Source organism: Modestobacter lapidis, assembly GCF_054780755.1.
This window is the reverse complement of the sequence record NZ_BAAGVS010000013.1, coordinates 1-57,671: the sequence shown is the minus strand read 5'-3', so window position 1 is coordinate 57,671 and position 57,671 is coordinate 1. Positions and strand designations below refer to the sequence as shown.

Below are 57,671 nucleotides of genomic sequence, written 5' to 3'. Positions count from 1 at the left end.
TGCGCAGGGCCAGCGACCCGCCCCGGTCGCCGGTCGAGACGACGTAGCTGTCCATCGGCTGCCCGACCCGGGCCAGGCCCGAGGTCCAGCCGTCCGTCGCGACGCGGACGCCGTCGGCGTCGGTGACCCGGCCCGGCAGCTGGTCGTCCCGCTGGTAGCGCAGCCAGGTGTCGTCGGCCGAGACCTCGGTCCAGGAGTCGGCGAAGTGGTCGCGGACCTCCTGCGGCGCGCCGGTCGAGAGCAGGACGGTGTCGGCGGACATCAGGTCCACCCAGGGCTGCCCGGTGTCGCCGGCCTCGGCCAGCAGCCGGTCCGGCCCGGAGCAGGTGGCGCCCCAGACGCCGCGGCACCAGTGGTCGTTCAGCGCGGCCTGCCAGACGGCCAGGGAGGCGTAACCCGGCTTCAGCCCGGCGATGACGTTGCCGCTGCCGTTGACCACCCCGTCCTCCCAACCCCGGTCGCCGTCGAAGCCCCAGGTGATGACGGTCAGCTGCTCGTCGGGAGCGTACGACTCGGCCCGGTAGGCCTCCACCGTGGTGCCGACCTGGCGGCCGGGGTCCAGCGCCCGGAGCGGGGCCCCGTCGGTGGGCGGGGCCTGCTCGATGGCGTTGGCCCGGTCCTGCAGCGAGACCATCATCTGCTCCCCGATCGGGAAGCCCGCGGCGACGGCCAGCACGACCACCACCCCGGCGGCGGCGGGCAGGACGCGCCCGGCCCCGCGGTCGGCGGCGGGACGCCGGGTGCCCGGCAACTCGAGCTGCCGGGTGTCGGCCGCGACCGGGCCGTTCCCGGGGACGGCCGTCCGGTCGGCCGCCGTCCGCGCCCGGAGCAGCAGCACGACCGCGGCCAGCGCGACCAGCTCGACCACGAGCGCGAGCAGGTGCCACTTGACGAGCACCGGCGCCCGGAACAGCGCGACCGCAGCCTGCGCGCCGGCCAGGCCGACCGCCAGGCCGATCCGGCCGCGGGTGAGCCGCGGCGCGACGGTGACCGCGATGAGCACCAGCAGGGGCAGGAAGACCTCGACGTAGACGAGGTAGCGCACCGGGTAGCGGAAGACCGATACCTGGGTGGGCAGCTGGGTGGCGAGCACGGCGGCCAGCCAGACCAGCCCGGCGGTGAGCACCCCGGGCCGGTGCCAGGCCCGCCGCCAGTCGACGAGGGCGGTCATCGGGAGGGCGACCAGCATGGTCGCCATGGCGGGGACCAGGCCGATGGTCCCGGTCCACGCGCTGGTCTGGCCGAGCAGCGTGGCGCCACCGAGCAGGACGTCGGCCAGGTTGGGCACCGCGAAGCCGGCGTTGCCGATCAGCTCCTCGGGCTGCGGCCGGCCCATCACCGCCGAGAGCTCGACGGTGGACAGCAGCGTGGGCAGGGCGACGACCAGCCCGCCGACGCAGGCCGCGGCCCGGCTCAGCGCCCGGGCGTTCAGCACGCGCCGCCAGGAGCCGTACTCCCGGCGGTACTCCACGAGCTGGCCGACGATCACCAGCCCGGCGAACGGGAAGGCGTAGGGGTTGCCGGACACCAGCAGCGCCCAGGTGGCCAGGCCGGTGACCAGGACGCCGCCGGCCGAGCGGCTGCGCAGGCCGAACCAGAGCCAGGGCAGGCAGGCGGTCGCCCACAGCAGCGGCCACCACGAGCTGCCGTACCAGAGCAGGAAGCCGCTGGACCCGATGCCGACGGCGCCGGCCACGGCCAGGGCGGGCTGCACGCGGTGCTGCAGCAGGACGCACAGCGACCCGGCGCCGAGCAGCAGCAGCATGGCGGCGCCGTAGACCCAGGAGATGGTGAGGAAGTCATCGGAGGAGGCGACCAGGTACTGCAGCGCCCAGTGCAGCGGGTCGAGCACGCCGTACTGCATGTCCGCCACGACGTTGCCGCCCATGCCCAGGTCGGGGTCCATCAGCGGGGGGCGGCCGTCCTGCAGGTTCTGGCCGAGCCACCACGTCATCGGACCGAACTGCGCCTGGGAGTCGTCGAACCAGAAGAAGCGGGGCGCCCAGCGGTGCACGACGGCGAGCTGGAGGCCCTGGACGAGCAGGTAGGCCAGCAGGGCCAGCGCCCAGCGCCCGGCGCCCCGCCCGGCACCGGTCGCCGTCTCCTCCGCGGTGCGGGAACCCGTCGGCGACACGTGCGCACGGTCGAGGACGGCGGCGTGGGAACCGGTTCCTGGCGTCATCTGTCTCGGCTTCCTCGTCCGGAGCGGGGCGGCCCGACCGGCCGGCGCCGCGGCACCGGCGGCCCCCACCTGGTGCAGGCGCGCGGGCCCGACCGGTACTCGTGGGGCGTTCGAGAGCCGACTGTAACCACGCCCGGAGGGGCAGAGGGGCGAACCGGTCCGGTCCGGTGCCACCCTGTCCCCGTGACGCACACCCGTCCCATGGACCCCACCGGACTGCTCGCCGGCGCACTGCGCCGCGACCCGGCCGGCCCGCTGATCACGCACTACGACGACGCCACCGGCGAGCGGGTGGAGCTGTCCGGCACGACGCTGGCCAACTGGGTGGCCAAGACCGCCAACCTGCTGCAGGACGAGTTCGACGTGGGCACCGGGAGCACCGTCGCGGTGGCCCTGCCGGTGCACTGGCAGACCGCCGCGGTGCTGCTGGGCGCGTGGAGCTGCGGCGCCGCGGTGCTCGACACCGCCGCGGAGGACGACGGCCGGCTGGCCGGCGCCGACGTGGTGCTGGCCTCGGCGGACCGGCTGGCCCCGCTGGAGGAGCTGGGGCTCGACGAGCTGCTCGGCCTGTCGCTGCACCCGCTGGGCATGGGTATGGCCGGGTACGCGGGCCCGGCCCGGGACTTCGCCCTGGAGGTCCGGGGGCACGGCGACCACTTCTCCCCCTACAGCCCGCCGGACCCGGCGTCCCCCGGGCTGCTGCTCGGCGGCGTCCAGCTGACCCTGGGCGGCCTGGTCGACACCGCCGCCGAGCTCGCCGGCCGGCTGGGGCTCGTCGCCGGCGACCGGGTGCTGGTCGACGAGCACACCGCCACCGAGGCCGGCCCGGTGGCCTGGCTGCTGGCGCCGCTCTACGCCGGGGCCTCCCTGGTGCTGTGCCGGCACCCCTTCCCCGAGCGGCTGCCGCAGCGCGCAGCCGACGAACGGGTCACCGCTACGCTCGGCGTGAAGCTCGACGGGATCCGCGAGCTGGGCCGCCCCGCCTGACGCGCCACCAGCCCAGCACCCGATGGACGGTGGTCAGCTCAATGGACAAGGTCGTTTCCAGCGCCGGTGAGGCGGTGGCCGACATCGCCGACGGCGCCACCCTCGCGGTCGGCGGGTTCGGGTTGTGCGGGGTTCCGTTCGCGCTCATCGAGGCGATCCTGGAGCAGGGCGCCGGCCGGCTGACCACGATCTCGAACAACTGCGGCGTCGACGACCAGGCCCTCGGCATCCTGCTGTACGCGGGACGGATCACCAAGACGATCAGCTCGTTCGTCGGGGGCAACAAGGAGCTGGCCCGGCTCTACCTGTCCGGCCAGCTCGAGGTGGAGCTGACCCCCCAGGGCTCGCTGGCCGAGCGCCTGCGCGCCGGCGGCACCGGCATCCCGGCGTTCTTCACCCCCACCGGGGTGGGCACGCTGGTCGCCGACGGCGGCATCCCGGTCCGCTACGACGCCGACGGCAACGTGGTGCAGACCAGCCCGCCGAAGGAGGTCCGGGTCTTCGACGGCCGCGAGTACGTGCTGGAGACGGCGCTGACCGCCGACTTCGGCCTGGTCCGCGCCGCGATCGGCGACCGGCACGGCAATCTGGTGTTCCGCGAGTCGGCACGCAACTTCAACCCGCTGGCCGGCATGGCCGGGCGGGTCACCATCGCCGAGGTCGAGGAGCTCGTCGAGCCCGGCGAGATCCTGCCCGAGTCGGTGCACCTGCCCGGGGTCTACGTGCAGCGGGTGGTCGTCGTCGGCGGCGCGGACAAGAAGATCGAGAAGCGCACCACACGCCCCCGGCCGAGCGCGGCCACCCCCCAGTCCGATGCCGCCCCGGCCGCCGCCGGCACCGACGGAATCCAGGAGTCCTGACCCGTGGCCCTCGACCGCGACCAGCTCGCCGCCCGCGTCGCGCAGGACCTGCGCGACGGCCAGTACGTCAACCTGGGCATCGGCATGCCCACGCTGGTGCCCAACCACATCCCCGACGGGGTGCACGTGGTGCTGCAGAGCGAGAACGGCGTGCTCGGCGTCGGCCCCTACCCCTTCGAGGGCGAGGAGGACGCCGACCTGATCAACGCCGGCAAGGAGACGATCACGATCCTGCCCGGCGCCAGCTTCTTCGACTCCTCGCTGTCGTTCGGGATGATCCGCGGCCACGCCATCGACGTCGCCGTCCTGGGCGCCATGCAGGTCAACGTCCGCGGCGACCTGGCCAACTGGCTGATCCCCGGCAAGATGGTCAACGGCATGGGCGGTGCGATGGACCTCGTCCACGGCGCCCGCGAGGTGATCGTGATGATGGATCACGTCGCCCGCGACGGGTCGCCCAAGATCCTGGAGGAGTGCTCGCTGCCGCTCACCGGCAAGGCGTGCGTCGACCGGATCATCACCGACCTGGCGGTCATCGACGTCACCGACGCCGGCCTGGTGTTGCGCGAGGTGGCCCCCGGGGTGACGGTCGACGAGGTCGTGACCAGGACCGGTGCCCCGCTCCAGGTCCCCGACGACGTGCCGACGATGAGCCTGCCGGCCGCTGTCTGAGAAAGGACCCCCCTGCCCCCCACGCCTCGCACGCTCGGCGCGGGCCCCTGCAGGGGGGCCGTGCACGGTCCAGGAACGAGGGCCGATGACCTTTTCCGTCATCGCCCGGGACGCCGCCACCGGCGACCTGGGCATCGCGGTCGCCTCCTGCATCCTGGCGGTCGGCCGTGCCGTCCCCAGCGCCCGGCCGGGTGTCGGCGTGGTGGCCGTGCAGGCGCGCAGCCGGCGCGGGCTGGGCGGGTCGCTGCTGACCGGGCTGGCCGAGGGGCACTCCCCGCCGGACCTGGTGCGCCGGGCGGCGCACTCGGCGGAGGACGCCGACCGGCAGATCGCCGTGCTGGACCCGGCCGGCCGGGTCGCCGCCGACACCGGCCGCGGGTCGATGCCGGTCAGCGGCCACCTGCTCGGCGAGGGCTCCAGCGTGCAGGGCAACATGCTCGCCTCCGACGAGGTGCTGCCGGCGATGGCACGGGCGCTCGGCGACGGCGCCGGGCACGCCCTGCCCGACCGGCTGCTGGCCGCGCTGGCCGCCGGCGAGGCCGCCGGGGGTGACCTGCGCGGCCGGCAGTCCGCGGCGCTGCTCGTGGTGAGCGGGTCGCCGGCCACCGACGAGGACGACGGCGTCCGCACCGACCTGCGGGTGGACGACTCCGGCGACCCGGTGGCCCAGCTGCGGATGCTGCGCAACCTGCAGCGGGCCTACGACGAGCGCGACTACGAGACCCTGGCCCTCTTCTCGCCCGAGGGGGCGCGGGACCTGTACGCCGCGCTCGCGGCGGTGCAGCGCGGCGACCGGGCGGCCGCCCGCGCCGCGCTCGAGGCGATGCGCGGACATCCGGGCTGGTCGGCCTGGCTGGCCGCGATGTCCGGTGACCCGCGGCTGGCCGCGGTGTCCAGCCTGCTGCGCTGACGTCAGCGCAGCAGGCTGCGTGCGATCACCATCCGCTGCACCTGGTTGGTGCCCTCGTAGATCTGGGTGATCTTGGCGTCGCGCATCATCCGCTCGACCGGGAAGTCCTGGGTGTAGCCGGCACCCCCGAACAGCTGGACGGCGTCGGTGGTCACCTGCATGGCCACGTCGGAGGCGAACGCCTTCGCCGAGGCCGACACCCGGGTCAGGTCCGCTCCCCCGGCGTCCCCGCGGGCGGCGGCGACGTAGACCAGGTGGCGGGCGGCCTCGATCCGCATCTCCATGTCGGCGAGCATGAACTGCACGCCCTGGAAGTCCGACACCGCGGAGCCGAACTGGCGACGCTCCCTGGTGTAGGCGACCGCGGCGTCCAGCGCGCCCTGGGCGATGCCCACGGCCTGCGCGCCGATGGTCGGCCGGGTGAAGTCCAGCGTCCGCAGCGCGGTGCCGAAGCCGGTGCCCGGCTCGCCGATGATCCGGTCGGCGGGGATGGTGCAGTCGGTGAAGTAGAGCTCGCACGTCGGCGAGCCCTTGATCCCCATCTTGCGTTCCTTGGGGCCGACGGCGAAGCCCGGGTCGTCGCGGTGCACCACGAAGGCGGAGATCCCGCGGGCGCCCTTGGCGGGGTCGGTGACGGCCATGACCGTGTACCAGTCGGAGATGCCGGCGTTGGTGATCCAGGCCTTGGTGCCGTCGAGCACCCAGACGTCGCCGTCGGCCCGCGCGCGGGTGCGCATCGCGGCCGCGTCGGAGCCGGCCTCCCGCTCGGAGAGCCCGTAGCTGATCATCGACCGGCCGTCGGCGATCGAGGGCAGCACCCGCTGCTTCAGGTCCTCGGAGCCGGACAGGATGATCGGTATCGAGCCGAGCTTGTTGACCGCGGGGATCAGCGAGGCGCTCGCGTCGACCCGGGCGACCTCCTCGATCACGATGCAGGTCGCGATCGCGTCGGCGCCCTCGCCGCCGTACGCCTCGGGAATGTGGGTGGCGTGGAAACCGGCCGCGGTCAGCGCCTTCTGCGCCTCCGCGGGAAACCGGGAGTCGGCGTCGACCTCGGCCGCGAACGGGGCGACCTCCCGCTCGGCGATCTCCCGGACGGCCTCGCGGATCGCCTCGTGCTCCTCGGTCAGCGCGTACGGCCCAGCGTTGTTACTCACCAGTACAGCGTAGGACGGCGGGCGCCGCCGGTCCACGACCTCATCCTCGCGGGTCAGTCCGCGGGTCAGTCCGCGGGTCGGTCCGCCGCGAGGCGCTCCTGCAACTGCGCGTCCCGCGCCACGACGCCGTCGGCCAGCGCGGCCTGGAACCGGACGACCGCCGCCCGCAGCCGGGCGTCGCCGGCAGCCAGCACCCGGACGGCGAGCAGGCCGGCGTTGCGCCCACCGCCGATGCCGACCGTCGCCACCGGAACACCGGCGGGCATCTGCACGATCGACAGCAGGCTGTCGATCCCGTCGAGCCGGTCCAGCGGCCGGGGCACGCCGATGACCGGCAGCGGGGTGGCCGCGGCGATCATCCCGGGCAGGTGGGCCGCTCCCCCGGCGCCGGCGATCACCACCCGCAGGCCGCGGTCGGCTGCGCCCTCGGCGTAGTCGAGCATCCGGCGCGGGGTGCGGTGGGCGGAGACCACGTGCACCTCGTACGGGATGTCGAACTCGGCCAGCGCGGCGGCGGCCGGCTCCATCATCGGCCAGTCGGAGTCGCTGCCCATCACGATGCCGACGACCGGGTTACTCACGCGCGGGCTCCTCGGTGCTCTCCGGCGAAGGCGAACGCCTCGTCGACGACGCCGTCGGCCAGGTAGCGGGCCGCGGCGACCGCGCGGGCCCGCACCTCGGCCAGGTCGTCGCCGAGGGCGGTGACGTGGCCGAGCTTGCGGCTGCGCCGCTGCCCCTTGCCGTACCAGTGCAGTTTGACGTCGGGCCAGTGCGCCATCAGGTGGTGCACCCGCTCGTCCAGCGGCGGCCCGGCCCAGTCGGGCTCGGCCGCCGCGCCGCCGAGCACGTTGGCCATCACCACGACCGGGGCGGTCATCGCCGTCGACCCCAGCGGATAGTCCAGAACGGCGCGCAGGTGCTGCTCGAACTGGCTGGTGCGGGCGCCCTCGATGGTCCAGTGCCCGGAGTTGTGCGGCCGCATGGCCAGCTCGTTGACCACGATGCCGGTGTCGGTCTGGAACAGCTCGACGGCCAGCATGCCGACCACGCCCAGCCGGTCGGCGATCCGGACGGCGAGCTCCTGGGCCGCGGTGGCCAGCTCCTCGGCCAGCCCAGGGGCCGGAGCGAACACCTCGTTGCAGACGCCGTCCCGCTGCACGGTCTCCACCACCGGCCAGACGGCCACCTGACCGAACGGTGAGCGGGCGACCTGCGCGGCGAGCTCGCGCACCATCACCACCCGCTCCTCGGCCAGCAGGGTGCCGTGCGCGGCGATCAGCTCGGCGGCCTGCACCTCGTCGTCCACGACGAAGACGCCCTTGCCGTCGTAGCCGCCACGCGGTGTCTTCAGCACCACCGGCCAGCCGTGCTCGGCGGCGAAGGCGGCGACGTCGGCGGACGAGGCCGCCTCCGTCCAGGCCGGCTGCGGTTCGCCGGCGGCGGCGAGCGCGCGGCGGAGGACGAGCTTGTCCTGGGCGTGCACCAGGGCACCGGGGCCCGGGGCGACCCGGTGCCCGGCGTCGACCAGGGCCTGCAGGTGCTCGGTCGGCACGTGCTCGTGGTCGAAGGTCACCACCGTGGCGCCCGCGGCGAGCTGCTTCAGGTCGGCCAGGTTCCGGTGGTCACCGAGCCGGACGTCGGCGGTGACCAGCGCGGCGGACTCGGCCGGGTCGGTGGCCAGCACGCGCAGCGACTGCCCCAGGGCGATCGCGGCCTGGTGGGTCATCCGGGACAGCTGGCCGCCGCCGACCATGGCGACGACGGGCAGGCCGGTGCGCGGTTCGAGCGGGGCGGCCACGGGAAGGGAGGTTATCGGGACCGCGCGGGGCTCATGCACCGGCGCCGGTCAGCAGGGCCTCGCGGATGCGCCGGCCCGCCGCGTCGGCGACCTCGGGCGTGGGGTGGACGCCGTCCGCGCTCGCCCCGGGAACGAAGGTGCCCGCCGGCGTGCGGACCCCGGTCCAGGGATCGGTGAACGCCCAGCCGCGCTCCTGCGCCAGGGCCGCCAGCCGGCTGTTGTGATCCAGCGCCTCGGCGGGATGCGGGTCCAGCGGCGGGACGGCGGAGAGCAGGACGTCGCCGGCGCCCACCGTCGCCACGATGGCCTGGATGTTGGCCGCACGGGTTGCCCACGGGATGCCGCGGGAGATGTCGTTGGTGCCGGCGAGGACCACCACCACATCGGCGTCCTGGCGTTGCACCCCGGCGAGCATGTCCGCGGTCGTCGCGCCCGGGACGGCCCAGCCACCCCGGAGGTCCAGCGCCGCCCCCTGCGCTGCCCCGACCCAGGACCCGGAACCGGGGAACCGCAGCTCCGGCAGCGGCACCGGACCGGCGGTGAGCGAGTCGCCGACCGCCACGAAGCTGGTGACGGCCGCGGCCGCCGGCGCCTCCACCGGGGCGGGCGACGCCGCGACGCTGCTCGGGGCGGCGACCGCGGCCGGCCCGGCGGGCTGCCGGTCCTCGGCGGCGGGGCTGCCACCGCAGGCGGTGGCGGCGGTGAGCACCGCTCCGCACACGGCGGTGGCGAGGGCTGCGCGCACCCGGGCGGGCCGGCGGGGAGCGAGGTGCATGCGGCCATCCTCGCCCGCAGCGGCTCCCGGCACGACCGCACGCGGGGGCGTCGCGGGTGCGCTCTGCCCACCGGCCCGGTCGGGATCCGTAGAGTCGGGGCGTGACGAGGTGGGCGGGCGCCGGCCGGCGCGTCGGCAGCACCGGGCGCCTCCTGCTGAAGGAGCTCAGCGCCTTCGGTGTGGTCGGCCTGGCGTGCTTCGTCCTCGACATCGGCCTCTTCCAGCTGCTCTACGCCCAGGTCGGGCTGGATGCGGTCACCGCGAAGCTCCTGTCCACCATCGTCGCCACCACCGCCGCCTTCATCGGGCACCGGTACTGGTCGTTCGCGCACCGGGCCCGCACCGGCGTCCGGCGCGAGTACGCGCTGTTCCTGGTGGTCAACGGGCTCACCCTGCTGCTCGGGCTGGCCGTCGTGGCCGTGGTCCACCACCCGCTGGGCCAGGACAGCGCGCTGGTGCTGCAGCTGGCCAACGTCGGGTCCATCGGGCTGGGCACGGCGATCCGCTACTTCTCCTACCGGCGGTGGGTGTTCCCGGCGCCGGCGCACGTCGACGCCGCCCTCTCCGCGCCGGCGGGCCGGCCACCGGCCGCTGCCGGCGAGTCACAGCTGAACCATCTGCTCCGCTGACCACTCGCCGACCACCCGTCGTGTCGCGAAGCGTGCCGGAATGATCGGTCTCGGTAGCGTCCGCCCGGTGTCACAGGTAGCTGCCACCCGCCGGACCCACATCGGGGAACTCGCCCGCACCTACGCCCGGGCGTGGAACGTCCGCAGCGTCGCCGTGGTCGGCAACAAGCCGCTGGAGCCCTCGGGCCCGCGGGCCGGGGCGATCGACGCGTGCGACCTCGTCGTGCGGGTCAACGGCTTCCGCCTGGACGACCCCGGGGACCAGCCCACGTACGGTCGCCGGGCGGACGTCGCCTTCTTCAACCGGGCGCTGCGCGCCACCCCGTGGTTCTTCACCGGGTACCGCGACCGGCTCCACCTCCTGGTGGAACCGGGCCGGCTGCACTGGGAACCGGACGTGGTGCCGTCCTGGTGGCCCGAGGACCTCGGCCACGTGCACGTCGACAACGACGACCTGACCCTGCCGCTGTCGGCCGAGCTGGGGCTGGACTCCACCCGCGAGGGACTGTGGGCGACCACCGGCACCATGGCCGCGTGGTGGGCGCGCACCACGTTCCCCGACGCCCGGCTGGAGCTGGCCGGGTACTCCTTCGTGACCGAACCCGATCAGACCCGCTGGCAGCACGCCTCCGGCGACGACTGCATCGTGGGCCCCGAACACCGCATCGCGCTGGAGTCGGACCTGCTGCGCGGATGGGTGGCCGACGGCCGGGCGAGGATCTGGGAGTGACCGAGGGGCCCGTCCACCGGCTCACCGCCGGCCGCGGCACCACGACAGGAGGAACAGCATGAAGTTGCCCGGGAAGCTGCGCGCCCGCGTGGAGGAGGCGTTCAGCCGACGGCTGGCCGAGCCCCTGCACGCCGTGCAGGGAGACATCGGCGGCATCCACGACCACCTGCACCGCCTGGAGCGCCGGCTGGACGACCTCGCCGGCCGGGACCGGGAGCTCGACGAGCGCATCGCCGAGCAGGCGCGGCGCGTGGAGCAGCTCGAACGCCGGATGGAGCCCGTCGAGCGGGAGTCCTCCTGGTCGGCGAACGAGCTGGCCCGGCTCGCCCCCCAGGCCGCTGCCTTCGAGGCGCGCCTGGAGCAGCAGCGCGAGCGCGCCGAGGTCATCACCGCAGAGCTCACCGACCTGCCCGAGGCCCGCACCCTCGTCGAGGTGGTCCGCGAGGAGCACGCCCGGGTGCGCGCCCGGCTCTCCCTGGTCTCCTCCTACGAGGAGCGGCTCCGCCGGCTGGAGCTCCGGTCGCTGGGCCGGGAGGGCTCATGAACCCGGTACCGGAACTGCTCGCGGCAGCGGCGACCGGCACGCCGTGGATCATCGCCGAGCTGTCGGCCAACCACGACGGCAGCCTGCAGCGCGCGCTGGCCACGATCGATGCGATCGCCGCGACCGGTGCGCAGACGGTCAAGTTCCAGACCTACACCGCCGAGTCGATGACGCTGGACTCCGACCGGCCGGCCTTCCGGGTCACCGACGACCACGGCCTCTGGGGCGGACGGCGGCTGTTCGACCTCTACCGGGAGGCCGGCACGCCCTACGAGTGGCACGAGGCGCTCTTCGCCCGGGCCCGGGAACACGGGCTGGTGCCGTTCTCCAGCCCGTTCGACGCCTCGGCGGTCGAGCTGCTCGAGGGCCTCGGCTGCGCCGTCTACAAGATCGCCTCCGCGGAGCTGCTGGACCTGCCGCTCATCCGGCTGGCGGCCGGCACCGGCAAGCCCCTGGTGATCTCCACCGGGATGGCGAGCCTGGGTGACATCGATGCGGCCCTGTCCGCCGCCCGCTCCGCGGGCTCGGGACAGCTCGTGCTGCTCAGCTGCACCGCCGCCTACCCCGCCGCACCGGCCCAGAGCCACCTGGCCAACATCGCGGTGCTCCGCGAGGCGTTCGGCGTGCCCGTCGGGCTGTCCGACCACACCCCCGGGGTCGGGGTCCCGGTCGCCGCCGTGGCGCTCGGCGCCGTCGCGGTGGAGAAGCACGTCATGCTCGACCGCGACGGTGGCGGGGTCGACTCGGCCTTCTCGCTCGACCAGGTGGAGCTGGCCGACCTGGTCCGCGAGTGCACCGCGGCCGGCGCCGCGGTCGCCGCGCCACCGGCCTTCGGGATCCGCCCGGGCGAGGAGGAGACCGCCCGGTTCCGCCGCTCGCTGTGGGTCGCCCGGGACGTCGCCGCCGGCGAGACGGTGCAGCCGGGCACCGTGCGGTCGCTGCGACCTGCCGGCGGCCTGCCCCCGGGCTCGTGGGAGGACGTGGTGGGCCGCCCGTTCGCCCGGTCCGTCCCCGGCGGCACCCCGCTGACCTGGGACCTGCTCGACGCGCCGGTCAGCCGCTGAAGAAGCCGCGGACCAGGTCGCACACCCGGTCGACGTCGGCGTCGCCGAGCCCGACGAACAGCGGCAGCGACAGCTCCTGCCGGTACCAGCGCTCGGCCACCGGGAACTCCCCCCGGCGGTACCCGAGGTCGGCGAACACCGGGTGCCAGTGGGCGGGCACGTAGTTCACCTGGACGCCGACCCCCGCCGCGCGCAGGTGCTCGAACAGCGCCCGGCGGGCTTCCTCGGGAACGCGGGCCGGGTACAGGTGCCACGCGACGTCGGCGTCGTGCGGCCGGCTGGGCAGCGTCACCTCCGCCACGTCGGCGAGCGCGGCGTCGTACCGCGCACTCAACTCCGCACGCCGGGCGATGAACGCCGGCAGCCGGCGGAGCTGGCTGGACCCGAGGGCGCACAGGACGTCGGGCAACCGGTAGTTCAACCCGAAGGAGTGCACCTCCTGGTGCCAGGGCCCCTCGTCCGGCCAGCGCTGCCGGGCCGGGTCGCGGACCAGGCCGTGGTTGCGGAAGCCGGCGGCCCGCGCCAGCAGGTCGGGCGAGGTGCTGACGACCGCACCGCCCTCGGCGGTGGTCAGGTTCTTCGTGGCGAAGAAGCTCAGGGTGGTCAGGTCGGCGAGGGCACCCACCGGCCGGCCGCGCCACGTGGTGCCGATCGAGTGGGCGGCGTCCTCGAGGAGCAGCGCCCCGGCACCGTCGGCGACCTGCCGCAGCGCGTCCATGTCCGCCGGCGCGCCCGCGTAGTCGACCGCGGTGACCACCGTCGTCCGCGGGGTGACCGCGGCGGCGGCGGCCGCCGGGTCGAGGCAGCCGGTCGCCTCCTCGACGTCCGCGAAGACCACCCGCGCACCCAGGAGCGCCGCGGTCGCCGCGGTCGCGACGAAGGTGAACGGCGTGGTGACCACGTCCTGTCCCGGCCCCACACCGGCCGCCGCGTAGGCGGTGTGCAGGGCCGCCGTCCCGGAGGTCACCGCGACGGCCGGGTTCCCGCCGGTCCACCCGGCGAGGTCGGCCTCGAACCGGGTCACGGCGGGGCCGGTGGTCAGGTAGGGATCGGTGACCGCCCGGGCGACCGCCGCGACGTCCGACTCGTCGACCGACTGCCGGGCGTACGGGAGCACGTCGCTCAGTCCAGCGCGGCGACGAGCTCGCGGAGCTCCTCGACGCCGATCAGGAGGTCGTTGGTGTCCGAGCGGTACGCCGACCCGTCCGGCACCGGCTCACCGGCCGGCGGCTCGTAACCCCAGCCGGCCAGGTAGGGGGTGATCACGTACCGGTTGCCGGTGCGCAGCGTCCGGCGCGAGTCGTCGGCCGCGATCATCTCCTCGTGCAGCTTCTCCCCCGGCCGGATGCCCACGTCCACGGTGTCCGCACCGGGCGCGATCGCCTCGGCGAGGTCGATCAGCTTGCTGCTGGGGATGCGCGGCACGTACAGCTCCCCGCCCACCATCACGTCGAGGGACTCGACCACGAAGTCGACGGCCTGCGGGAGGGAGATCCAGAACCGGGTCATCCGCCGGTCGGTGATCGGCAGCGGCTTCCCCTCGGCGGCCAGCCGGCGGAAGAACGGGATGACGCTCCCCCGGCTGCCCAGCACGTTGCCGTACCGGACCACGCTGAACCGGGTCCGCTGGTGGGCCGCGTAGTGGTTGGCCGACACGAACAGCCGGTCGGCGCAGAGCTTGGTCGCGCCGTACAGGTTGATCGGGCTCGACGCCTTGTCCGTGGAGAGCGCGACCACCTTCTCCACCCCGGTGTCGATGGCCGCCTCGACCACGTTCTCCGACCCGTTGACGTTGGTGCGGATGTACTCCACGGGGTTGTACTCGGCCGTGTCCACCTGCTTGAGGGCGGCGGCGTGGACGACGACGTCGACGCCGTGCATCGCCCGGCGCAGGCGCTCCCGGTCCCGGATGTCGCCGATGAACCAGCGCAGCCGGGCGTCGTCGCCGAACCGGGACCGCATGTCCGACTGCTTCAGCTCGTCCCGGCTGAACACCACCACCCGTCGCGCACCCAGGTCCAGGGCGCGCTGCACGAAGGCGTTGCCGAAGGAGCCCGTGGCTCCGGTGACGAGGACGGAGGCCCCCTGGAGGGACGACTGACCAGCCGGCTCGTTCACGTGCCACCCCTCGCCATCGGTTGCTCGTCGCCAGCGGATCGTGTCACAGCGCGACCGGCGCCGTTCTCCTCGGGCAGGATGGCGGCGTGCGGGTTGCAGCGGTCGTCCAGGCCCGGATGGGCTCCACCCGGCTGCCCGGGAAGGTCCTGCGTCCGCTGGGCGGCCGCCCGGTCCTGTCGTGGGTCCTCCGGGCCGTCGAGGCCAGCGGGTGCGCCGACGAGGTCGTGGTCGCGACGACGGTGCTGCCGGAGGACGACCCGGTGGAGCAGTGGGCGCGCGAGTCCGGCGTCGCCGTCGTGCGCGGCTCCGCCGACGACGTCCTGGCGCGCTACCTGGACGCGCTGGCCGCGCACCCGGCCGACGCGGTGGTGCGGCTGACCGCCGACTGCCCGCTCCTGGACCCGGCCCTGCTCCGTGGCGTCGTCGCCCTGTGGCGGTCCGCCCCGGACGCCTACGACTACGTGGCGACCACCCTGGAGCGGACCCTGCCCCGCGGGCTCGACGTCGAACTGGTCAGCGCCCCTGCCCTCCGGCGGGCGGGAGCCGGGGCCGGGGGTCACCACCGGGCGCACGTGACGTCCTACGTCTGGAGCCGGCCGGACCTCTTCCGGCTGGGCGGGCTGGTGGTCCGGCCGGCCGCGGCCGATCTGCGGGTCACCCTGGACACCGCCGAGGACGCGGCCCTGCTCGACGCTCTCGTCGCCCGCCTCGGGGACGCCCCGCCCGACTGGCGGGAGCTCGTCGGCGTGCTCCGGTCCAGCCCGGACCTGGTCGCGCTCAACGCGGCCGTCCAGCAGAAGGAACTCGAGGAGGGCTGAGCGTGGCACCGCTGGCCTTGCTGCGCTGCGACGCGGTCCCCGCCACGGGGGTCGGCCACCTCGTCCGGTGCCTCGCCGTCGCCGAGGCGGCGGCCGCCGCCGGGTGGCGGGTGCTGCTCGTCGGCGAGGTGAGCGCTCCGCTGGCCGTGCAGCTGGTCGCGGCGGCCGGGCTGTCCGTGCACCCGGCCGGCACCGGACCGCTGGACGAGCTGGCGGCGGGCCTGGGCGCGCGGGTCGTCCACCTCGACCACTACGCGGTCGCCGGTCCACCGCCCGGCGACCCGGCCGCCGGCGACCTGCTGGTCAGCTCCGTCCAGGACGGCCGGCACGGGCGGCGGGACGCCCACGTCGTGGTGGACGCCTCCTCCCTCGCCGAGGTCACCGCCGCCGTCGTCCCCGCGGCCCGGGTGCGCCTCACCGGGCCGCGACAGGCGCTGCTCCGCGAGCAGGTGCGGCACGCCGCCGCGCGGCGACGGGCGGACCGCGCTGCCTCCTCCCGGGTGCTGGTGGTGGCCGGTGGGACGGATGCGGCCGGGATCGTCCCCCGCCTGGCGGCCATCGCGGTCGAGGCGGTCGCGGACCCGTCGGTCGAGATCCTGGTGCTCGATCCCGCGGCCACCGGAACGTCCCGCACTCCCGGCGGCGTGGTGCGCCGTCCGCCGGGGGCGGACCTGGTCGAGCTGGCCGCCGGCTCCCGCCTGGTGATCACGGCGAGCGGCACGACGACGAGCGAGCTGGCGGTGCTCGGGGTCCCGATGGCCGTGGTGCGCGCGGTGGACAACCAGGAGGAAACCTACTCCCGGCTGGTGTCGGCCGGTGCCGCCCTGGGGCTCGGCTCTGCCGCGGACCTCGACCGGGACCGGGACCGGCTGGTGCAGTCGCTGCGCGGGCTGGTCCACGACCGTGTCCGGCTGGCCGCCCTCTCCGAGGCAGCCGGCGCGCAGGTCGACGGCGCCGGCGCCGACCGGCTGGTGGCGGCGTGGACGTCGGTGCTCGACGGGCGCAGCGCACCCGGGGCACGAGGCTGGTGGGTGGGCCCGGCCCGGGCGTCGGACGGCGACCTGCTGTTCCGCTGGCGGAACGACCCGGAGACCAGGGCACGCTCGCTGACCACCGAGGCCGTTCCACGGGCCGGGCACGAGGCGTGGCTGACCGGTGTGCTCGCCGATCCGGATCGATCGCTGCTGATGGTCGGCCGCGGCGACGCCCGCGTGGGCACGGTGCGCTTCGACCGACGCGCCACGGAGACCTGGGAGGTGTCGATCACGATCGCGCCGGAGCAGCGTGGCCGGGGACGGGCACGGACCGTCCTGGCGTGCGGGGAGGAGTTCCTGGCCTGCCGGGTGGCGGGCCGGCCGACGGTGGTCGCCCAGGTACGACCGGACAACCACGCCTCCCGGGCCCTCTTCGCCGCCGCCGGCTACCGCGCCACCGGGCTCGGCGACCCGGCGACCGGCTCGGTGGACCGCTGGGAGAAGCCCCTGCCGGTGTGACGGCGGCAGGGCTCGCACCGGTCGGGGCCGTCAGGCCGCGAGGCGCGAGCCGTGCCGCCCGGCGATGACCTCGACCCGGCTGCCGATGCGCGTGCGCAGCTCCTCGACGTGGCTGATCAGGCCGACCGTGCGGCCACCCCGCCGCAGCTCGTCGAGCACCGTCATCACCGCGTCGAGGGCCAGCGGGTCGAGGGTGCCGAAGCCCTCGTCGACGAAGAGGGTGTCCAGCTGCACCCCGCCGCTCTCCGCGGTGACCACGTCGGCCAGACCCAGGGCGAGGGCGAGAGAGGCCATGAAGCTCTCCCCGCCGGAGAGGGTCTTGGTCGGCCGACGGACGCCGGTGTACTCGTCGAGGACGTCGAGCCCGAGCCCGCCGCGGGCACCGTGCCGGCCCTGTGCGTCACTGTGCACGAAGGTGTACCGGCCGCCGGACATGTGCTGCAGCCGCCGGCTGGCCACCGAGGCGACCTCCTCCAGGCGGGCAGCGAGCACGAAGGACTGCAGCCGCATCTTCAGCTGGTTCGAGCCGCGGCCGTTGACCAGGTCCGCGAGGGCGGTGACCTGGTCCGACCAGGCCCGCCGCTCGTCGAGCTCGACGTCGACGGCGGTGACCTCGCCGGCCAGCGCGTCCAGCGCCGCGGCACATCCGGCGGCGTGCTCGGCCGCCGTCACGGCCGCCTCGCGCGCCGTGGTGGCGTGCCGGCAGGCCACCTGCGCGGCGTCGAGGTCGGGCCGCGGGCCCAGGTCGGCGAGGTCGGGCTCGGCGAGGGTGGCGCTCACCGCGACCAGCTGGTGGTCGTGCTCCTCGACCTGCCGGGCGAGGGCACCGAGGCGGCTGCGGTCGAGCAGTGCGTCGGCCGCGGCCGGCACGTCGGCGAAGCCGCCCTCGGCGGCCCGCTCCTCGGCCGTCCGACGGGCGCTGTCGGCCGCGGTGCGGACCCGCAGCTCGGCATCGGCCGCCGCCACCAGCGCCTCGCACCGCTCGGCCTCGGCGACCAGGCGGTCGATGCGTCCTGGGAGGTCGGCATCGTCGGCGCAGGCGGCGACGAGCCGGCCGCGCACCTCGGTGCAGGCGGCGACGGTTGCGGCCGCCTCGGCCCGGGTGCGCTCCAGCAGCGCCCGGTCGTCGGCGACCGTCCGCTGGGTGGCATCGCGCCGGGCGGCCAGCTCGGCCAGCTCCGCGCGGGCCTGCGCCAGACCGGTGGCGAGCCCGGCCGCGGCCGACTCCGCCGCCCGGGCGTCGACCAGCTGCTCGCGGAGCGCCGGCAGCGGCACTGCACCGGCGCGGGCCTGGTGCGCGGTCAGCTCGCCCTGCGCGGCCTCCCGGACGACGCGGGCCGCGGTGACCCGCTGCTCGGCGCGCTCGACGTCCTGACGGGCGCGCTCCTCGTCCTCGGCGGTCACGGCGGACCCGTGCGCGGTGGCCGGCCCCGGGTGCTCGGTGGCTCCGCAGACCGGGCAGTCGGCGCCGTCGCGGAGCTGGGCGGCGAGCTCGGCGGCCATGCCGTCCAGCCGGGCGGTACGCAGGGCGGCCAGCCGGTCGCGGGCGTCCAGCCAGGCCTCCCGGGCGTCCTGCTCGGCCTGCCGCCCGGCGGCGACCTGGTCGGTGAGCGCCGCGGCGGCCTCGGCGGCGGCCACGGCGGCGGCCAGGGCCCGCGCGCCGGCGGTCAGCCCGGGCAGCCGGGCGGCAGCCTCCTGGGCGGCCGCGACCGCGGCCTCCTGGGTACTGATCCGACCGGGCCAGCCGGCCAGTTCCTCGCTGCCCTGCCGCACCCGCTGCTCGAGGTCGGTGACGGTGCGGGCCAGCCGGGCGCCGGCGCGATCCAGCTCCTCGGCGCGGTCGACCTCGGGGAGCAGCGCCCGCGCTGCGGCGGCCTCGTCGCGGAGCCCGCGGGACACCAGCGTGTCGGCGTCCCGCCCGGCGGCGACGGCGGCCCAGGCCCGCTCGGTCCGCTGCAGGGCGTCGGCGGCCTCCTCGGCGGCGAGCGCGGTGCGCCCGGCGGCCTCCAGTGCATCGCGCAGCGGCTCGGCCCGCCGGCCGGCGTCCAGCAGCGCGCGGAGGCCGACGAGCCCGGACTCGGCGGCGGTCAGCCGCTCGAACTCGCGGCGGGCCCGCTCGCGGCGGACGTGCCGTTCCTCGAGGGTGCGGGCGGCAGCCAGCGCGCGGTCCTCCTCCGCGACCAGCTCCGCCGCCTTCTCGGCCTCGGCCCGGGCCGACGCGCGGCGCGCCTCGGCCGCGGCGCGGACAGCGGCCACCCAGGGCGCGACCCGGGCCCCGGCGGCGGCGCCGACCAGCTCCGGCGCCAGGTGCTCCGGCACCTCCACGTCGGCGACCTGGGCGACGCGGGCGATCAGCGTGCTCATCCGGACCCGCACGTCCTCGAGCTCCTGGCGCGCGGACTGGCGTTCCGTGGCGAGCCAGTCCTCGGCGCGGGCGAACCGGCCGACGTCGAACAGGGTGCGGAGCAGGCGCCCCCGTTCTTCCGGCTCGGCACGCAGGAAGCGGGCGAAGTCGCCCTGCGGCAGCAGCACGACCTGGCAGAACTGCTCGGCCGACAGACCGAGCCGGGTGCGCAGGTGCTCGGAGCCCTCGTCGATCCGCGTGCTGACCGGCTCCCAGCCGTCAGCGGTCAGCCGCTGGACGGTGAGCCTGGCCTGCTCGGTGGTCCAGCCGGCACCCCGCAGCTTGGGCCGCTGCTGCTCGGGGCGGCGGACGACCAGCAGCCGCTCCCCGCCCAGCGTCAGCTCGCACCGCACCTCGGTGCGCACGCTGGGACCGGCGTGGTCGCTGCGCAGCCGGCGCTCCTCGCCGCGAGCGCCGGGGACGGTGCCGTAGAGGGCGAACACGACCGCATCGAGCAGCGTGGTCTTACCCGCCCCGGTGGGCCCCCACAGCAGGAAGAGCCCGTCCCGCCCGACCTCGTCGAAGTCGACGGTGACGGTGTCGACGAACGGGCCGAACGCGGTGACCTCGAGCCGGTGCACCCTCATCGGGCGGCCTCCTCGCGGCCGGCGGTGAGCAGGGCGCGGCCCAGCAGCTCCCGCTCGGCCTCGCTCGGCTCCCGGCCACGGACGTGCTGCACGAACTCCCCGGCGACCTGCACGTCGGTGCGGCCGGCCAGCCGCTCGGCGTAGCTGCGCCCGTCGGCGACCGCACCGCTGCCGGCCCATTCCAGGTGGACGCAGTGCGGAAAGCGGGCCTGCAGCTTGCGCATCGGGTCGACCGGCCGGACCGGGTCGGTCAGCCGCACGGACACGAAGTGGGCCGCCATGCCGGCGTGCGCCGGGTCGCTGAGCAGCGTGTCGAGCTCGCCGGTGAGCACGGCCAGCCGCCGCGGGGCCGGCAGAGGCACGGCGCGGACCTCGGCCAGCCCGCCGGCGTCGAGGTCGACCAGCCACGCCTGCTTGTGGTGGCCCGCCTCGCCGAAGGAGTAGGCGAGCGGGGAACCGCTGTAGCGCACCCGTGGGCTGAGCGTCTGCGGCCGGTGCAGATGCCCCAGAGCCACGTAGTCAACACCGTCGAAGACCGCGGCGGGCACCAGGTCGACACCGCCGACGCAGATGTCGCGCTCGCTGTCGCTGGGCAGCCCACCGCCGACGAACGCATGCGCCAGGACGACCGAGCGGGTGCCCGGCCGGAGGAACAGGTCGGCGCGCACCCGGTCCATCGCCGCGCCGAGCACCGCCTCGTGGCTGCGCCCCTCGACCAGCCCGAGCTCGTGCCGGGCGATGTCGGGCTCGAGGTAGGGCAGCCCGTAGACGGCGACGTCGCCGTGCTCGTCGGCCAGCAGCACCGGCTCGTCGAGCAGCGGCGTCGCGGCGCGCACGTGCACCCCGCTGACCGCCAGCAGCCCGGAGGCGAAGCCCAGCCGGCGGGCCGAGTCGTGGTTGCCGGGGGTGAGCACGACCGCCGCACCGGCCGCCCGCAGCCGGGTGAGCACCCGGTCCAGGACGGCGGTGGCATCGGCCGAGGGGACGGCGCGGTCGTACACGTCACCGGCGACCAGGACGGCGTCGACGCCCTCGGCGGCGACCACCTCGGCGAGGCCGCTCAGCACCGCCTCCTGCTCCACGAGCAGGTCGGTGCCGTGCAGGGACCGGCCGAGATGCCAGTCCGACGTGTGCAGGAGGCGCATGCCGCGGACGTTAGGTGGGCCCACCGACAGAACCGGCCCACCACGCCGGAACGGACCGGTCACACGGCGCGGTGGTGGCAGCGGCCGGGCGGGTCGGGTCAGGGCTGGGGTCAGGGCTGGGGTCGGGTCCGCCGGTCGTCGGCATCGCTCCAGTCACCGGCGTCGGCCCGGTCGTCGGCGTCGGCCCGGTCATCATCCCGCGATCGGTCGGAGTCGGCGAGGTACCAGGCGTTCTCCCGGGCCCGCCGGTCGGCATCCTCCTCGACCAGCTGGTTGAGCAGCTGCTGGATGCTCTCGCTGTCCGGGATGGCGGAGAAGACGGTGGGACCGCCCTCGCCGGCGGTCTCGATCGTGACGGTGCCGGAGTGGACGATCCGGTCCCACAGGCTCTGCCGGTAGGAGACGTCGGTGATTCGGGACAACCCGATGTCGCGGCCGGACCGGGACAGGACGCCGACCCGGTGCAGCAGGCGGTGGGTGGTGATCACGTAGTGGGTGGCGCGCCAGCGCAGCAGCGGCACGGCCACCAGGACGAACCCCAGCACCAGGGCGACGCCGACCACCACCAGCCGCCACAGACCCTGCTGCGCCCCCGCCGGCACGAGCGCGGCCCCGAAGGATGCGGCACCGACCAGCAGCAGGAACACGACGACCGGCCGGAAGACCGTCAGCCAGTGCGGGTGCAGGTGGCGGACGACCTCCTCGTCGTCACCGAGCACCTTGTCCGGGTAGGGCATCCGCACAGGATGACCCACAGCGGATCCCTCGTCACGTACCCCGGACCGCGCTCTGCACGTGTGTGACGCCGCACTCCCGACCGACCCGTGGGTCGTGAGGAGTGGGGGCCGGAGGCTCCCGCGAGCGAGCGACGAAGCGGCTCACCGCCGCCGGACCACCGGCCTGACCGCGGTGTGACCCGGCGGGTCACCGTGTCATCGCCCGCACGTGCGTGACGTCGCCGGAGGCCAGCTCCACCGGTCCGGCCGGGCCATGGACCACCAGCCGGCCGTCCCAGTCGACCGCCGCGGCGACACCGTCGAGCGTCGACCCGTCGGGCATGGTCACCGTGACCGTCGATCCGACCGTCGAGCACCAGGCGAGGTAGTCGCCGGCCAGCCCGGAGGACACCGGGTCGCCGAGAACCTGCACCCAGCGCAGGTAGCGGCGTTCGAACGCGCGCAGGAAGGCCAGCAGCACGCCGGGGCGGTCCACGTCGGCGCCGGCGACCCGGGCCAGTGACGTCCCGGTGTCGGGGAGCTCGTCGGCCGTCGTCGACACGTTCAGGCCGACGCCGACCACCACGGCACGCCCGGCGGCCTCGGACAGGATGCCGGCGAGCTTGGCGCCGTCCGGGGCCAGCAGGTCGTTGGGCCACTTCAGCGACGCCCGCACGCCGGCGGCCTCCGCGACCGCCTCCGCCAGTGCCACCCCGGTGAGCAGCGACAGCCACGCCCGCCGGGCGGCCGGGACGTCCGGGCGGAGCAGCAGCGAGACGGTGAGCCCGGCGCGCGGCGGCGACGTCCACACCCGGTCCAGCCGCCCGCGGCCGGCCTCCTGGTGCTCGGCGACCAGCACCGTGCCCTCGGGGGCCTCGCCGGCGGCCGCCGCGACGAGCGTGGCGTTGGTCGAGCCGATCGCCTCGACCACCTCGACCGACCGCCACAGGTGGCTGCCGGCGAGCGCCGCGGTGAGGGCGGCGCCGTCCAGCGGCGGCCGGTCGGGGCGTGCGGGGTCGGTGACGGTCACGTCACTACGCTACGGACCCGTGAGCGCCGCCGAGCTCGAGAGCGCCGGGGAGCACGTCCCCGACGACATCGACATCCACACCACCGCCGGAAAGCTGGCCGACTTCGAGCGGCGGGTGCAGGAGGCCACCCACGCGGGCTCGGCCCGCGCCGTGGAGAAGCAGCACGCGGCCGGGAAGATGACCGCCCGCGAGCGGATCGAGGCCCTGCTGGACCCGGGCTCGTTCACCGAGCTCGACGAGTTCGCCCGGCACCGCTCCACCAACTTCGGGATGGCCGCCAAGCGGCCCTTCGGGGACGGCGTGGTCACCGGGTACGGCACGGTCGACGGCCGCCCGGTCTGCGTGTTCTCCCAGGACGTCACGGTGTTCGGCGGCAGCCTCGGCGAGGTCTACGGCGAGAAGATCGTCAAGGTGCTCGACCTCGCCGTCCGCACCGGCTGCCCGATCATCGGCATCAACGAGGGCGGCGGCGCGCGGATCCAGGAGGGCGTGGTCTCCCTCGGCCTGTACGCGGAGATCTTCCGGCGCAACGTGCACGCCTCCGGGGTGATCCCGCAGATCTCCCTGGTGCTCGGCGCCGCGGCCGGCGGGCACGTGTACTCCCCCGCGCTGACCGACTTCATCGTGATGGTCGACCAGACCAGCCAGATGTTCATCACCGGCCCCGACGTGGTGAAGACGGTGACCGGCGAGGACGTCACCCTGGAGGACCTCGGTGGCGCCCGCACCCACAACACGAAGTCCGGGGTCGCGCACTACCTCGCCGAGGACGAGGCGGACGCTCTCGACTACGTCAAGGCGCTGCTGTCCCACCTGCCGAGCAACAACCTCGACCCCCTTCCGGCGCTCGACGTCGCACCGGTCGACATCGCCCTGCCCGAGGCGCTGACGGACGAGGACCGCGAGCTCGACACCTTCATCCCCGACTCGCCCAACACTCCCTACGACATGCACACCGTTGTCGAGCACGTCCTCGACGACGACGAGTTCCTGGAGGTGCAGGCGCTGTTCGCGCCCAACATCCTGGTCGGCTTCGGCCGGGTCGAGGGCCGGCCGGTGGGTGTGATCGCCAACCAGCCGACCCAGCTCGCCGGCACGCTGGACATCGACGCCAGCGAGAAGGCCGCGCGCTTCGTGCGCACCTGCGACGCCTTCAACATCCCGGTGCTCACCTTCGTCGACGTCCCGGGCTTCCTGCCCGGCACCTCGCAGGAGTGGAACGGGATCATCCGACGCGGCGCCAAGCTGCTCTACGCCTACGCCGAGGCGACGGTCCCACTGATCACCGTGATCACCCGGAAGGCCTACGGCGGCGCCTACGACGTGATGGGCTCCAAGCACCTGGGGGCCGACGTCAACCTGGCCTGGCCCACGGCGCAGATCGCGGTGATCGGCGCCCAAGGCGCGGTGGGCATCCTCTACCGCAAGGAGCTGGCCGCGGCCGAGGACCAGGAGTCGCTGCGCGCGGAGCTGATCACCGAGTACGAGGACACCCTCGCCAACCCCTACGTCGCCGCCGACCGCGGCTACGTCGACGCGGTCATCCCGCCGTCGCACACCCGGGTGCACATCGTCCGGGCGCTGCGGCTGCTGGCCAACAAGCGGCAGACCCTGCCGCCCAAGAAGCACGGGAACATCCCGCTGTGACCGAGCAAATCCGGCCTCTGCTGCGGGTCGTGAAGGGCGAGCCCACCGCCGAGGAGCTGGCCGCGCTGACCGTCGTCATCGCCGCCATGTCGCAGCGTCGGGCCCGCAAGCGCCCGACGCCGGTCGGCGCCTGGGCGTCCTACGGGCGCAGCCACCGGGCTGCGGCGCAGGCCGGCCCGGGCGGCTGGCGCGCGGCGGGGAGCCCGGCATGACCGTCGACCGCAGGCTCGTCCTCGCCTCGGCCTCCCCCGCCCGCCTCACGCTGCTCCGCCAGGCCGGGCTCGCGCCCGAGGTGGTCGTCAGCGGTGTGGACGAGTCCGCCTACTCCGCCCCCCTGGTCGCCGAGCAGGTGGCGCTCCTGGCCTCGGTCAAGGCGGCCGACGTCGCCAAGCGGGAGACCGACGCCCTGGTGATCGGCGCCGACTCGCTGCTGGAGTTCGGCGGCAAGCCGCAGGGCAAGCCGGCCGACGCCGCCGAGGCCCGCGACCGCTGGCGGCGCATGGCCGGTCGTTCCGGCGTGCTGCACACCGGGCAGGCGCTCTTCGACGTGCAGGACGGCGCGGTGGTCAGCCGGGACATCGCCGTCGCCTCCACGGTCGTCTACTTCGCCGACCCGACGCCCGCGGAGGTGGAGGCCTACCTCGCCACCGGCGAGCCGCTGGCCGTGGCGGGAGCGTTCACCCTCGACGGCCTCGGCGCGCCGTTCGTCCGCCGCGTCGAGGGCGATCCGGCTGCCGTCGTCGGCCTCTCGCTGACCATGCTCCGCACCCAGCTGGGCAAGCGCGGTCTGACCATCACCGACCTCTGGCGTCGCTGACACCTCTAGCGTCACACATCCACCGATACCGGCCGTTCTCCGTGAAATGGTGACCCCCTCGACACGGGGGTGTGAGATGACCAAACGCTGGATGCGCTGCCTCGTCGCCGCAACGCTGGGCTTCGCCCTGCTGCTGCCGACCGCCGAAACGGCACAGGCCGACTCCTGGCAGGACCGGGTGGCGGCCGGCAGCACGTACGCCACGAACCGCGGCACGACGATCGCGCTCGCGTGGCTGGACCGGCACACCGGCGAGTACCGGGACAACGGCGGGGCCGCGCACACCCGTATCGAGTCGGCCTCGGTGATGAAGGTCTTCATCGCCGAGAACCTGCTCCGCCGACGCGACCTCGGGCAGATCCGCCTCTCGGCGACCGACATGAGCGACATGTCCCGGATGCTGCGCGACTCCGCGAACGCCCCGGCCAACCGGTTCTGGAGCGCCTACGGCGCCAACAGCATCGTCCTCGACGTCATCCAGCGCTACGGGCTGCACGAGACCGGACTGACCTCCAACACCCGCTACTGGGGCAACACGCTCATCACCGCGCACGACATGGTCGTCTTCTACCGCGGCCTCATGGACGGCGTCGGGGGCCTGTCTGCCGGCTCGCGCGACTGGATCGTCGAGCAGATGCGCCAGTCCAGCATGTGGGGCGACGGCGGACGACAGTTCTTCGGGCTCCACGACGGCCTGCCCCGAGAGGTGTTCATCCCCCAGAAGCAAGGGTGGATGTGCTGCGTCAACGGCAACATCTACCGCCACACGAGTGGCTACGTCGGCGGGGACAACCGATACATCGTGGTCGCCCTGACCCGTGAGCCCTCCGGCCGGGGGGACGCGCACATCGAGGAGTCGGTCAGCGGCGCGATCCGCACGATGTTCCCGGAGGGGCTGATCCCCCGCGTGCAGGGGCCCATCGGTGAGCACTGGTCACGCATGGCCGGTGCGTTCGGCCGGCTCGGCTATCCGGCCGGCGACCAGATCCGACTGGCCGGCGGGGCCCTCAGCCGCTTCCAGGGCGGGTTCGTCTACTGGTCCCCCGCGACCGGCGCGCACGCCGTGCACGGACCGATCCTCGACACCTACGGCGTCCACATGTGGGAGGGGGGTCGGCTCGGCTACCCCACCAGCAGCGAGATCCCCCTGATCCGCGGCGGGGCCCTCAACCGCTTCCAGGGCGGGTCCATCTACTCGTCCCCCACCACCGGCGCCCACGCCGTGCACGGACCGATCCTGGCCACCTACGGCGTCCACATGTGGGAGGGGGGTCGGCTCGGCTACCCCACCGGCAGCGAGATCCCCCTGATCCGCGGCGGAGCCCTCAACCGCTTCCAGGGCGGGTTCGTCTACTGGTCCCCCACCACCGGCGCCCACGCCGTGCACGGACCGATCCTGGCCACCTACGGCGTCCACATGTGGGAGGGGGGTCGGCTCGGCTACCCCACCAGCAGCGAGATCCCCCTGATCCGCGGCGGAGCCCTCAACCGCTTCCAGGGCGGGTCCATCTACTCGTCCCCCACCACCGGCGCCCACGCCGTGCACGGACCGATCCTGGCCACCTACGGCGCCCACACCTGGGAGGCAGGCCGGCTCGGCTACCCCACCAGTAGCGAGATCCCCCTGATCCGCGGCGGAGCCCTCAACCGCTTCCAGGGCGGCTTCATCTACTGGTCCCCCACCACCGGCGCGCACGCCGTCTGGGGGGACATCCTGACGGCCTACGGCAGCCAGGGCTGGGAGCGCGGCCCGCTCGGCTACCCGGTCAGCGACGTCCTCGAGGACGACCAGGGCCTGCGGATGGACTTCCAGGGCGGCAGCATCACAGTGCCCACGGGCGGTCCACCCAGGATCACCACCCCGCCCGCGACCGCCCCGCCCACGGGCACCCCCACACCACCCACGACCACCGCTGCGCCCACGACCACCCCGGCCGAGGACCAGCAGCCGTGAGGTCGCTGCGGACGCTCATCGCAGCGACCTTCGTGCTCCTGGCAGCTGCCGGCTGCACGGGCTCGGACGACGACGCCGGCGACGGGGCGCCGTCGACACCCGCCGCCCCGGCCGCCCCGGCCGCGCCGGAGCTCGCCGGACCCGCGGAGTCCGAAGCCCTGGCGGCGCTGCCGACGGGCACGGCGACCGGGTCGGCGGTCCTCTCCTACGCGGGCCTCGGAGAGCTGCGGGAGCCCTTCACCGGCCGGTGCTCCCGCGACGGCGACTCCACGCGGATCGAGGGCTCCGCCGACACCGCCCGGATCACGTTCGTCATCAGTCCCGACGGCGCCCGGCTCGATCTGGACGACTCCGGGGTCACCGCCTCCTCGGAGCTCAGCACCGGCCGCTACGAGGTCTCGGGCACCCACCTGTCCCTGGCCGCGGACCTCGCCCAGAACGGCGTACGGGTGGGCTCGGCGGAGCTGGAGATCGACTGCGGCGGCTGACCGACCCGGTCAGCTGTCTCCATCTGAGACCCCATGGCCCTACCGCAGGCCACCTCGAAGGATGAGGATCCTGGCCGGGGCCGGCTGTGCTCGTTCCCGCTTGGTGCGCGTGAACCCGTTTCTGAGACTGACGCCAGGGGCCTTCCCGGCACCTCGAACTGTTGTCCTAGTGCACGCTTCACAGCGTCGTTGATCGGTTGGCCCCGCCGGTCCCGTCCCACCGGAAACGAGGACGAGGAGGCTGCTGATGGACGTGTTCATCGAGCGCTGCGCCGGGATCGACATCGGCAAGCACGAGGTGGTGGCCTGGGCCGCAGAAGCGACGTACTCGACGCCGAATGGCTGGCCGAGCTACTCGAGCACGGCCTGCTGCGGGGCAGCTTCGTGCCGCCGCCGGCGATCCGGCAACTGCGGGACCTGACCCGCTACCGCAAGCGGCTCATCCAGGCCCACAGCTCCGAAGGCCAGCGGATCGAGAAGACCCTGGAGGACGCCGGGATCAAGCTGGACTCGGTGGCCTCGGAGGTGCTCGGGGTCTCCGGGCGGGCGATGCTGACCGCGCTGGTCGCCGGCGAACGTGATCCGCAGGTGCTCGCCGAGTTGGCCAGGGGAAAGCTGCGCAACAAGATCCCGCAGCTGCGTCAGGCGCTGCGCGGCAAGTTCGGCGAGCACCACGCGATGCTGATCGGGTTGTGCCTGGACCACATCGCCCACCTGGAAGGCGCGATCACCCGGCTGGACGAACGCATCGACGCCGTCTTCGCGGCCTCGGTCAGCGAGGCCGGTGTCCCTTTCGAGCAGGCCCGTGACCGACTGGACACCATCACCGGAGTCGGCAAGCGGGCCGCCGAATGCATCCTGGCCGAGATCGGCGTCGACCTGACCCGGTTCCCCACTGCCGCCCACCTGGCCTCCTGGGCCGGCGTCTGCTCCGGCAACAACATCACCGGCGGAAAACGCGGCTCGGGCAAGACCACCCACGGCGACGTGTGGCTGATCGACATCCTCACCCAGTGCGCCTGGGCCGCCGCGCACACCCGCGACACCTACCTGTCGGCACAGTTCTGGCGGCTGGCCCGCCGCATCGGCAAGAAGAAGGCCGCTGTCGCAGTCGCCCACTCCATCCTCGTCATCTGCTGGCACCTACTCACCGACGACTGCGACTACGCCGACCTCGGCGGGGACTACTTCACCCGTCGCAACACCGACCGCCAACGTGACCGACTCATCGCCCAACTGCACAACCTCGGCTACCGCGTCACCCTCGACCAGGCCGCGTAGGCAGGCTGCGGTGAATTCTCTTCACAGCAGGCGCCCCTGTCGCGCCCTCCTCCCCGCTCCTGGCTACTCTCCGTCCGGCCGACTGAGAAGGAGAGCACCGGTGCAGAAGGTCCTCATCGCCAACCGTGGCGAGATCGCGGTCCGGGTGGCCCGCGCGTGCCGGGACGCCGGACTCACCAGCGTCGCGGTGTACGCCGAGCCGGACCGGGACGCCCTGCACGTGCGCGCCGCCGACGAGGCCTTCGCGCTGGGCGGTACGACCCCCGGCGACTCCTACCTGGTGGTCGACAAGATCCTGGCGGCCGCCCGGCAGTCCGGCGCCGACGCCGTGCACCCCGGGTACGGGTTCCTCTCCGAGAACGCCGACTTCGCCGCCGCCGTGATCGACGCCGGCCTGACCTGGATCGGCCCGCCGCCGCAGGCGATCGTCGACCTCGGCGACAAGGTCGCGGCGCGGCACATCGCGATGCAGGCCGGCGCGCCGCTGGTGCCGGGCACCAAGGACCCGGTCGCCGACGCCGAGGAGGTCGTGGCCTTCGCCGAGGAGCACGGCCTGCCGGTGGCCATCAAGGCCGCCTTCGGCGGCGGTGGGCGCGGGCTCAAGGTGGCCCGCACGATCGAGGAGATCCCCGAGCTGTTCGACTCCGCCGTCCGCGAGGCCGTCTCGGCGTTCGGCCGCGGCGAGTGCTTCGTCGAGCGGTTCCTGGACAAGCCGCGGCACGTCGAGGCCCAGGTGCTGGCCGACACGCACGGCACCGTCGTCGTGGTCGGCACCCGCGACTGCTCGCTGCAGCGGCGCAACCAGAAGCTGGTCGAGGAGGCGCCCGCGCCGTTCCTCACCGACTCCCAGCGGGACCGGATCCACTCGTCGGCGAAGGCGATCTGCCTGGCCGCCGGGTACGTCGGGGCGGGCACCGTGGAGTACCTGGTCGGCGCCGACGGCTCGATCTCCTTCCTGGAGGTCAACACCCGGCTGCAGGTCGAGCACCCGGTCAGCGAGGAGACCAGCGGGATCGACCTGGTGCGGCAGCAGTTCCGGATCGCCGACGGCCTGCCCCTGGAGGTGACCGAGGACCCGGCCCCGCGCGGGCACAGCATCGAGTTCCGGATCAACGCCGAGGACGCCGGCCGCAACTTCATGCCCGCCCCCGGTCCGGTGACCCGGCTGGAGATCCCCCAGGGCCCCGGGGTGCGCTGGGACTCCGGCGTCGAGACCGGCGGCGAGGTCGTCGGTGCGTTCGACTCGATGCTGGCCAAGCTGATCGTCACCGGCGCCACCCGGGAGGAGGCGCTGCAGCGCGCCCGCCGGGCGCTGGACGAGCTCGTGGTGGAAGGCATGCCGACCGTGGTCCCGTTCCACCGGGCGGTGGTCCGCGACGAGGCGTTCACCGGTGAGCCGTTCACCGTGCACACCCGGTGGATCGAGACCGAGTGGGACAACCAGGTCGAGCCCTACGCGGCTGCACCCGGCGCGGCAGCGGAACCAGAGCCCCGGCAGACGGTCGTGGTCGAGGTGGGTGGACGCCGGCTGGAGGTCTCGCTCCCGGCCGGGCTGGCGGCCGGCGGGGCCGCACCGGCCGACGTCGGGCCGAGGTCGCGCCGGCGCAGTGGCGGAGGCGGTGGGGCCGCCGCCTCCGGGGACAGCCTCACCTCCCCGATGCAGGGCACCATCGTGAAGGTCGCCGTCTCCGACGGCGCGACCGTCGCGGCCGGTGATCTGGTCGTGGTGCTCGAGGCGATGAAGATGGAGCAGCCGATCACCGCGCACAAGGCCGGCACCGTCTCCGGGCTGTCCGCCGAGGTGGGCGCCGCGGTGACCAGCGGCGCGGTCATCTGCACCATCGCCGACTGACCTGGCTGGTCGAGCCGGCCCGCGCGCTGCGCGGACCGGCTCAGTACATGGTGACCTGGTAGCTGTGGCCCGCGTTCGCGCCGCCCCACTGAGAGATCACCTCACCGTGCTGGAAGCGTCCCCAGTGCGGCACTGTGGGCCCGCCCCCGGTGCGGGCGTCGACCGGCCAGCCGAGACGGCCCGACCAGGCGCCCTCCTCGTACCAGGCCAACTGGAGCGAGTAGCTCAGCGCCACCGCACCAGTCGCCGGCGACCAGGTGATCTCCCCGTGCTGGAAAGTCTGGGCGCAGCCGCCGGCGAGCCCGCAGCTGGCGTCGCTCTGGGGGTAGCCGAGGAAGCTGCGCTCCCAACCGAGCGCGGCCCACCGGTCCCGCAGCACGCCCGATACCACGGCCGGGCCCCCGGTTCCTCCCGAGTAGAGGGAACCGCGCTCGAAGACCTGGAAGCACCCCCCGTTCACCAGCGTGCAGTTGACCTCGGACACCGGGTAGCCGAGATCCGCGCTGTTCTCCCAGCCGTGGCGCCTCCAGGCCTCGAGCATCGCCCCGGCGACCACACGTGGGCCGGTGCGCGAGGTCCAGTAGATCGAGCCGCGCTCGAAGTGCTGGAAGCAGCCGCCGTCGCGCAGCCCGCAGACGGGTGCGGACACCGGGTACCCCAGCACGCCGCCCTCGGACCCCGAGGCGAACCAGCGGTCGCGCAGCGTTCCGGTCACCGCCCACGAGCCGCTGGCCGGGCTGTACATGACCGTGCCGCCCTGGAAGTGCTGGTAGCAGCCGCCGTCCTTGAGACCGCAGGTGGTGTCGGTGACCGGGTAGCCCAGCGGGCCGCCCTCCCAGCCCTGCCGGGCCCAGCCGTCACCGGCCGGGCCGACCACCGCGCGCGCCCCGGTGGCCGAAGACCAGTACAGCGCCCCCCGCTCGAACCGCTGGAAGCAGCCGCCGTCGCGCAGCCCGCACACCGGCGCGGACGCCGGGTACCCCAGCGCCCCGCCCTCGGAGCCGGTGCGGAACCACGCGTCGCGGAGCACGCCGGTCACCGCCCACGAGCCGCTCGCCGGGCTGTACATCACCGTGCCGCCCTGGAAGTGCTGGTAGCAGCCGCTGCGGGCCAGCCCGCACGTGGTGTCGGTCACCGGGTAGCCCAGCGCCCCGCGCTCCCAGCCCTGCCGGGCCCAGGCGTCGGCAGCGGGGTTGAGGACCGCGCGCGCCCCGGTGGCGGGGGACGAGTAGAGCGTCCCCTTCGCGAAGCGCTGCAGGCAGCCGCCGTCGGGCAGCCCGCACACCGCCGCCGCCGCGGGATAGCCCAGCACCCCGCCCTCCGAGCCGGTCCGGAACCAGCCGTCCCGCAGCACCCCGGTGACCGGCCACGCCCCCGTCGCCGGGCTGGACATGACCGTCCCGCCCTGGAAGTGCTGGTAGCAGCCGCCGTCGACGAGCGCGCACTCCGTGCCGGTCACCGGGTAGCCCAGCGGGCCGCCCTCCCAGCCCTGCGAGGCCCACCGGCCGAGCACCGTCCCGGTCACCGCGTGGGCGCCGGTGGCCGCCGTCCAATAGATCGAGCCGTGGGCGAAGGCGCGGTAGCAGCCGTTGCTGCGCAGCCCGCAGCGCTCCTCCGTCGTCGGGGCGCCGAGGCGGCCGGCGTTCCCGCCGAGCGCGTCGTGGGCTCGGGTGATGGCACTGGGCGCGACCGGGGTGACGGCCGCGCTCCGGGCGCTCGCCGGGCCGGCGCCGACCGCGTTGGCCGCGGTCACCGTGAACGTGTGCGCCGTGCCGTTCGTCAGCCCGGTCACCGTCGCGTCGGTCGCGCCCGTCGTCGTGGCGGTCCTCCCGCCCGGCTGGGCGGTCACCGTGTACCCGGTGACCGGGGTGCCGTTCGCCGGCGCCGGCGACCAGGTGACCGTCGCCCGGCCGTCACCGGCCGTCGCGGTCACGGCCGTCGGGGCACCCGGCACGCCCGCCGGGACGACCGGGGTGCTCGCCGCGCTCTCCGGCCCGGTGCCCACGCTGTTGTCCGCGCGGACGACGAAGGTGTACGGCGTGCCGTTGGTCAGGCCCGGCACGAGCAGCGTGGTGCCCGTGGTCGTCGAGACGACGCCCGGACGCTCCGGCGAGCGGACCGAGTAGCGCCGGACCGCGCTGCCGTTGTCCGGCCCCGGCGTCCAGGAGACGGTGGCGCCGGCATCGTGTGCGACCGCCACCACCGCCGTGGGCGCGCCCGGCACGTCGGCCGGCGTCACCGGGGCGCTGGCGCTGCTGGCCGGCCCGGTGCCCGCCGCGTTCGTCGCGGTCACCGTGAACGTGTACGGCGTGCCGTTGCTCAGCCCGGTCACTCTCGCCGTCGTCGCACCGCTCGTGGTGGCCGTCGCACCGCCCGGCGCGGCGGCCACCGTGTACTGCGTGACCGGGCTGCCGTTGTCCGGCGCCGCCGACCACGTGACCGTCGCGCTGCCGTTCCCCGGCGCCGCGCTCACCCCGGTCGGGGCACCCGGCGCCGTCGCCGCGGCGGTGCCCACCTCGACGGCCGCGGCCGGCCCTGCCTGCTCCCAGGCGTCGACGGCGGACACCGCGTAGGTGCGCGACTGCCCCGGCGACGGCGCCGGGACGACCGCACCGGCGGTCCGCGGGGTGGCGACCACGGCGCCGGCCACGCTCACCCGGTAGGTGAGCGCTGTCCCCTGGTCGTCCCAGGTCAGCAGCACCTCGCCGTCCCGGTCCTGGGCGGCCAGCCCGGTGACGGCGGGTGGCGGGGCCGGCCGGCCGGAGCCCGTGACGACGGCATTCGACGCGGTCGCGGTGCGGCCCAGGTCGGCCTGGGGTCGCAGCTGCCAGCGGGCCTCCACGGTGGGCATGGCACCGATGCCGATGGAGAAGGTGGCCGGCGTGCTGGTCAGCGCCAGCGCCGTCGACCCGATGCTCACCCCGTTCCGGATGATGTCGTAGCGAGGCGACACCGCTCCGTCGACGGACGCGACCAGCTCGAGCAGCGCGCTGCTGCTCGTGCCCCGGAGCGCGGCGCTGTCCAGCACCGGGGTGGCCGGGGTGGCCCCGCCGACGGTCGCGAGCACCGGGCGGCCGCGGTCCCCGCCGTCCGCCTGCACGTCCACGGCGACCTGGTTGCCGTCGGTCAGACCGGTGACCCGGGCGCTGGTGGCGGACCCGGTCGCCCGGACGGTGCCGTCCACGCGGACGGTGTAGCCGGTCGCCCCGGGCACGGCGTCCCAGCTGACGTCGATCTGCCCGGCACCGGGGGTGACGGTGATCGGCGCGCTGCTGCGGTCGGCCGCGGCGAAGGCGGCGGGCACGTCCAGCCGCCCGGCTCCGTAGGTGCGGTCCCAGGAGCTGCTCTCCGCGCCCGCTTGCAGCGCGGCCTGGACCGCCGCCGGCTCGATGCCGGGGTGGCCGCTGCGGAGCAGGGCGACGGCGCCGGCCACGGCCGGGCCGGAGAACGACGTGCCGGTGGCATTCGCGTACGAGTCGGGAGGCGAGGACGTCAGGATGCTGTCCCCGACGGTGGAGACGTCGACCTGCCAGCCGTGCACCGCCCAGTCCGCGGGGGCACCGGCCTGGGTGGTCGCGGAGACGCCGATGACCCCGCTGAGCGCCGCGGGGTACATCACCGGGTTCCCGTTGAGCCCGTCGTTGCCTGCGGAGGCGACCACCGAGATGCCCTTGTCCAGCGCGTACTGGACCGCCGCGGCCTGCACGTCGGAGTACCCGGCGCCGGACAGCGACATGTTGATCACGTCGGCCCCGCGGTCGACCGCCCAGAGGACCCCCCGGGCGACGTCGCCGGAGGCGCACCCGCCGTCGTCGCACACGCGCACCGGCATGACCTTGGCGTCGGGTGCCATTCCGGCCCCGCCGATCCCGTTGTCCGCCTGCGCGGCCACCACTCCGGCCACGCCGACACCGTGCCAGGGCTCTCCGGGCCCGCGGGCGATGTCGGTACCCGGCAGCGCCGCGTGGACCAGGTCGGGGTGGGTGAAGGCCGCGGCGGTGTCGAGCACCGCGACCAACTGCCCGGCCCCGCGGGTGCGCGGCCAGACCGACGTCACGGAGCTGGCGCCGCCCGGGTCGGTGTCGCGCCAGTAGGGATCCGTCGTCCCGTCCACCCGGTAGGTCACCTGCGGGCTGGCCGCCACGACCCCGGGGTCGTCGGCCAGACCGGCCGCCGTCGCCGCGGCGCTGCGCACCGGCACGACGACGGTCTCGACCGCGTACTCCCCGTCGACCACCCGGAGGACGTCCACGGTGGTCTCGCCGTCGGCCGCGGCGGCCGGCGGCGCGACGGTGACCGCCAGGGCGGCAAGGAGGGTCAGGACGACGCCGGATCCGGACAGGGACGTGCCACGGTGCATGGGTCATCCATCGGCACGGCGTTCCCCGGGCACCAGTCGAGTGCCGGAAGTGGTCGTCGCGCGGGTGGATCGTCCGGTCAGGCGAGCCGCACCCGGGCAGTCGCCCGGTCCAGCAGCAGCGAGCCGAACTGGAAGCGCTGGACCCGTCCGCCGGGCACGGCGCGCTCCTCGTCCACCGGGTAGCCGAGCCCGGCCTCCCAGCCCAGGATCGCCCACCGGTCGCGGATGGCGCCGGACTGCACCGCGCGGGCGCCCGTCGCGGGCGACCAGTAGACCGCTCCCCCGGCGAACTGCTGGAGACAGCCGCCGTCGCGCAGACCGCACACCGCCGCGCCGGTCGGGTACCCCAGGACGCCGCGCTCCGAGCCCATCCGGAACCAGCCGTCGCGCAGCACCCCGGACACCGCCCACGAGCCGGTGGCGGGGCTCCACATGGCCGTGCCGCCCTGGAAGTGCTGGTAGCAGCCACCGTCCCGCAGCCCGCAGACCGGATCGGTCACCGGGTAGCCCAGCGGGCCGCCCTCCCAGCCCTGCCGCGTCCAGGCCTCACCGGTCGGCCCGGTGAGCGCCCGGGCGGGGGTCGACGCCGAGGAGTAGAGGGTGCCCTGCTCGAACCGCTGGAGGCACCCGCCATCGCGCAGCCCGCAGACCGGCGCGGCCATCGGGTAGCCGAGCCCGGCCTCCGAGCCGGTACGGAACCAGCCGTTCCGCAGCGCGCCGCTGATCGGCCAGGACCCGGTCGCCGGGCTGGACATCGCGGTGCCGCCCTGAAAGTGCTGGTAGCAGCCGCCGTCCCGCAGCCCGCAGACCGGATCGGTCACCGGGTAGCCCAGCGGTCCGTGCTCCCAGCCCTGCCGCGCCCAGGCCTCGGCGGTCGGCCCGGTGACCGCGCGCACCCCGCTGGCCGCGGACCAGTACAGCGACCCACCGGCGAACCGCTGGAAGCAGCCGCCGCCGCGCAGCCCGCACACCGCCGCGGCGGCGGGGTAGCCGAGCGCCCCGGCCTCCGATCCGCGGGCGAACCACCCGTCGCGCAGCGCGCCGGTGACCGCCCAGGCACCCGTCGCGCTGGACATCACGGTGCCACCCTGGAAGTGCTGGTAGCAGCCGCCGTCGACGAGCACGCACTCCGTGTCGGTCACCGGGTAGCCCAGCGTGCCGCGCTCCCAGCCGTGCGCCGCCCAGCGGTCGCGGCTCGCGCCGCGGACCTCGTGCACGCCGGTCGCCGGGGACCAGTAGACCGACCCGTGCTGGAACGCACGCAGGCAGCCGCCCCCGTGGAGCCCGCAGACCAGCGGGCCGGTCTGCGCGCCGAGCCGCCCACCGGCTCCCCCGGTCGCGACGTAGCGCTGGCCGACCGGGCTGCCGCCCGGGGCCACCTGGACGACGGCGGAGCCGGCGCCGAGGCTCCGCACGGTGACGGTCACCTCGCCGGACCAGACGGCCACGGGGGTGTCGACCGGCAGCGTGACCTGGACGTCCTCGCTGCGGGCCGGCGACCGCGGCGAGCCGTCGAGCAGCAGGGAGGTGTCCGGTTGCTCGGCGGACACCCGGAGGGTCACCCCGCTCTGCAACCCGCCCGCCCCGGTCGCCAGCCAGGCGTCCTGTCCGCTGGCCTGCCGGTACTCCAGCCACCGGCGGTCACCATCCGGGCCGACCAGCTCGATCGCCCGGGGGCCGGTGGCCGAGGACATCGGCACCAGCGTGTAGGAGGCAGTGGGCGCCCACGGCGGGACGACGACCCGCTCGCCGGCCGGCAGGAGCCCGAGCCGGGCCGCATGGGGGGCGTTGAGCGTGCCGATCCGCTGCCACGAGTAGCCCATGACGTCGTACAGGTCGTTGTAGCCGGTGACCCGGCAGTTGCCGCTGTCCACGGCGCCGTCGCAATGCAGCTGCGAGGAGTGACCGAGCCCGAAGTTGTGGCCCAGTTCATGGGTGATCACTCCCGCCGCCGCGTCCCGGACGTAGAGCCGGCCGCCGCCGTTGCGGTGGGTGCCGATCTCGGCGAGCCCGTATCCGCACCCGGTGGCCGTGGTCGGGAGGTAGACCAGCAGATGCTTGCCGGGGCCTCGGGTCCACCCGACGGAGGCGGCCACCTCGTCCCACAGCGCCCGGGGATCGTCGCAGCCGGCCCGGGTGGGCGTGGGGCGGTCGTACTGGGCGGTCACGCCCACGGTGATCGCGCCGTCGCTCTGGGCGGACCAGAAGGCGGAGACCGGCCCGTTGACCAGGTCCACGACGTCCTGCAGCCGGCGGCCGTCCCGGACGCCACCCCGCGGCACGGCCGTCACCACGGTCACCGCTGCGGTGACCAGCCCCGCCGGGGTCGCGCCCTGGTCCGGGGCGGGCGCGGCGGCCAGCACGGTCGCGTGCAGCACCTCGGCGGCGGGGTCCATCCCCGCGGCCTCGGCCTGCTGGTCCTCGACCTCGTCGCCGACGGTGACCGACACCGTGGCCCCCACCGAGACGTCGACGGCGTCCTGCAGTTCCTCGGTCGACACCCGGACGCTGTCGCCGTCCACGGTCTCCACCCAGCTCAGCGGCCCCTGGTCGGCGCCGTCCCGCGCCTCGGCGACGTGTTCGTACTCCGGCCACGCCTGCACCAGCCGGCCGACCACGGTCTCCCCCGGCTCGGCGGCGACGTCATCGGCGCGGGCCGTGCCCGGCACGGCGAGCTGGGTGCCCACGACCGCCAGGACGACGGCCAGGACCGCCAACGACAACCGCGCAGGCCAGGGGCGGCAGACGTCGGGCACGCAGAACTCCAGGGCAGAAGGGGCTGCCCTCTGCATCGGCGTGCCGCGCCCCGGGCCGGACCGTCCGGGGCCGGGTTCTCCGCATCGGGTGGACCCACGTCCCGCTGGTCACAGCCGCCCCGGGTCAGGACGGGTCGTCGATGCCCATCAGCCGGCGGCCGGCCTCGGTGATCGACCCGGACAGCGACGGGTAGATCGAGAACGTGTGGGCCAGATCGTCGGCGGTGAGCCCCTTGGTCACGGCCAGCGCGATGGGCAGGATCAGCTCCGAGGCTCCCGGGGCCACCACCACCCCGCCCACGACGACGCCGGTCGAGCGCCGGGTGAACAGCTTCACGAACCCGTCGCGCAGGTCGCTCATCTTGGCCCGGGCGTTGGTGGCCAGCGGCAGCTGCACGACCTGGACGTCGACGGACTCGCTGAGGGTCTTCTCCTGCACGCCCACGGTGGCGATCTCCGGGTGGGTGAACACGTTGGCCGCGACGGTCTTCAGCCTGATCGGGGCCACCGCCTCGCCCAGGGCGTGCCACATGGCGATCCGGCCCTGCATCGCCGCGACCGAGGCCAGCTGGAAGACGCCGGTCACGTCACCGGCGGCGTAGATGCCGGGCACCGTCGTCCGGGAGACCCGGTCGACGACGACGTGTCCGGAGCCGCTGAGCTCCACCCCGCAGACCTCGAGGTTGAGGTCCGCGGTGTTCGGCACGGTGCCCACGGTCATCAGCGCGTGGGAGCCCTCGACGACGCGGCCGTCGGTGAGCGAGACCCGCACGCCCTTCTCGGTGCGGACGACGGACTCGGCCCGGCCCTTCTCGGCGATCCGGCCGCCGCGGGACTGGAAGACCTTCTCGACGACGGCGGCGGCGGCGGCGTCCTCACCGGGCAGCACCTGCTCGCGGGATGACACCAGGGTGACCGGCACACCGGCCTCCAGGTACCCGGAGGCGAACTCGGCGCCGGTCACGCCGGACCCCACCACGACCAGGTGCTCGGGCATGTCCTCGAGGTCGTAGACGTCCCGCCAGGACAGGATCCGCTCGCCGTCGGGCTCGGCCCCGGGCAGCACCCGGGGATCGGCGCCGGTGGCGATCAGGACGACGTCGGCCTCCAGCTCCCGGGTCACCGTGCCCGCGGCGTCGAGCACCTCGACCCGGTGGGTCATCAGCCCGCGGACCTCGTCGGAGAGCCGGCCCTGCCCGGCGATGAGCGCGACCCCCTCGGACTCGAGCCGGGCGTGGATGTCGGCCGACTGCGCCATGGCCAGGCCGCGGATCCGGCCGTTCACCGTCGCCAGGTCGAGCCCGACGGAACCCAGATCGCTGCCCTGCAGGCCGAGCACCGCGGAGTCGCGGACCGAGGTCATCGCCCCGGCGGCCGCGATGAAAGCTTTGGAGGGGACGCAGTCGGTGAGCACGCTGGCGCCGCCGATGCCGTCGCGCTCCACCACGGTGACGTCGGCATCGAGCTGCGCGGCGACGAGGGCGGCCTCGTAGCCGGCCGGGCCGCCGCCGATGATCACGATGCGGGTCATGGTCCGTCCTCCGGCTCGGTGCGATCTGGCTGTGCCGGCCAGCTGGCCGCGCGCGAGTCATTCTCCCCGCATCTGCCGCCCGGATGCGGGACCGCCCCTCGGCGGGCCCGCCCTGACCCGCGCGGCTAGGGTGCCGCCGATGGGTCTCTACGCCGCGTACGGGTCGAACATGGACCCGGCGCAGATGCTGCGGCGCTGCCCGTCCTCGCCGTTCGCCGGTACCGGCTGGATCCCCGGCTGGCGGCTGACGTTCGGCGCCGAGGAGCTCGGCTGGGAGGGCGCGCTGGCCACCCTGGTGCCGGCCGAGGACACCTCTCCGGGGGTGTTCGTGGCGCTCTACGACCTCACCGATGCCGACGAGCAGACACTGGACGCCTGGGAGGGCGCCGACCACGGGCTCTACCGCAAGGTGCGGCTGCGGGTGCACACGCTGGCCGGCGACGTCGTCGCCTACGCCTATGCGCTGGACGCCTTCGAGGGCGGCCTGCCCTCGGCGCGGTACCTCGGGGCGATCGCCGACGCCGCCGAGGCGGCGGGCGCGCCCGACGACTACCTGAGCGACCTCCGGCGCCGCGACTGCCGCTCCGTCGCCAACTGACCGGCGGTGCGCGCGTGACCGGTGGCGCCCGCGGCGGCCTCTGGGGCCAGGCGGGCCGGTTCGTCGTCGTCGGCGCCCTGAGCGCGGTCGTCGACCTGGGCGTCTACACCCTCGCGCTGCACCTGGGGCTGTGGGTGCACGCCGCCCGGGCGCTCAGCTTCCTCTGCGGCACCACCACCGCCTACGCGCTGAACCGCCGGTGGGCGTTCGGCGTCGAGGGCAGCCGGAGCCGGGCGCTGGGCTTCACCCTGCTGTACAGCACGACGTTCTTCGTCATCCTCGGCGTCAACGCCCTCGCGCTGGCCGTGCTGCCGGACCGGTGGTGGACCGTGACGCTGGCCTGGGCGCTGTCCCAGGGGTTCGGCACGGTGGTCAACTTCGTGCTGCTGCGGACGGTGGTCTTCCGGGTGTGAACCCGCTCGCCCGCCGTGATCATGGAGCTCGGGGACCGACACACCGCCACATCTCGGCGCGGCGCTCCCCGAACTCGATGATCACGCCTTCAGGTGGCTCAGCAGGGCAGCCATGGGCGGTCGGCAGGCGGTGCCATCCCGATCGCCCGGGCCGCCGTCAGCACCATCGCCCGCGGCCGCCGGTACACATCGAGGTCGGTGACGTGGACCAGGGACCATCCCTGCTCGCGCACCCAGTTGGCGCGCTCCCGGTCATCGCGCAACTGCTCGCGGGTCATGTGCGACTCCAGCCCGTCGTACTCCGCGCCGACTCGCGGCTCGCGCCACCCGACGTCCAGCCGACGGCGGGTGCGACCGTTGCGGAGTTCTACCTGCAGATCCGGAGCGGGCAGTCCGCCGTCGAGATACCGCCAGCGCATCCGGGACTCCATCGGCGACTCCGACCGGCCATCTGCGTACGGCAGCAGCCCCCGCAGCCGGACGACCGACCGCAGCCCCGCCTGCGCTGCTGCCGCGGCTGCGAGCTCGAGCGGGGTGCACCGGTCGGTGGCCAGCGCGAGGTCCAGCGTCGCCAGACCGTCCACCGGACGCCCGAGCCGGACGACGTCGCACGCCGTCCGGGCCGGTGGCGTGCACCACACGCCGTCGACCAGCACCGCGTCGTCGGTGCCCAGGAAGGAGGGGTGGACCTGGATTCCCGACCGGCGGCGATTGGCCAGCGACGCCGGTCCGAGGAAGTGAACGTCGTCGTTCGCGTGCAGGGCGAAGCCCCACAGGGTCGCTGCGGTGGTGTGGCAGGCGACCAGATCGGGGCCCACCACGAGCGCGGCAGCGCGAACGGTGGCCGCAGGTGAGTCGGGCAGCTCCCCGTCCACGAGCACGCCGCGCCAGCGGCTCCGCCGCCACCTCCCCTCGCGGACCAGCCGGCGCACCTCGGCGTCGGAGCAGCAGTCCAGCGCCTGGGCGACGGTGAAGACCCCGCCCTGGGCGGCCACGGTGCGGTAGAAGCCGAAGTCCACTGCGGCAGGGTCGTGGCACGGAGCCCGCCGCCGGCCGGTCGCGCCCGGTCTGGGGACGAGCGGGGCTCCTGTGGACAGCGCCTTCCCCGCCGTGATCATGGAACTGGAGAAGTGACACGCCGCAGTCAGCCGGCGCGGCGCTCCCCGAACCCCATGATCACGGCGGAGTGGTGGGGGTGGCGCCGAGAAACGCGTCCAGGAGCTGCCGGGCCGCCAGCGCCGGGGTCAGCTCCCCGGCCAGCACCGCCCGCTCCAACTCCGGGGCCACCGACCGGACGGCGGGGTGGGCGCGCAGCCGGTGCTCCAGCCCGTCGCGCACCATCCCCCATGTCCAGCGCACCTGCTGGGCCCGGCGCCGCTCCTCGAGGGCGCCGGAGGCGCGCATCCGGTCCTGGTGCTCGAGCACCTTCGCCCACACCTCGTCCAGCCCGGCACCGCTGAGCCCGGAGCAGGTGAGCACCGGAACCGCCCAGCCGTCCGCCCCTCGACCGCGCAGCATCCGGATGGCACCGCCGAGCTCCCGCGCGGCCGTGCGCGCGTCCACCTCGCCCGGGCCGTCGGCCTTGTTCACCGCGATGACGTCGGCGATCTCCAGGATGCCGCGCTTGATGCCCTGCAGCTGGTCACCGGTGCGGGCCAGGGCGAGGAAGAGGAACGAGTCGACCATCTCCGCCACGGTGACCTCGGACTGGCCCACGCCGACGGTCTCGACCAGGACGACGTCGTAACCGGCGGCCTCCACCACCACCATCGACTCACGGGTCGCCTGGGCCACCCCGCCCAGCGTGCCGGCGGTCGGCGAGGGCCGGATGAAGGCGTGCGGGTCGACGGCCAGCCGCGCCATCCGGGTCTTGTCGCCGAGGATCGAGCCGCCGGAGCGGGCTGACGACGGGTCGACGGCCAGCACCGCGACCCGGGAACCGGCCGCGGTCAACGTCGTCCCGAGGGTGTCGATGAACGTCGACTTGCCCACGCCCGGCACGCCGCTGATGCCCACCCGGCGGGCTCCCCCGGCGTCCGGCAGCAGCTCCACGAGCAGCTGCTGGGCGGCCTCCCGGTGGTCGGCGCGGCGGGACTCCAGCAGGGTGATGGAGCGGGCCACCGCCCGCCGGTCGCCGGCGCGGACTCCCTCGGCGAGCGCGGCGACGTCGACGGCGCGTCCAGCCGGGGGGCCAAAGTCGCGACTTTGGCCCCCCGTCACGGGTGACCGAGGCGCTGGGCGAGGGTGCGGAGCAGCTCCTGCGCCGCCTCGGCGATCACCGTGCCGGGCGGGAAGACCGCCGCGGCACCCATCTCCCGCAGCGTGGGCACGTCGGCGGGTGGCACCACCCCGCCGACCACGATGAGCACGTCGTCGGCACCGAGGTCGACCAGCGCCTGCCGCAGGGCCGGGACCAGGGTGAGGTGGCCGGCGGCCAGCGAGGAGACGCCGACGACGTGCACGTCGGCCTCCACGGCCTGCCGGGCGACCTCCTCCGGGGTCTGGAACAGCGGGCCGACGTCGACGTCGAACCCGAGGTCGGCGAAGGCCGTGGCGATCACCTTCTGGCCGCGGTCGTGCCCGTCCTGGCCCATCTTGGCCACCAGGATCCGTGGGCGGCGTCCCTCGGCCTCGGCGAACTCCGCGGCCATCGCGCGGGTCTCCGCCACGGCGCCGTCCTTTCCTGCCTCGTCGCGGTAGATACCGGAGATGGTGCGCACCTGACCGGCGTGCCGCCCGTAGACGGTCTCCAGCGCGTCGGAGATCTCACCCACGGTGGCCTTCGCCCGGGCGGCGTCGACGGCGAGCTTCAGCAGGTTGGCGTCCAGGTCGTCGCCCCGCCGTCCCCCGGCCGCCGCGCGGGCCGCGTCGGTGAGCCGGGCCAGCGTCTCCTGCACCGCGCGCGGGTCGCGCTCGGCCCGCAGCCGCTCGAGCTTGGCCTGCTGCTGGGCGAGCACGTCGGCGTTGTCGACGCGCAGCACGTCGACGGCCTCGTCGGCGGCCACCCGGTACTTGTTGACGCCGATCACCGGCTGCCGGCCGGAGTCGATCCGGGCCTGGGTGCGCGCGGCGGCCTCCTCGATGCGCATCTTCGGGATGCCGTCGTCGATGGCCTGGGCCATGCCGCCGTGCGCCTTGACCTCCTGGATGTGCGCCCACGCGCGCCGGGCCAGGTCGTAGGTCAGCCGCTCGACGTAGGCCGAACCACCCCACGGGTCGATGACCCGCGTCGTCCCGGACTCCTGCTGGAGCAGCAGTTGGGTGTTGCGGGCGATCCGGGCGGAGAAGTCGGTGGGTAGCGCGAGCGCCTCGTCGAGGGCGTTGGTGTGCAGCGACTGGGTGTGCCCCTGGGTGGCGGCCATCGCCTCCAGGCAGGTGCGGACGACGTTGTTGTAGACGTCCTGCGCGGTCAGCGACCAGCCCGAGGTCTGGCAGTGGGTGCGCAGCGACATCGACTTCGGGTTTCTCCCGCCGGCCTCCTGGACCAGCTTGGCCCACAGCAGCCGGCCGGCCCGCAGCTTGGCGACCTCCATGAAGAAGTTCATCCCGATGGCCCAGAAGAAGCTCAACCGCGGCGCGAAGGCGTCGACGTCCAGCCCGGCGTCCCGGCCGGCCTGCAGGTACTCCACGCCGTCGGCCAGCGTGTACGCCAGCTCGAGGTCGGCCGTCGCCCCAGCCTCCTGGATGTGGTATCCGGAGATGGAGATCGAGTTGAACCGCGGCATCTGCGCCGAGGTGAACGCGAAGATGTCGCTGATGATCTGCATCGAGGGCTGGGGCGGGTAGATGTAGGTGTTGCGGACCATGAACTCCTTGAGGATGTCGTTCTGGATCGTCCCCGTGAGCTGCTCCGGCTCCACCCCCTGCTCCTCGGCCGCCACGATGTAGAGCGCCAGCACCGGCAGGACGGCGCCGTTCATCGTCATCGAGACGCTCATCCGGTCCAGCGGGATGCCATCGAACAGCTCCCGCATGTCCAGGATCGAGTCGATGGCCACCCCGGCCATCCCGACGTCGCCGACCACCCGCGGGTGGTCGGAGTCGTAGCCGCGGTGGGTGGGCAGGTCGAAGGCGATCGACAGGCCCTTCTGCCCGGCGGCCAGGTTGCGCCGGTAGAAGGCGTTGGACTCCTTGGCGGTGGAGAACCCGGCGTACTGCCGGACCGTCCACGGCTGGGTCGTGTACATCGCCGGGTAGGGCCCGCGCAGGTAGGGCGCGATGCCCGGGAAGGTGCCGAGGAAATCGACGTCGGCCAGGTCGGCGGGAGTGAACAGCGGCGGGACGTCGATGCCCTCCGGGGTGTGCCAGGTCGCCTCGCCTACGTCCCGCCCGGTGGCGTCGGCGTAGGCCTTGGCCCAGTCGTCCGGGGTCGCGTCGGCCGCCGGCGCGCCGAGCTCCAGCCCGCCGAAGTCGGGGATCGCGCTCATGCCCGCACCTCCTGATCCTGCGGACCGCCAAAATGGCCATTTTGGCGGACGGCCAGTTGCTCGTGCACCGCCCGGAGGACGGCGAGGGCGTCACACCCGGCGAACACGTGGCCGTCGACGCCGTCCACCGCCAGGGACTCCTTCCCGGCGAGCCACACCTGCCTCGCCCCGGCCCCCCGGAGCTGCGCGGCCAGGTCGGCCGCGGATCCCTCGTACTCGCGGTCGGTGCCGCAGATGCAGGCGACCGTCGTCCGCGCCGTCGGGAAGCCGCCCGCGCCGTCGCCGGTGGGGGTGCGCAGGCCGCCGGCGGCGAACAGGTTGGCGGCGAAGCCGGCCCGGGCGGTGTGCCGGGCCACCGGGCCGAGCGTCGCGAGGTACACGCCGGGACGGGGCTCGGCGCCCTCCGCCCGGTCGCGCAGCTCCTCGAAGGCGGCGGCGGCCCGCACCCGGGGCAGCCCACCCGGCGCGGGCGGGAGCACCTCGGGCGTGGAACGGCGGGCCGGCAGCACCTCGGTGGGGTTCGGGAACTCGCTGACCCCGGTGACCGCCTCGGTGCGGGTGGCCAGCCGCTGCGACCGCTCGTCCCAGGCGGCGGCGATCCGGTCGGCCACCAGACCGGCGGACAGCGCGGCGGGCAGCCCGCCGGCCCGTTCGATCTCGGTGAACCACGCCCACGCCGCCTGGGCGAGCGACTCGGTGAGCGACTCGACGTACCAGGACCCGCCGGCCGGGTCGAGCACGCGGGCCAGGTGGCCCTCCTCGACCAGCAGACTCTGGGTGTTGCGCGCGATCCGGCGGGCGAAGGCATCGGGCAACCCGAGCGCGGCGTCGAAGGGCTGCACGGTGACGACGTCGGCCCCGCCCACGCCCGCGGCGAAGCAGGCCACCGTGGTGCGCAGCATGTTCACCCAGGGGTCGTGCCGGGTGACCATCACGTCGGAGGTGACCGCGTGCTGGCGTTGCGCCCGCGCCCGCGGCGACGCCCCGCTGGCCTGCCCGACCCGGTCCCAGAGCCGGCGGGCGGCCCGCAGCGCGGCGATGGTGGTGAACTGGTCGGCGGTGGCCGACAGCCGGAAGTCCAGCTGGCCGAACGCCTCGTCGACGCTCAGCCCGCCCTCGGTCAGCGCCCGCAGGTAGGCGACGCCGGCGGCCAGCGCGCAGCCCAGCTCCTCCACCGCCGAGGCCCCGGCGTCGGCGAACACCGTGCCGTCGACGACGACCGTCCGCAGCCCGGGATGCGACATCGCCCGCCGGGCCACCGCCGCCAGGCCGGTGAGGTCCTGCTCCTCCCCCGAGGCGGCGTGCACGCCGAGCGGGTCGAGCCCGAGCGAGCCACCGGGAGCGAGGTCGGTGCGTCCCTCGACGAGCGAGAGAAACGCCTCGGCGGCCGGCCGGCGGCCCTGCACGGTCACCGGGGCGAGGTCGAGCAGGACGTCGGCGAGCACCTCACCGAGCGCGTCCACCGGGACCGCCCCCTCGCCGAGCACCAGCCAGAGCGAGGAGACGCCGTTCTCCAGGTCGGCGGCGACCGCCTCGCGGGTCAGCGCCACGTCCGGATCGGCGTGCCGCTGCCGCACGTCCCAGCCGCCGGGGACGTCCGGATCTGCCCCACCGGCCGCGGTCTCCCCGGCCGCACCGGGGCGTGCGCCGCGGACGAACGGCGGGAGACCGGGCACCCCGACCGCGGTGGGCAGGTCTCCGGCGTCCTCGACCGTGTAGAGCGGCGCGACGCGCACGCCGGTGGCCACGGTGGTGCGCAGCGCGTCCTCGACCGGGTCGGGGAGGTCGGTGCGACCGGCCTTGCGCAGCACGCCGGCGACGAGCTCGCGCCACTGGTCGCGGTCGGCGGCGGGGAACCCACCGGCGAGGCTGAGCTCCTCCGGTGTGGGGGGCTCGGCGGGGACCTCGGCGTCGATAGAGGTCTCGGGCGGGCTCGGCTCGTGCTGCTCGGTCGAGCTCATCATCGGGGTCACCGGCTCTCGTGGACGGGTGGTGCTGGTGCAGGTCTACCGCATGCGCTCGGCACCGGAGGCGGCCGCGGGCGGCACCGCGCGGGCGGCCAGCGCGCCCAGGGCGGCGTGGGCCAGCAGCCGCACCCCGACGCCGATGGCCCGCTCGTCGACGTCGAAGGTGCCGCGGTGCAGGTCGAGCGGCGCGCCGCCGCCGTGCGTCCCGAGCCGGGCCAGCGCGATCGGCACCCGTTCGGCGAACCAGCCGAAGTCCTCGCCGCCCATGCTCTGCGGGGACAGGACGACGCCGTCCGCGCCGACCGTCTGCACCGCCGCCGCGCGCAGCAGGGCGACACCGCGCGGATCGTTGACCACCGGGGGCACCCCGCGCACGTACTCGACCGCCACCGCGGCGCCGCTGCCGGCCGCGACCTGGTCGACCAGCCCGCGGATCAGGCCCTCGGCGGACTCCCAGACGTCGCGGTCCAGCACTCGCAGGGTGCCCCGGAGCAGGCCGGTCTCCGGGATGGCGTTGGGCGCGACCCCGGCGCTGACCGCGCCCCAGACCAGCGACATGCCCGCCCGCGGGTCGACCAGCCGGGACAGCAGGCCCGGCACCTCGGTGACCACCCGGCCCAGCGCGTGCACCAGGTCGACGGTCAGCTGCGGGCGGGCGGTGTGCCCGCCGGGCCCGTTGAGCGTGACCTCCACCCGGTCGCAGGCGGCGGTGATCGAGCCGGTGCGCAGCCCCACCCGGCCCACCGGCACGGACGGGTCGCAGTGCAGCGCGAAGGCGCCGATGGCGCCGTCCAGCACGCCCTGCTGGACCACCTGCCATCCCCCACCGGGAACCTGCTCCTCGGCGGGCTGGAAGACGCAGCGGACGGTGCCGGGCAGGTCCGGCTGCCCGGCGAGGGCGAGCGCGACGCCGAGCAGCACGGTGCTGTGCACGTCGTGCCCGCAGGCGTGGCAGAGGCCCGCGCGGGTCGAGGCGTACTCGACGTCCTTGAGGTCGGCCAGCGGCAGCGCGTCGATGTCGGCGCGCAGCACCACGACCGGGCTCCCGGCGTCCGCCCCCGGCCCGACGTCGCAGACCAGCCCGGTGCCACCGGCCAGCCGGCGCGGCTGCAGCCCGGCGGCCCGCAGGCGCTGCTCGAGGAAGGCGGTGGTCTCGTACTCGGCGAACCCGAGCTCGGGGTGGGCGTGCAGGTGCCGGCGGACGGCGACCAGCTCGGCGTCGTGCTCGGCGGCCCAGGTGTCGATCGCGGGCCCGGCGCCCGCAGCCGCCGTCACGCCGGCGCCGCACCGGGCAGGTCGTCGCGCAGCTCGGCCACCAGGCTGTCGACGACCGGGCACAGGTCGCCGTCGTGCGCCGCGGCCACCGCCCGCTGCCGCTGGTAGGAAGCCCCCACCTCCAGGACCCGCCGCACGTCGGCCAGCTCGTCGGCACACCCCAGCCGCCCGGCGGTCGGCGTCAGCTCCTCGACCAGGTCGGCGATCGCCTGCCGGACCGGGAGCGCGGTGCCCTTGTCGTCGACGACGATGTCGGCGTCCAGCCCGTAGCGCACTGCGCGCCACTTGTTCTCCCGCGCGATCCAGTCCGCCGGCGAGGGCAGCGTGTAGCCCCGGTCGATCTCCTGGTCGAACTTCTCCACCAGGCACTGCGCCAGCGCCGCGACCAGGCCGATCTCGGTGAGCGTGGGCAACCCGTCGCAGATCCGCAGCTCGACGGTGCCGAAGTCGGGGTGCGGGCGGATGTCCCACCACACCTCCCGGACGCTCTCGATGGCGCCGGCCCGGATCAGCGTGTCCATGTACTCCTCGAACTCCGCCCAGTCGGCGAGCTGGTAGGGCAGCCCCGCCGTGGGCATGCCCTCGAAGACCTTGGTGCGGGCCGAGGCCAGCCCGGTGTCGCAACCGGACCAGAACGGCGAGGACGCCGACAGCGCGAGGAAGTGCGGCACGTACTGGGTCAGCGCGTTGACGATCGGGATGACCTTGTCCGGCGAGCGGACGCCGACGTGCACGTGCACCCCGAAGATCTGCAGCCGGCGGGCCGGCCACTGCATCCGCTGCACCAGCTCGGTGTAGCGGTCCTTGGGCGAGATCTGCTGGGTGTCCCACCGGGTGAACGGGTGGCTGCCCGCGCACATCAGCGACAGCCCGTGCCGCTCGGCGAGCGGGGCGACCTCGGCCAGCGTGCCGGCCAGGTCGGCCTTCGCCTCGGCGACCGTGCCGCAGATACCGGTGATGATCTCGATCGTCGACTGCAGCAGTTCGTGCTTGGCCTTGGGGTGCTCCTCGGCGCCCTCGGGCCGCAGCTCGGCGAGGATCTCGGTGGCGCCGGCGGTCAGCTCGCGGGTCTGCGGGTCGACGAGCTGCAGCTCCCACTCGACCCCCAGGCTCGAGCGCTCGGAGGAGTGGAAGGGGATCGGCACCCCGTGATCGTAGGTTCGCCGACGATCCTCCGCCGCCCTTCCTATGCTCCGGGGGTGAGCGAGCCCACGCCCCTGCCCCCGAACGACCCCGCCGCCCGGGCGGACCGTGCCGCCGAGGACCTGACCACCGCACTCGGCGGCGGGCACGACGTCGCCGTCGTCATGGGGTCGGGCTGGGCGCCGGCCGCCGCGGCGTTCGGCCCGGCGTCGGCCGCGGTCGAGATGGCCCAGGTGCACGGCTTCACCGCACCCACCGTCACCGGTCACGGCGGCGAGATCCGCTCGGTGCGGGTCGGTGAGCGCAGGGTGCTGCTGTTCCTCGGCCGCACCCACCTGTACGAGGGGCTGGGCGTCGAGCCGGTGGTGCACGGCATCCGCACCGCAGCCGCGGCCGGGGTGCGCACGGTCGTGCTGACCAACGCCGCCGGCGGGCTCTCCCCCGACCACCGCGTCGGCATGCCGGTGCTGATCAGCGACCACCTGAACCTCACCGCCCGCTCCCCGCTGGTCGGCGCCACGTTCGTCGACCTGACCGACCTGTACTCGGCCCGGCTCCGGACGCTGGCCCGCGAGGTCGACCCGTCGCTGACCGAGGGGGTCTACGCCGCGCTGCCCGGCCCGCACTTCGAGACCCCGGCCGAGATCCGGATGCTGACCACCCTGGGCGCGGACCTGGTCGGCATGTCCACCGCGCTGGAGGCGATCGCCGCCCGCGCCGCCGGGCTGGAGGTGCTGGGGCTGTCACTGGTCACCAACGCCGCGGCCGGGGTCACCGGGGAGGCGCTGGACCACCTCGAGGTGCTGGCCGCCGGCCGGTCCGCCGCCGGGCAGCTCGGGCAGTTCCTGGTCCAGCTGATCGGGCGTTTGCCGTGAGCGGACAGGGGCGCGAGCATCGCAGCGAGGGCCGGAGCCGACAGGGAGTGAGCATCGCAGCGAGCCCTGCGAGCGAGGAGCGGAGCGACCGCGGAGGCGACCCGCGTCATGGAGCGAGGAGCGGAGCGCCCCGCGGGAGCGAACCGATGGGCACCGTGACGACGGGCCCAGTCCTGGTCACCGGCGCGGCGGGGCTGATCGGCGGCTGGCTGCGCGCCGGCCTGCCCGAGCGGGGCTGGGGGCTGCGCAGCCTGGACGTCGTCCCGCTCGCCGAGGTGCGCCCGGGCGAGGAGCAGGTGGTCGCCGACGTCACCGACCTCGCGGCGATGGTGGACGCCGCCGCCGGGGCCTCCGCCGTCGTCCACCTGGCCGGCATCGCCACCGAGTCGACCTGGCCGGCCATCAGCCACACGAACATCGAGGGCACGTACTGCGCGCTCGAGGCCGCCCGCCGGGCCGGGGTGCCGCGCGTGGTGCTGGCCAGCAGCAACCACGCCACCGGCTACACCCCGCGGCCGGCGGAGGGCCTGCTCGCCGAGGCCGACGCCCCGCACCGGCCCGACACCTACTACGGCGTCTCCAAGGCGACGATGGAGGCGCTCGGCTCGCTCTACGTCGACCGCTACGGCCTGGACGTCGTCTGCCTGCGGATCGGCAGCGCCTTCCCGGAGCCGACGACGGTCCGCCAGCTGTCCACCTGGTTGTCCCCCACCGACACGGTCGGGCTGGTCGACGCCGCGCTCACCGCGCCCTCCCCCGGCTTCGCCGTCGTCTGGGGCGTCTCGGACAACACCCGACGCTGGTGGGACCTCACCGCTGCCCGCGCGCTGGGCTACGAGCCGGTGGACGACGCCGAGTCCTTCGCCGCGGCGCTGCTCGAGGTGCACGGGCAGCCCGACCCCACCGACCCGGTGCACACCCGGGTGGGCGGCGAGTACGCGACCGAGGTGTTCGACGCCGAGCGGATCGAGGCCCGGCAGCCGGCCGCGCGGGACGAGCCGTGAGCGAGCTCGCGAGGTCACCCGTGGGCGCAGCCGACGTGCCGGCCCTCGCCCGGGCGTGGGCGGCCGACGACCCGCACCCCGGTGACCGCGCCGAGATCGAGGCGCTGATCGCCGCCGCCCGCACCGATGACACCGCCACCGCCGAGCTGACCCGGCGGTTCGCCGGCCCGCTGACCTTCGGGACAGCGGGGCTGCGCGGACCGCTGCGCGCCGGACCGGCCGGGATGAACGCCGCGGTGGTCACGCGCACCGCCGCCGGGCTCGCCCGGTACCTGGCCGACACCGGGCACGCCGGGGGCGGCGTGGTGATCGGCTTCGACGCCCGCCACCGCTCCGAGGAGTTCGCCCGGATCTCCGCCGGGGTGCTGACCGGCGCCGGGTTCGCGGTGTCGGTGCTGCCGCGGCCGCTGCCGACGCCGGTGCTGGCCTTCGCCGTCCGGCACCTGGGCGCGGTCGCCGGGATCATGGTCACTGCCAGCCACAACCCGCCGCTCGACAACGGGTACAAGGTCTACCTCGGCGACGGCGCCCAGCTGGTGCCGCCGGCCGACCGGGAGATCGAGGCGGCGATCCGGGCGGTCGGCCCGGCGCGGGAGGTCCCGCGCGGGGAGGACTGGACGACGCTGGGCGACGCCGTCGAGGACGACTACGTGACCGCGGTGCTGCGGGCGCTCGACCCCGGGCGGGTGGACGCCGGGGCGCGGAGCCGGCTCGTGGTCGCCTACACCGCGATGCACGGCGTGGGTGCGGCGACGACCCGACGGGTGTTCACCGCCGCGGGGTTCGCCCCGCTGCACGCGGTGGCCGAGCAGGACGTGCCGGATCCGGAGTTCCCCACCGTCGCCTTTCCGAACCCGGAGGAACCGGGGGCGGTCGACCGGCTGATCGCCGTCGCCGAGCGGGTGGGCGCGGACGTGGCGATCGCCGAGGACCCGGACGCCGACCGGTGCTCGGTGGTGTGCGGTGGCCGGCAGCTGACCGGCGACGAGGTGGGCGCGCTGCTCGCCGACTGGCTGCTGCGCCGCGGCGTGCGCGGCACCTTCGCGGCGTCGCTGGTCAGCGGCTCGCTGCTGGGCGAGCTGGCCCGGGCGCACGACGTGCCGTTCGCCGAGACCCCGACCGGGTTCAAGTGGATCATCCGGGCCGGGACGCCGGATGCGCCGCTGGTGTTCGGCTACGAGGAGGCGCTGGGCTACGCGGTGACGCCGACGGTCGCGCGGGACAAGGACGGCATCTCCGCGGCGTTGGCCGTCGCGCTGCTGGCTGCCGAACTGGCCACCGACGGGCGCACGCTCCTCGACCGGCTCGACGAGCTGGCCCGGGAGCACGGGTTGTTCGCCACCGGCCAGTACTCGGTGCGGGTGGCGGACCTGTCGGTGATCGCCGGGGCGATGGCCCGGCTACGGGCGCGGCCACCGGTGCAGCTGCTCGGCCGCCCGGTGGAGGCGACCGACCTGGCCGCGGCGGATCCGCCGGTGGACGCCGTCCGCCTGCACGGCGACGGCGTGCGGGTGGTGGTGCGGCCCAGCGGGACCGAGCCGAAGCTCAAGGCCTACCTGGAGACCGTCGTCCCGGTGCCCGACGACGCCGGGGTGCCGGCCGCCTGGGTCCGCGGTGCGGAGCAGCTGGACGGGCTGCGGACCGAGATGGCCGCGGCCCTGGAGCTGTGACGGTGGACGTCCGGGCGCTGGTGTTCGACGTGTTCGGCACGGTGGTCGACTGGCGCAGCGGGGTCGCCCGGGAGGTCCGCCGGCTGCTCGGGGAGGACGTCGACGCCCTCGCCCTGGCCGACGAGTGGCGGGGCCGGTACGCACCGTCGATGGACCGGGTGCGCCGCGGGGAGCTGCCCTGGACGCCGCTGGAGGAGCTGCACCGCACGTCCCTCGACGAGCTCGGGGCCTGAGCGGAAGCGAGCTCGCTGCCGTCACCGACTCCGGTGGACCGCCGTTCTCAACCCCAGTAGGGCGGTGCGGACGGCGGCGCGGTCGGCGGTCCTGACGGCGACGGCCCCGACGGTGGTGGTGCAGACGGCGGCGGGAACATCGGGTGCTGGGCCACCGGGCCGTCGTGCGCCGGGCCATAGCGGTTCGGGCCCGCGTCCCCGGGCAGGAGGCCGTTGAGGACGAACAGCGCCAGGCCGCCGACATAGGGCACCAGCCCCAGCAGCAGCCACCAGGCCGGCATGCCCCGGTCGTGCAGCCGGGCGACGCTGGCCGAGATCGACGCTGGAGCGGTCAGGAGCACCACCGTGGCGACCATCGGCCCGTAGGGCGAGCCACCGGCCGCGACCGCGTCGAGGTCGATGTTGCCCAGGGACAGGTCGGCGAACAGGCCCAGCAGGGCCAGACCGGTCAGCGGCAACGTGTACTGCAGCCACCAGGTGCGACGGTCGATGCGCCCACGGCGCAGGTACCACTGCGAGAAGCCCACCGGATCAGTGTCCCTGCTCCTGGCGCCTGCGCGGCGAGGTGGACGGCGGCGATCCGGCCGCGGGTCGGGACTGCACCGACAACCTCCCGGCCGAGTGGTCCCGGTCGTGGAGCCGAGTCGCCATCGCCGCGACACCTGGGCCGGTCATGACGCCACGGGCTCCCGGCCGCCGGAGCCCAGCGCGCGCTGCGCGGCCGCCAGCACCCGCACCACGTCCCGGCCGAAGGACACGTCGCAGGGGTGGGCGCCGCCGGTGAGGGCGGCCGCGGCCAGCTCGTCGACGGCGACCCGGTGCGCCTCGACCGGGTTCTCGAAGTCCGGCAGCAGCACCAGCCGGCCGGCGTCGCCATGCACCCAGGTCTCGATGCCGGTGGCCAGCGGGGCCACGGTGTGCGACAGCGTCACCGTGCTGGTCCGGCTCCCGAGGTGGGTGAGCACCAGGTGGACGGTGTCGCCCTGCCCCGCGCCGGCCTGCACGGTTTCGACCGGGCCCAGGGCGGGGACGAGCAGCGAGAGCGCGTGCGGGCCGATGTCCCACAGCGCCCCCTGCTCGTCGCGCCACGGGGAGTTCTCGAAGGGGCTGCCCGCGCGGGCACTCAGCCAGGTCATCGCCCCGCCGGCCAGCGTGGTGCGGCCGGCCTGCTCGAGCCAGGTGGAGGTCGCCGTCCGGAAGCGGGCGGTGAAGAAGACCACCGAGGCGACGCCGGCGGCCCCGGTCGCTGCCACGACCCTGTCGGCCGCCTCGGTCGAGAGGGCGATCGGCTTCTCCATCAGCAGGTGCTTGCCGGCGGTGGCGGCCCGCTCGGCGAGCGGCGCCTGCACGTGCGGGGGCAGCGCGATGCTGACTGCGTCGACGTCGGCCAGCAGGGCGTCGAGGTCGTCGGTGCCCGGGACGTCGAACTCCGCCCCCAGGCCCTTGGCCCTGGCCAGGTCGCGCCCCCATACGCCGATCAGCTCGGCGTCGGGGTGGCCGGCCAGCGAGGTGGCGTGCACGGTGCGGGCCCAGTGCCCGGTGCCCAGGACGGCGAAGCGCATCAGACCGCGCCGAACTGCCGGTCGCCGGCGTCCCCGAGGCCCGGGACGATGTAGGCCGAATCGTCGAGCCGCTCGTCGACGCTGGCGGTGAAGACCCGCAGCGGCAGCCCGCTCTCCTCCAGCCGGCGCAGGCCCTCGGGGGCGGCGAGGGCGCACAACACGGTGATCGCGGTGGCGCCGCGGCCGGTGAGCAGCCCGCAGCAGTGCACAAGCGAGCCCCCGGTGGCCAGCATCGGGTCGAGAACGAAGACCTCCCGGTCGACCAGCGACTCGGGCAGCGAGGCCATGTAGGCCTCCGGCTGGAAGGTGACCTCGTTGCGGGCGAGGCCGACGAAGCCCATCTGCGACTCCGGCAGCATGCCGTGCGCGGTGTCGGCCATGCCCAGGCCGGCCCGCAGCACGGGCACGATCAGCGGCGGTGCGGCCAGCCGGTAGCCGGTGGTGTCGGTGACCGGCGTGGTGATCGGCTCCTCGGCGACGGTGAGCTCGCGGGTGGCCTCGTAGACCAGCATCTGGGTGAGCTCACGCAGGGCGGCGCGGAACGCGGCGTTGTCGGTGCGCTCGTCGCGCATCCGCGACAGTCGGGCGCGGGCGAGCGGGTGGTCGACGACGGTCAGCTGCACGCCGCACACGCTATCGGCCGGGGCGGGTGCGTCACCTGCGGCGGCGTCCTCCGTGGCGCCCGGGGTGCGCGACCCACCCTGCCGGGGACGGCATCGGCGCGGGGCCGCCGTCGATCGGCGTCGCCGGGTCTCCGCCGACACCGAGCAGGGTGCGGGTGACCGACTGGGTGGAGTCGAGCAGGTCGTCGAGCGCGCGGGTCAGGTGCCGGCCGGTGACGGCGGTGAGCTCGCCGTCGTCGCGCAGGGCCTCGAGCACGGCCCGGCGCAGCAGCTCCTTCAGGAAGGAGGCGGTGACACCGTCGCTGCGCTCGACAGCCGCCTCGACGTCGGCGTCGGTGACCTGCAGCGGGACGTGCCGGCCGTAGAGCTCGAGCAGCCGCCGGCGGGCCCCGGCGTCGGGGAGGTCGATCTCGACGGCGACGTCGACCCGGCCGGGGCGGGCGGCCAGCGCGGGTTCGAGCAGGTCGGCCCGGTTGGTGGTCAGTACGAACAGCAGGTCGGCGTCGGCCGCGGCGCCGTCCATGGCGTCCAGCAGGTCGAACAGCACCGGGCTGCCGCCGGGTCCGAAGGACCGGTCGGCGGCGACGAGGTCGACGTCCTCCAGGACGACGACGGCGGGCTGGAGTTCCCGGGCCAGTTCGGTCACCGCCCCGACCACCCCCAGCGACCGGCCGGTGAGCACCAGGCGGGTGTACTCGGTCATCCGGCCGAGCAGGTAGCCGGCGGTGTGCGTCTTGCCCGTTCCCGGCGGGCCGAAGAGCAGCAGGCCACGCTTGAGGTGCTGGCCGGCCGCGACGAGCGCAGCCCGGTGCTCGGCGACCCCCAGGGCGTGCCGCTCGACCCGGTCCAGCACCGCCTCGGGCAGGACGACGTCGTCCCGGCCGGTGGTCGGTACGCCGAGGAAGTCCAGGCTGACCCCGCCCATCGCGGTCTGGGTCACCTCCAGCAGTTGCCCCCGGTAGACGTTCAGCCGGCGGCTCAGCCGCTCCAGGTCGCCCAGCACCGTCTGCGCCTGCCGGACCGGGAGCCCGGCGAGCTCGACGGTCAGCACGGGCTCGTGGTGGTCCGACGGCGCCTGCACCATCAGCACGTACCGGCCCAGGGAGTCGGTGACCACCAGCAGCGCCAGCCGCAGACAGGCCAGCGTCGAGTCCGGGCCGTTGGGGAGGTCCACCACGCCGGGCGCCGACAGCCGCAGCGGTGGCAGCGCCTCACCGCTGACCAGTTGCTGCAGCGAGATCCCGCCGAAGTGCGGAGGCAGGGCGATACCGCGGACCTCGACCCGCCGCCCCTCCTCGGCCGACCACGCGTCGAGCGCGGTCTGCAGGTTGACGTGCTCGAAGGGCGGCAGCTGCCGGGTCACCACCGACTGCGTCGGGCCGTCCTCCCCGAGCACCTCCTTGACCAGCGCGGCCACCTCGTTGCGCTCGCCCTCGGGTGCGTGCACCCAGGCCAGCAGCGACCGGACCGCCGCCGCAAAGTCCCGCGCTTCGGCCTCCGAGGCCCCGCCCTCCGACATGTGACCACCCATCCGTCCGGGAACCGCCCTGGTCCCAACGGCAGCGTAGGGGGCCGGTGAGCAGGCACAACCGAGATTGACGTCCGCCCTGACAGCGACGTCATGGCGATGCTCCGGCCGTGCGCGGACGACCGCTGAGCGAGACGACGAGGCCGTGGCCCGACTGCGCGGGTGGTCGCCGGGACGGCGAACGAAGCACGGCCCGAGGCCATGGCCCCGGGACACCCGACGGGCAGGCTGGTTCGGACCGGCCGACGCCGCAGGATGTAGCCGTGACCGGACTGCGGATGACCCTCACCGGCTCGTTACTGCTCTTCCAGGCAGCAGTCGAGGCGATCGCCAGCTTGGCAGCGCCCATGCTCATCGAAGGCATTGGCCCGCCGGACATACCACTTCTTCCATGGGAAACCGCCGACCTGCGTCGGGAGTCTGCCGCAGCGTCCTCAGCTCTGATCGTGCTGGCGGTTGTATCGATGACCGCCGGCATCGCTCGTCTGCGGCGGCGTGATGGCGGGTTGAACACGCTCGTTGCCGCTCACGCAGGCGGGGCGCTAGCCGTCGTCTGGTACGGCTCGCCGCTGCTGGGTGTGGTCATGCTGTCGACGGCGATCGGCTGGGCTGCAGTACTGCACGGCGACGCGCGACAGCCCGATGACTCAGCGAAACTCAGTCTGACCTGAGGCGCCGACCCTGGAGAAGTCTGAGCCCGCTCACCGCATCGGCTTGTGGGCGCCCGATGAGGCCGCGCCCACCAGCCCGTCCCTGGCCGGGCCGTTCAGGGGCAGCGGGGGCCGATGATGATCTCGGTGCCGTCGGGGCGGTAGGTGCGCCATCGGCCGTCGGGTGGTCGTTCGACCCGGAAGCCGTGGTGGACCTTGGTGTGGTGCCGTTCACAGAGGAGCGCTGAGTTCGTCAGGTTGGTCTCGCCACCGTGGATCCAGTGGATGAGGTGGTGCACGTCGCACCACCAGGTCGGTGCGTTGCAGCCGGCGAACACGCAGGCCTTGTCGCGCCGCTCGACGGCCTTCCGCAGGGCGGGGGTGACCACGCGGTGGT

At 74.8% G+C, this 57,671-nt stretch carries 50 protein-coding genes (1 of these 50 running past the window's edge); 25 read left to right on the top strand and 25 right to left on the bottom strand.

From position 1 onward, the window contains the following. Positions 1-2,182, bottom strand: partial view of a hypothetical protein gene (locus ACYVG5_RS14025; protein ID WP_222049908.1) — the 5' portion only. Its footprint begins 236 nt before the window's first position; the window shows 2,182 of its 2,418 coding nt (coding positions 1-2,182); it begins with the start codon at positions 2,180-2,182; its stop codon lies off the left edge, out of view. A 183-nt stretch (positions 2,183-2,365) separates the two neighbouring features. Between ACYVG5_RS14025 and ACYVG5_RS14020 the strand changes: the two genes are divergently transcribed. The 4 genes from ACYVG5_RS14020 to ACYVG5_RS14005 all read left to right on the top strand — a co-directional run bounded on the left by ACYVG5_RS14020 (position 2,366) and on the right by ACYVG5_RS14005 (position 5,611). Further along, a complete protein-coding gene (locus ACYVG5_RS14020; RefSeq protein WP_460683263.1) occupies positions 2,366-3,169 on the top strand; it encodes a TIGR03089 family protein in 804 nt (267 codons plus the stop codon). A gap of 41 nt (positions 3,170-3,210) precedes the next feature. Further along, the gene (locus tag ACYVG5_RS14015; protein WP_222049909.1) at positions 3,211-4,029 is read left to right on the top strand and encodes a CoA transferase subunit A; all 819 of its coding nucleotides are present in this window, start codon (positions 3,211-3,213) and stop codon (positions 4,027-4,029) included. Between the two features lie 3 nt (positions 4,030-4,032). Continuing rightward, entirely contained in the window at positions 4,033-4,701 is a 669-nt protein-coding gene (locus ACYVG5_RS14010) for a CoA transferase subunit B (protein WP_222049910.1), read from the top strand. An 85-nt stretch (positions 4,702-4,786) separates the two neighbouring features. Beyond that, positions 4,787-5,611 carry a DUF1028 domain-containing protein gene (locus tag ACYVG5_RS14005; protein WP_222049911.1) on the top strand — a complete coding sequence of 275 codons (825 nt, stop codon included), beginning with the start codon at positions 4,787-4,789 and terminating at the stop codon, positions 5,609-5,611. Between the two features lie 2 nt (positions 5,612-5,613). Here the strand turns inward: ACYVG5_RS14005 and ACYVG5_RS14000 are convergent, their stop codons facing one another. The 4 genes from ACYVG5_RS14000 to ACYVG5_RS13985 form a co-directional block, all read right to left on the bottom strand. Continuing rightward, positions 5,614-6,768, bottom strand: coding sequence for an acyl-CoA dehydrogenase family protein (locus ACYVG5_RS14000; RefSeq protein ID WP_222049912.1), 1,155 nt, complete (start codon positions 6,766-6,768; stop codon positions 5,614-5,616). 65 nt (positions 6,769-6,833) lie between these two features. Next, positions 6,834-7,349: a 5-(carboxyamino)imidazole ribonucleotide mutase gene (gene purE, locus ACYVG5_RS13995; protein WP_460683262.1), complete on the bottom strand. Its 516-nt coding sequence runs from the start codon at positions 7,347-7,349 to the stop codon at positions 6,834-6,836. Next, positions 7,346-8,566, bottom strand: a complete 1,221-nt coding sequence (locus tag ACYVG5_RS13990; protein WP_222049913.1) for a 5-(carboxyamino)imidazole ribonucleotide synthase — start codon at positions 8,564-8,566, stop codon at positions 7,346-7,348. The genes purE and ACYVG5_RS13990 overlap by 4 nt, the downstream gene beginning before the upstream one ends. Positions 8,567-8,597: 31 nt before the next feature. Beyond that, the gene (locus ACYVG5_RS13985) at positions 8,598-9,341 is read right to left on the bottom strand and encodes an SGNH/GDSL hydrolase family protein (protein ID WP_222049914.1); all 744 of its coding nucleotides are present in this window, start codon (positions 9,339-9,341) and stop codon (positions 8,598-8,600) included. Between the two features lie 101 nt (positions 9,342-9,442). Here ACYVG5_RS13985 and ACYVG5_RS13980 point away from each other — a divergent pair, with 101 nt between their 5' ends. The 4 genes from ACYVG5_RS13980 to pseI all read left to right on the top strand — a co-directional run bounded on the left by ACYVG5_RS13980 (position 9,443) and on the right by pseI (position 12,308). Beyond that, complete coding sequence (locus ACYVG5_RS13980) at positions 9,443-9,970, top strand: GtrA family protein (protein ID WP_222049915.1); 528 nt, start codon at positions 9,443-9,445, stop codon at positions 9,968-9,970. A gap of 67 nt (positions 9,971-10,037) precedes the next feature. Next, positions 10,038-10,700, top strand: a complete 663-nt coding sequence (locus ACYVG5_RS13975) for a hypothetical protein (protein WP_222049916.1) — start codon at positions 10,038-10,040, stop codon at positions 10,698-10,700. 58 nt (positions 10,701-10,758) lie between these two features. Further along, on the top strand, positions 10,759-11,244 hold the full coding sequence (locus tag ACYVG5_RS13970) for a hypothetical protein (protein ID WP_222049917.1): 486 nt from the start codon (positions 10,759-10,761) through the stop codon (positions 11,242-11,244). Then, complete coding sequence (gene pseI / locus ACYVG5_RS13965) at positions 11,241-12,308, top strand: pseudaminic acid synthase (RefSeq protein ID WP_222049918.1); 1,068 nt, start codon at positions 11,241-11,243, stop codon at positions 12,306-12,308. The genes ACYVG5_RS13970 and pseI overlap by 4 nt, the downstream gene beginning before the upstream one ends. Here the strand turns inward: pseI and ACYVG5_RS13960 are convergent. Together ACYVG5_RS13960 and pseB are read right to left on the bottom strand one after the other, a co-directional pair. Further along, on the bottom strand, positions 12,298-13,425 hold the full coding sequence (locus tag ACYVG5_RS13960) for a DegT/DnrJ/EryC1/StrS family aminotransferase (protein WP_222049919.1): 1,128 nt from the start codon (positions 13,423-13,425) through the stop codon (positions 12,298-12,300). The genes pseI and ACYVG5_RS13960 overlap by 11 nt on opposite strands. A 5-nt stretch (positions 13,426-13,430) precedes the next feature. Continuing rightward, positions 13,431-14,426, bottom strand: coding sequence for a UDP-N-acetylglucosamine 4,6-dehydratase (inverting) (pseB, locus tag ACYVG5_RS13955; protein ID WP_222049920.1), 996 nt, complete (start codon positions 14,424-14,426; stop codon positions 13,431-13,433). Positions 14,427-14,512: 86 nt separating this feature from the next. On the opposite strand from pseB, the gene ACYVG5_RS13950 reads away from it, so the two are divergent. After that, positions 14,513-15,244 (top strand): cytidylyltransferase domain-containing protein, encoded by a 732-nt coding sequence (locus ACYVG5_RS13950; RefSeq protein WP_222049921.1) that lies wholly within the window; start codon positions 14,513-14,515, stop codon positions 15,242-15,244. 2 nt (positions 15,245-15,246) lie between these two features. Then, positions 15,247-16,737, top strand: a complete 1,491-nt coding sequence (locus ACYVG5_RS13945; protein WP_222049922.1) for a GNAT family N-acetyltransferase — start codon at positions 15,247-15,249, stop codon at positions 16,735-16,737. A 30-nt stretch (positions 16,738-16,767) separates the two neighbouring features. Here the strand turns inward: ACYVG5_RS13945 and ACYVG5_RS13940 are convergent, their stop codons facing one another. The 4 genes from ACYVG5_RS13940 to ACYVG5_RS13925 form a co-directional block, all read right to left on the bottom strand. After that, positions 16,768-19,728, bottom strand: a complete 2,961-nt coding sequence (locus ACYVG5_RS13940) for an AAA family ATPase (protein ID WP_222049923.1) — start codon at positions 19,726-19,728, stop codon at positions 16,768-16,770. Beyond that, on the bottom strand, positions 19,725-20,873 hold the full coding sequence (locus ACYVG5_RS13935) for an exonuclease SbcCD subunit D (RefSeq protein WP_222049924.1): 1,149 nt from the start codon (positions 20,871-20,873) through the stop codon (positions 19,725-19,727). The genes ACYVG5_RS13940 and ACYVG5_RS13935 overlap by 4 nt, the downstream gene beginning before the upstream one ends. Before the next feature lie 110 nt (positions 20,874-20,983). Further along, positions 20,984-21,610: a PH domain-containing protein gene (locus tag ACYVG5_RS13930; RefSeq protein WP_222049925.1), complete on the bottom strand. Its 627-nt coding sequence runs from the start codon at positions 21,608-21,610 to the stop codon at positions 20,984-20,986. A 187-nt stretch (positions 21,611-21,797) separates the two neighbouring features. After that, a complete protein-coding gene (locus ACYVG5_RS13925) occupies positions 21,798-22,619 on the bottom strand; it encodes a biotin--[acetyl-CoA-carboxylase] ligase (protein WP_222049926.1) in 822 nt (273 codons plus the stop codon). Positions 22,620-22,638: 19 nt separating this feature from the next. Here ACYVG5_RS13925 and ACYVG5_RS13920 point away from each other — a divergent pair, with 19 nt between their 5' ends. The 8 genes from ACYVG5_RS13920 (at position 22,639) to ACYVG5_RS13885 (ending at position 30,659) form a co-directional block, all read left to right on the top strand. Further along, positions 22,639-24,267, top strand: coding sequence for an acyl-CoA carboxylase subunit beta (locus ACYVG5_RS13920; RefSeq protein WP_222049927.1), 1,629 nt, complete (start codon positions 22,639-22,641; stop codon positions 24,265-24,267). Then, the gene (locus tag ACYVG5_RS13915) at positions 24,264-24,479 is read left to right on the top strand and encodes an acyl-CoA carboxylase subunit epsilon (protein WP_222049928.1); all 216 of its coding nucleotides are present in this window, start codon (positions 24,264-24,266) and stop codon (positions 24,477-24,479) included. The genes ACYVG5_RS13920 and ACYVG5_RS13915 overlap by 4 nt, the downstream gene beginning before the upstream one ends. Beyond that, positions 24,476-25,084 carry a Maf family protein gene (locus tag ACYVG5_RS13910; protein ID WP_222049929.1) on the top strand — a complete coding sequence of 203 codons (609 nt, stop codon included), beginning with the start codon at positions 24,476-24,478 and terminating at the stop codon, positions 25,082-25,084. The genes ACYVG5_RS13915 and ACYVG5_RS13910 overlap by 4 nt, the downstream gene beginning before the upstream one ends. A gap of 76 nt (positions 25,085-25,160) precedes the next feature. After that, the gene (locus ACYVG5_RS13905; protein WP_460683261.1) at positions 25,161-27,038 is read left to right on the top strand and encodes a serine hydrolase; all 1,878 of its coding nucleotides are present in this window, start codon (positions 25,161-25,163) and stop codon (positions 27,036-27,038) included. Beyond that, complete coding sequence (locus tag ACYVG5_RS13900; RefSeq protein ID WP_222049931.1) at positions 27,035-27,526, top strand: hypothetical protein; 492 nt, start codon at positions 27,035-27,037, stop codon at positions 27,524-27,526. Before ACYVG5_RS13905 ends, ACYVG5_RS13900 begins: the two co-directional genes overlap by 4 nt. A 247-nt stretch (positions 27,527-27,773) precedes the next feature. Then, entirely contained in the window at positions 27,774-27,947 is a 174-nt protein-coding gene (locus tag ACYVG5_RS13895) for a hypothetical protein (protein ID WP_460683273.1), read from the top strand. Continuing rightward, complete coding sequence (locus tag ACYVG5_RS13890; protein ID WP_460683271.1) at positions 27,869-28,807, top strand: IS110 family RNA-guided transposase; 939 nt, start codon at positions 27,869-27,871, stop codon at positions 28,805-28,807. The genes ACYVG5_RS13895 and ACYVG5_RS13890 overlap by 79 nt, the downstream gene beginning before the upstream one ends. A gap of 100 nt (positions 28,808-28,907) precedes the next feature. Continuing rightward, positions 28,908-30,659, top strand: a complete 1,752-nt coding sequence (locus ACYVG5_RS13885) for an acetyl/propionyl/methylcrotonyl-CoA carboxylase subunit alpha (protein ID WP_222049933.1) — start codon at positions 28,908-28,910, stop codon at positions 30,657-30,659. Positions 30,660-30,699: 40 nt separating this feature from the next. On the opposite strand, the gene ACYVG5_RS13880 is transcribed toward ACYVG5_RS13885, so the two are convergent. The 3 genes from ACYVG5_RS13880 to ACYVG5_RS13870 form a co-directional block, all read right to left on the bottom strand. Then, positions 30,700-35,019 carry a S8 family serine peptidase gene (locus tag ACYVG5_RS13880; RefSeq protein WP_222049934.1) on the bottom strand — a complete coding sequence of 1,440 codons (4,320 nt, stop codon included), beginning with the start codon at positions 35,017-35,019 and terminating at the stop codon, positions 30,700-30,702. 77 nt (positions 35,020-35,096) lie between these two features. Continuing rightward, positions 35,097-37,742 (bottom strand): hypothetical protein, encoded by a 2,646-nt coding sequence (locus ACYVG5_RS13875; protein ID WP_460683260.1) that lies wholly within the window; start codon positions 37,740-37,742, stop codon positions 35,097-35,099. A gap of 157 nt (positions 37,743-37,899) precedes the next feature. Beyond that, positions 37,900-39,306: an NAD(P)H-quinone dehydrogenase gene (locus ACYVG5_RS13870; protein WP_222049936.1), complete on the bottom strand. Its 1,407-nt coding sequence runs from the start codon at positions 39,304-39,306 to the stop codon at positions 37,900-37,902. 139 nt (positions 39,307-39,445) lie between these two features. Between ACYVG5_RS13870 and ACYVG5_RS13865 the strand changes: the two genes are divergently transcribed. Together ACYVG5_RS13865 and ACYVG5_RS13860 are read left to right on the top strand one after the other, a co-directional pair. Beyond that, on the top strand, positions 39,446-39,904 hold the full coding sequence (locus ACYVG5_RS13865; protein WP_222049937.1) for a gamma-glutamylcyclotransferase family protein: 459 nt from the start codon (positions 39,446-39,448) through the stop codon (positions 39,902-39,904). Positions 39,905-39,918: 14 nt separating this feature from the next. After that, the gene (locus ACYVG5_RS13860) at positions 39,919-40,317 is read left to right on the top strand and encodes a GtrA family protein (RefSeq protein ID WP_460683259.1); all 399 of its coding nucleotides are present in this window, start codon (positions 39,919-39,921) and stop codon (positions 40,315-40,317) included. Positions 40,318-40,415: 98 nt separating this feature from the next. Here ACYVG5_RS13860 and ACYVG5_RS13855 read toward each other — a convergent pair whose 3' ends face one another. From ACYVG5_RS13855 to ACYVG5_RS13830, 6 genes are all read right to left on the bottom strand, one after another. Next, positions 40,416-41,336: an endonuclease domain-containing protein gene (locus tag ACYVG5_RS13855; protein WP_222049938.1), complete on the bottom strand. Its 921-nt coding sequence runs from the start codon at positions 41,334-41,336 to the stop codon at positions 40,416-40,418. Between the two features lie 157 nt (positions 41,337-41,493). After that, positions 41,494-42,537: a methylmalonyl Co-A mutase-associated GTPase MeaB gene (gene meaB / locus ACYVG5_RS13850; protein WP_222049939.1), complete on the bottom strand. Its 1,044-nt coding sequence runs from the start codon at positions 42,535-42,537 to the stop codon at positions 41,494-41,496. After that, positions 42,534-44,744, bottom strand: coding sequence for a methylmalonyl-CoA mutase (scpA, locus tag ACYVG5_RS13845; protein ID WP_222049940.1), 2,211 nt, complete (start codon positions 44,742-44,744; stop codon positions 42,534-42,536). The genes meaB and scpA overlap by 4 nt, the downstream gene beginning before the upstream one ends. Beyond that, positions 44,741-46,708, bottom strand: a complete 1,968-nt coding sequence (locus tag ACYVG5_RS13840) for a methylmalonyl-CoA mutase subunit beta (protein WP_246630849.1) — start codon at positions 46,706-46,708, stop codon at positions 44,741-44,743. The genes scpA and ACYVG5_RS13840 overlap by 4 nt, the downstream gene beginning before the upstream one ends. A 42-nt stretch (positions 46,709-46,750) precedes the next feature. Next, the gene (locus ACYVG5_RS13835; RefSeq protein ID WP_222049941.1) at positions 46,751-47,986 is read right to left on the bottom strand and encodes an amidohydrolase; all 1,236 of its coding nucleotides are present in this window, start codon (positions 47,984-47,986) and stop codon (positions 46,751-46,753) included. Then, positions 47,983-49,131, bottom strand: a complete 1,149-nt coding sequence (locus ACYVG5_RS13830) for a glutamate--cysteine ligase (RefSeq protein WP_222049942.1) — start codon at positions 49,129-49,131, stop codon at positions 47,983-47,985. Before ACYVG5_RS13830 ends, ACYVG5_RS13835 begins: the two co-directional genes overlap by 4 nt. Before the next feature lie 54 nt (positions 49,132-49,185). Between ACYVG5_RS13830 and ACYVG5_RS13825 the strand changes: the two genes are divergently transcribed. The 4 genes from ACYVG5_RS13825 (at position 49,186) to ACYVG5_RS13810 (ending at position 52,911) form a co-directional block, all read left to right on the top strand. After that, positions 49,186-50,004 (top strand): purine-nucleoside phosphorylase, encoded by an 819-nt coding sequence (locus ACYVG5_RS13825; RefSeq protein ID WP_460683258.1) that lies wholly within the window; start codon positions 49,186-49,188, stop codon positions 50,002-50,004. A 146-nt stretch (positions 50,005-50,150) separates the two neighbouring features. Further along, entirely contained in the window at positions 50,151-51,008 is an 858-nt protein-coding gene (locus tag ACYVG5_RS13820; RefSeq protein WP_222049943.1) for an NAD-dependent epimerase/dehydratase family protein, read from the top strand. Continuing rightward, positions 51,005-52,678: a phospho-sugar mutase gene (locus tag ACYVG5_RS13815; RefSeq protein ID WP_460683257.1), complete on the top strand. Its 1,674-nt coding sequence runs from the start codon at positions 51,005-51,007 to the stop codon at positions 52,676-52,678. The genes ACYVG5_RS13820 and ACYVG5_RS13815 overlap by 4 nt, the downstream gene beginning before the upstream one ends. Beyond that, positions 52,675-52,911, top strand: a complete 237-nt coding sequence (locus tag ACYVG5_RS13810) for an HAD family hydrolase (RefSeq protein WP_222049944.1) — start codon at positions 52,675-52,677, stop codon at positions 52,909-52,911. Before ACYVG5_RS13815 ends, ACYVG5_RS13810 begins: the two co-directional genes overlap by 4 nt. Positions 52,912-52,958: 47 nt before the next feature. On the opposite strand, the gene ACYVG5_RS13805 is transcribed toward ACYVG5_RS13810, so the two are convergent. The 4 genes from ACYVG5_RS13805 to ACYVG5_RS13790 form a co-directional block, all read right to left on the bottom strand. After that, the gene (locus ACYVG5_RS13805; protein WP_222049945.1) at positions 52,959-53,438 is read right to left on the bottom strand and encodes a DUF805 domain-containing protein; all 480 of its coding nucleotides are present in this window, start codon (positions 53,436-53,438) and stop codon (positions 52,959-52,961) included. A gap of 144 nt (positions 53,439-53,582) precedes the next feature. After that, on the bottom strand, positions 53,583-54,473 hold the full coding sequence (locus tag ACYVG5_RS13800) for a Gfo/Idh/MocA family protein (protein ID WP_222049947.1): 891 nt from the start codon (positions 54,471-54,473) through the stop codon (positions 53,583-53,585). Then, complete coding sequence (upp, locus tag ACYVG5_RS13795) at positions 54,473-55,096, bottom strand: uracil phosphoribosyltransferase (RefSeq protein ID WP_222049948.1); 624 nt, start codon at positions 55,094-55,096, stop codon at positions 54,473-54,475. The genes ACYVG5_RS13800 and upp overlap by 1 nt, the downstream gene beginning before the upstream one ends. Before the next feature lie 31 nt (positions 55,097-55,127). Then, positions 55,128-56,615, bottom strand: coding sequence for an AAA family ATPase (locus ACYVG5_RS13790; protein WP_222049949.1), 1,488 nt, complete (start codon positions 56,613-56,615; stop codon positions 55,128-55,130). 272 nt (positions 56,616-56,887) lie between these two features. Here ACYVG5_RS13790 and ACYVG5_RS13785 point away from each other — a divergent pair, with 272 nt between their 5' ends. Then, on the top strand, positions 56,888-57,295 hold the full coding sequence (locus ACYVG5_RS13785) for a hypothetical protein (RefSeq protein WP_222049950.1): 408 nt from the start codon (positions 56,888-56,890) through the stop codon (positions 57,293-57,295). Positions 57,296-57,390: 95 nt separating this feature from the next. On the opposite strand, the gene ACYVG5_RS13780 is transcribed toward ACYVG5_RS13785, so the two are convergent. Continuing rightward, the coding region (locus tag ACYVG5_RS13780) for an HNH endonuclease signature motif containing protein (protein WP_460683256.1) at positions 57,391-57,671 on the bottom strand (281 nt) is incomplete at its 5' end.

Coding starts and splice junctions, on each gene's coding strand:
- ACYVG5_RS13930 (WP_222049925.1), bottom strand. CDS start 21,610: ATGCCCTACCCGGACAAGGTGCTCGGTGACGACGAGGAGGTCGTCCGC.
- ACYVG5_RS13905 (WP_460683261.1), top strand. CDS start 25,161: ATGACCAAACGCTGGATGCGCTGCCTCGTCGCCGCAACGCTGGGCTTC.
- ACYVG5_RS13865 (WP_222049937.1), top strand. CDS start 39,446: ATGGGTCTCTACGCCGCGTACGGGTCGAACATGGACCCGGCGCAGATG.
- ACYVG5_RS13940 (WP_222049923.1), bottom strand. CDS start 19,728: ATGAGGGTGCACCGGCTCGAGGTCACCGCGTTCGGCCCGTTCGTCGAC.
- ACYVG5_RS13880 (WP_222049934.1), bottom strand. CDS start 35,019: ATGCACCGTGGCACGTCCCTGTCCGGATCCGGCGTCGTCCTGACCCTC.
- ACYVG5_RS13840 (WP_246630849.1), bottom strand. CDS start 46,708: ATGATGAGCTCGACCGAGCAGCACGAGCCGAGCCCGCCCGAGACCTCT.
- ACYVG5_RS13870 (WP_222049936.1), bottom strand. CDS start 39,306: ATGACCCGCATCGTGATCATCGGCGGCGGCCCGGCCGGCTACGAGGCC.
- ACYVG5_RS13985 (WP_222049914.1), bottom strand. CDS start 9,341: ATGCACCTCGCTCCCCGCCGGCCCGCCCGGGTGCGCGCAGCCCTCGCC.
- ACYVG5_RS13910 (WP_222049929.1), top strand. CDS start 24,476: ATGACCGTCGACCGCAGGCTCGTCCTCGCCTCGGCCTCCCCCGCCCGC.
- ACYVG5_RS14015 (WP_222049909.1), top strand. CDS start 3,211: ATGGACAAGGTCGTTTCCAGCGCCGGTGAGGCGGTGGCCGACATCGCC.
- ACYVG5_RS13970 (WP_222049917.1), top strand. CDS start 10,759: ATGAAGTTGCCCGGGAAGCTGCGCGCCCGCGTGGAGGAGGCGTTCAGC.
- scpA (WP_222049940.1), bottom strand. CDS start 44,744: ATGAGCGCGATCCCCGACTTCGGCGGGCTGGAGCTCGGCGCGCCGGCG.
- ACYVG5_RS13895 (WP_460683273.1), top strand. CDS start 27,774: ATGGACGTGTTCATCGAGCGCTGCGCCGGGATCGACATCGGCAAGCAC.
- ACYVG5_RS13935 (WP_222049924.1), bottom strand. CDS start 20,873: ATGCGCCTCCTGCACACGTCGGACTGGCATCTCGGCCGGTCCCTGCAC.
- ACYVG5_RS13800 (WP_222049947.1), bottom strand. CDS start 54,473: ATGCGCTTCGCCGTCCTGGGCACCGGGCACTGGGCCCGCACCGTGCAC.
- ACYVG5_RS13790 (WP_222049949.1), bottom strand. CDS start 56,615: ATGTCGGAGGGCGGGGCCTCGGAGGCCGAAGCGCGGGACTTTGCGGCG.
- ACYVG5_RS14005 (WP_222049911.1), top strand. CDS start 4,787: ATGACCTTTTCCGTCATCGCCCGGGACGCCGCCACCGGCGACCTGGGC.
- pseI (WP_222049918.1), top strand. CDS start 11,241: ATGAACCCGGTACCGGAACTGCTCGCGGCAGCGGCGACCGGCACGCCG.
- ACYVG5_RS13820 (WP_222049943.1), top strand. CDS start 50,151: ATGGGCACCGTGACGACGGGCCCAGTCCTGGTCACCGGCGCGGCGGGG.